This window comes from Lacrimispora algidixylanolytica (assembly GCF_003609635.1).
Taxonomy (GTDB): Bacteria; Bacillota; Clostridia; order Lachnospirales; family Lachnospiraceae; genus Lacrimispora; species Lacrimispora algidixylanolytica.
Genome location: NZ_MCIA01000031.1, coordinates 1 through 57,671 on the forward strand (window position 1 = coordinate 1; position 57,671 = coordinate 57,671).

At 41.3% G+C, this 57,671-nt stretch carries 55 protein-coding genes and 1 pseudogene (1 of these 56 running past the window's edge); 15 read left to right on the forward strand and 41 right to left on the reverse strand.

What is annotated here, in order from left to right; translation table 11 throughout:
- Positions 1–121: 121 nt before the first annotated feature.
- A pseudogene (locus BET01_RS22565) lies at positions 122–349 on the forward strand (SdpI family protein); the annotation flags it as partial.
- A 33-nt stretch (positions 350–382) separates the two neighbouring features.
- Here BET01_RS22565 and BET01_RS15095 read toward each other — a convergent pair.
- The 5 genes from BET01_RS15095 to BET01_RS15115 form a co-directional block, all read right to left on the reverse strand.
- Positions 383–715, reverse strand: coding sequence for a hypothetical protein (locus tag BET01_RS15095; protein WP_120197645.1), 333 nt, complete (start codon positions 713–715; stop codon positions 383–385).
- A gap of 449 nt (positions 716–1,164) precedes the next feature.
- Entirely contained in the window at positions 1,165–1,731 is a 567-nt protein-coding gene (locus tag BET01_RS15100; protein WP_120197646.1) for a flavin reductase family protein, read from the reverse strand.
- Positions 1,732–1,743: 12 nt separating this feature from the next.
- Positions 1,744–2,172, reverse strand: a complete 429-nt coding sequence (locus BET01_RS15105) for a MarR family winged helix-turn-helix transcriptional regulator (protein ID WP_147422822.1) — start codon at positions 2,170–2,172, stop codon at positions 1,744–1,746.
- Between the two features lie 135 nt (positions 2,173–2,307).
- A complete protein-coding gene (locus BET01_RS15110; protein ID WP_120197648.1) occupies positions 2,308–4,731 on the reverse strand; it encodes a flavocytochrome c in 2,424 nt (807 codons plus the stop codon).
- A gap of 13 nt (positions 4,732–4,744) precedes the next feature.
- Entirely contained in the window at positions 4,745–5,344 is a 600-nt protein-coding gene (locus tag BET01_RS15115; RefSeq protein WP_120197649.1) for an NADPH-dependent FMN reductase, read from the reverse strand.
- A 174-nt stretch (positions 5,345–5,518) separates the two neighbouring features.
- On the opposite strand from BET01_RS15115, the gene BET01_RS15120 reads away from it, so the two are divergent.
- The 4 genes from BET01_RS15120 (at position 5,519) to BET01_RS15135 (ending at position 10,396) form a co-directional block, all read left to right on the forward strand.
- On the forward strand, positions 5,519–6,457 hold the full coding sequence (locus BET01_RS15120) for a LysR family transcriptional regulator (RefSeq protein ID WP_120197650.1): 939 nt from the start codon (positions 5,519–5,521) through the stop codon (positions 6,455–6,457).
- 1 nt (position 6,458) lies between these two features.
- The gene (locus BET01_RS15125; RefSeq protein ID WP_120197651.1) at positions 6,459–7,397 is read left to right on the forward strand and encodes an FAD:protein FMN transferase; all 939 of its coding nucleotides are present in this window, start codon (positions 6,459–6,461) and stop codon (positions 7,395–7,397) included.
- A gap of 138 nt (positions 7,398–7,535) precedes the next feature.
- Positions 7,536–10,055, forward strand: a complete 2,520-nt coding sequence (locus BET01_RS15130) for a glycosyltransferase family 2 protein (protein WP_120197652.1) — start codon at positions 7,536–7,538, stop codon at positions 10,053–10,055.
- A gap of 35 nt (positions 10,056–10,090) precedes the next feature.
- Complete coding sequence (locus tag BET01_RS15135; RefSeq protein WP_120197653.1) at positions 10,091–10,396, forward strand: hypothetical protein; 306 nt, start codon at positions 10,091–10,093, stop codon at positions 10,394–10,396.
- Between the two features lie 77 nt (positions 10,397–10,473).
- Here BET01_RS15135 and BET01_RS15140 read toward each other — a convergent pair whose 3' ends face one another.
- The 4 genes from BET01_RS15140 to BET01_RS15155 form a co-directional block, all read right to left on the reverse strand.
- Positions 10,474–11,694 (reverse strand): FAD-dependent oxidoreductase, encoded by a 1,221-nt coding sequence (locus tag BET01_RS15140; RefSeq protein WP_120197654.1) that lies wholly within the window; start codon positions 11,692–11,694, stop codon positions 10,474–10,476.
- Between the two features lie 81 nt (positions 11,695–11,775).
- Positions 11,776–12,324: a YeeE/YedE thiosulfate transporter family protein gene (locus tag BET01_RS15145; protein ID WP_207667634.1), complete on the reverse strand. Its 549-nt coding sequence runs from the start codon at positions 12,322–12,324 to the stop codon at positions 11,776–11,778.
- A gap of 29 nt (positions 12,325–12,353) precedes the next feature.
- Positions 12,354–12,581 (reverse strand): sulfurtransferase TusA family protein, encoded by a 228-nt coding sequence (locus BET01_RS15150; protein ID WP_120197655.1) that lies wholly within the window; start codon positions 12,579–12,581, stop codon positions 12,354–12,356.
- Positions 12,582–12,606: 25 nt separating this feature from the next.
- Entirely contained in the window at positions 12,607–13,299 is a 693-nt protein-coding gene (locus tag BET01_RS15155; protein ID WP_120197656.1) for a YeeE/YedE thiosulfate transporter family protein, read from the reverse strand.
- A gap of 242 nt (positions 13,300–13,541) precedes the next feature.
- Between BET01_RS15155 and BET01_RS15160 the strand changes: the two genes are divergently transcribed.
- Positions 13,542–14,441, forward strand: coding sequence for a LysR family transcriptional regulator (locus BET01_RS15160; protein WP_120197657.1), 900 nt, complete (start codon positions 13,542–13,544; stop codon positions 14,439–14,441).
- Here BET01_RS15160 and BET01_RS15165 read toward each other — a convergent pair.
- Together BET01_RS15165 and BET01_RS15175 are read right to left on the reverse strand one after the other, a co-directional pair.
- Positions 14,431–14,652 (reverse strand): sulfurtransferase TusA family protein, encoded by a 222-nt coding sequence (locus BET01_RS15165; protein WP_120197658.1) that lies wholly within the window; start codon positions 14,650–14,652, stop codon positions 14,431–14,433. The genes BET01_RS15160 and BET01_RS15165 overlap by 11 nt on opposite strands.
- A gap of 344 nt (positions 14,653–14,996) precedes the next feature.
- Entirely contained in the window at positions 14,997–15,563 is a 567-nt protein-coding gene (locus BET01_RS15175) for a flavodoxin family protein (RefSeq protein ID WP_120197660.1), read from the reverse strand.
- 122 nt (positions 15,564–15,685) lie between these two features.
- Here BET01_RS15175 and BET01_RS15180 point away from each other — a divergent pair, with 122 nt between their 5' ends.
- Positions 15,686–16,018, forward strand: a complete 333-nt coding sequence (locus BET01_RS15180) for a winged helix-turn-helix transcriptional regulator (RefSeq protein WP_120197661.1) — start codon at positions 15,686–15,688, stop codon at positions 16,016–16,018.
- A 145-nt stretch (positions 16,019–16,163) separates the two neighbouring features.
- On the opposite strand, the gene BET01_RS15185 is transcribed toward BET01_RS15180, so the two are convergent.
- The 3 genes from BET01_RS15185 to BET01_RS15195 all read right to left on the reverse strand — a co-directional run bounded on the left by BET01_RS15185 (position 16,164) and on the right by BET01_RS15195 (position 18,803).
- Positions 16,164–17,258, reverse strand: a complete 1,095-nt coding sequence (locus BET01_RS15185; RefSeq protein ID WP_207667635.1) for a Gfo/Idh/MocA family protein — start codon at positions 17,256–17,258, stop codon at positions 16,164–16,166.
- 125 nt (positions 17,259–17,383) lie between these two features.
- Positions 17,384–17,977, reverse strand: coding sequence for a P-loop NTPase family protein (locus BET01_RS15190; RefSeq protein ID WP_120197662.1), 594 nt, complete (start codon positions 17,975–17,977; stop codon positions 17,384–17,386).
- Positions 17,978–17,990: 13 nt separating this feature from the next.
- The gene (locus BET01_RS15195) at positions 17,991–18,803 is read right to left on the reverse strand and encodes an AraC family transcriptional regulator (RefSeq protein WP_120197663.1); all 813 of its coding nucleotides are present in this window, start codon (positions 18,801–18,803) and stop codon (positions 17,991–17,993) included.
- 305 nt (positions 18,804–19,108) lie between these two features.
- Here BET01_RS15195 and BET01_RS15200 point away from each other — a divergent pair, with 305 nt between their 5' ends.
- The 5 genes from BET01_RS15200 (at position 19,109) to BET01_RS15220 (ending at position 26,030) form a co-directional block, all read left to right on the forward strand.
- On the forward strand, positions 19,109–21,073 hold the full coding sequence (locus BET01_RS15200) for an alpha-glucuronidase (RefSeq protein WP_120197664.1): 1,965 nt from the start codon (positions 19,109–19,111) through the stop codon (positions 21,071–21,073).
- A 50-nt stretch (positions 21,074–21,123) separates the two neighbouring features.
- A complete protein-coding gene (locus BET01_RS15205) occupies positions 21,124–22,479 on the forward strand; it encodes an ABC transporter substrate-binding protein (RefSeq protein ID WP_120197665.1) in 1,356 nt (451 codons plus the stop codon).
- 133 nt (positions 22,480–22,612) lie between these two features.
- Positions 22,613–23,434, forward strand: a complete 822-nt coding sequence (locus BET01_RS15210) for a carbohydrate ABC transporter permease (protein WP_334295071.1) — start codon at positions 22,613–22,615, stop codon at positions 23,432–23,434.
- Position 23,435: 1 nt separating this feature from the next.
- Positions 23,436–24,320, forward strand: coding sequence for a carbohydrate ABC transporter permease (locus BET01_RS15215; RefSeq protein ID WP_120197667.1), 885 nt, complete (start codon positions 23,436–23,438; stop codon positions 24,318–24,320).
- A gap of 135 nt (positions 24,321–24,455) precedes the next feature.
- Complete coding sequence (locus BET01_RS15220; protein ID WP_120197668.1) at positions 24,456–26,030, forward strand: DUF5605 domain-containing protein; 1,575 nt, start codon at positions 24,456–24,458, stop codon at positions 26,028–26,030.
- 269 nt (positions 26,031–26,299) lie between these two features.
- Here BET01_RS15220 and BET01_RS15225 read toward each other — a convergent pair whose 3' ends face one another.
- Together BET01_RS15225 and BET01_RS15230 are read right to left on the reverse strand one after the other, a co-directional pair.
- On the reverse strand, positions 26,300–27,820 hold the full coding sequence (locus BET01_RS15225) for a S8 family peptidase (protein ID WP_120197669.1): 1,521 nt from the start codon (positions 27,818–27,820) through the stop codon (positions 26,300–26,302).
- A gap of 399 nt (positions 27,821–28,219) precedes the next feature.
- A complete protein-coding gene (locus tag BET01_RS15230) occupies positions 28,220–28,573 on the reverse strand; it encodes a winged helix-turn-helix transcriptional regulator (protein WP_120197670.1) in 354 nt (117 codons plus the stop codon).
- Positions 28,574–28,691: 118 nt separating this feature from the next.
- Here BET01_RS15230 and BET01_RS15235 point away from each other — a divergent pair, with 118 nt between their 5' ends.
- Both BET01_RS15235 and BET01_RS15240 read left to right on the forward strand, forming a co-directional pair.
- A complete protein-coding gene (locus BET01_RS15235) occupies positions 28,692–29,693 on the forward strand; it encodes an NADH:flavin oxidoreductase (RefSeq protein WP_120197671.1) in 1,002 nt (333 codons plus the stop codon).
- A gap of 162 nt (positions 29,694–29,855) precedes the next feature.
- Entirely contained in the window at positions 29,856–30,779 is a 924-nt protein-coding gene (locus BET01_RS15240; protein ID WP_120197672.1) for a hypothetical protein, read from the forward strand.
- A 73-nt stretch (positions 30,780–30,852) separates the two neighbouring features.
- Here BET01_RS15240 and BET01_RS15245 read toward each other — a convergent pair whose 3' ends face one another.
- The 19 genes from BET01_RS15245 to BET01_RS15335 form a co-directional block, all read right to left on the reverse strand.
- The gene (locus BET01_RS15245; protein WP_243117242.1) at positions 30,853–31,680 is read right to left on the reverse strand and encodes an alpha/beta hydrolase; all 828 of its coding nucleotides are present in this window, start codon (positions 31,678–31,680) and stop codon (positions 30,853–30,855) included.
- Positions 31,681–31,861: 181 nt separating this feature from the next.
- On the reverse strand, positions 31,862–33,265 hold the full coding sequence (locus BET01_RS15250) for an FAD-binding oxidoreductase (RefSeq protein ID WP_120197673.1): 1,404 nt from the start codon (positions 33,263–33,265) through the stop codon (positions 31,862–31,864).
- Positions 33,266–33,267: 2 nt separating this feature from the next.
- The gene (locus BET01_RS15255; RefSeq protein ID WP_120197674.1) at positions 33,268–34,461 is read right to left on the reverse strand and encodes an electron transfer flavoprotein subunit alpha; all 1,194 of its coding nucleotides are present in this window, start codon (positions 34,459–34,461) and stop codon (positions 33,268–33,270) included.
- 11 nt (positions 34,462–34,472) lie between these two features.
- The gene (locus BET01_RS15260; protein ID WP_120197675.1) at positions 34,473–35,261 is read right to left on the reverse strand and encodes an electron transfer flavoprotein subunit beta/FixA family protein; all 789 of its coding nucleotides are present in this window, start codon (positions 35,259–35,261) and stop codon (positions 34,473–34,475) included.
- Between the two features lie 16 nt (positions 35,262–35,277).
- Positions 35,278–36,819 carry an L-lactate permease gene (locus BET01_RS15265; RefSeq protein ID WP_120197676.1) on the reverse strand — a complete coding sequence of 514 codons (1,542 nt, stop codon included), beginning with the start codon at positions 36,817–36,819 and terminating at the stop codon, positions 35,278–35,280.
- Positions 36,820–36,853: 34 nt separating this feature from the next.
- Positions 36,854–37,837, reverse strand: coding sequence for an electron transfer flavoprotein subunit alpha/FixB family protein (locus BET01_RS15270; RefSeq protein ID WP_120197677.1), 984 nt, complete (start codon positions 37,835–37,837; stop codon positions 36,854–36,856).
- Between the two features lie 12 nt (positions 37,838–37,849).
- Complete coding sequence (locus BET01_RS15275; RefSeq protein ID WP_120197678.1) at positions 37,850–38,626, reverse strand: electron transfer flavoprotein subunit beta/FixA family protein; 777 nt, start codon at positions 38,624–38,626, stop codon at positions 37,850–37,852.
- Positions 38,627–38,644: 18 nt separating this feature from the next.
- Positions 38,645–39,781 carry an acyl-CoA dehydrogenase family protein gene (locus BET01_RS15280; RefSeq protein ID WP_120197679.1) on the reverse strand — a complete coding sequence of 379 codons (1,137 nt, stop codon included), beginning with the start codon at positions 39,779–39,781 and terminating at the stop codon, positions 38,645–38,647.
- A gap of 27 nt (positions 39,782–39,808) precedes the next feature.
- Positions 39,809–41,236: an FAD-binding oxidoreductase gene (locus BET01_RS15285; protein ID WP_120197680.1), complete on the reverse strand. Its 1,428-nt coding sequence runs from the start codon at positions 41,234–41,236 to the stop codon at positions 39,809–39,811.
- Between the two features lie 24 nt (positions 41,237–41,260).
- On the reverse strand, positions 41,261–42,556 hold the full coding sequence (gene larA, locus BET01_RS15290) for a nickel-dependent lactate racemase (protein ID WP_120197681.1): 1,296 nt from the start codon (positions 42,554–42,556) through the stop codon (positions 41,261–41,263).
- A 23-nt stretch (positions 42,557–42,579) separates the two neighbouring features.
- The gene (locus tag BET01_RS15295; RefSeq protein WP_120197682.1) at positions 42,580–43,419 is read right to left on the reverse strand and encodes a 3-hydroxyacyl-CoA dehydrogenase NAD-binding domain-containing protein; all 840 of its coding nucleotides are present in this window, start codon (positions 43,417–43,419) and stop codon (positions 42,580–42,582) included.
- A gap of 47 nt (positions 43,420–43,466) precedes the next feature.
- Positions 43,467–44,243 (reverse strand): enoyl-CoA hydratase-related protein, encoded by a 777-nt coding sequence (locus BET01_RS15300; protein ID WP_120197683.1) that lies wholly within the window; start codon positions 44,241–44,243, stop codon positions 43,467–43,469.
- A 37-nt stretch (positions 44,244–44,280) separates the two neighbouring features.
- Entirely contained in the window at positions 44,281–45,462 is a 1,182-nt protein-coding gene (locus BET01_RS15305) for an acetyl-CoA C-acetyltransferase (protein ID WP_120197684.1), read from the reverse strand.
- Positions 45,463–45,526: 64 nt separating this feature from the next.
- A complete protein-coding gene (locus BET01_RS15310) occupies positions 45,527–46,936 on the reverse strand; it encodes an AMP-binding protein (RefSeq protein WP_120197685.1) in 1,410 nt (469 codons plus the stop codon).
- 1 nt (position 46,937) lies between these two features.
- The gene (locus BET01_RS15315; protein ID WP_120197686.1) at positions 46,938–48,137 is read right to left on the reverse strand and encodes an acyl-CoA reductase; all 1,200 of its coding nucleotides are present in this window, start codon (positions 48,135–48,137) and stop codon (positions 46,938–46,940) included.
- Positions 48,127–49,203, reverse strand: coding sequence for a LuxE/PaaK family acyltransferase (locus tag BET01_RS15320; RefSeq protein WP_330513002.1), 1,077 nt, complete (start codon positions 49,201–49,203; stop codon positions 48,127–48,129). The genes BET01_RS15315 and BET01_RS15320 overlap by 11 nt, the downstream gene beginning before the upstream one ends.
- Positions 49,204–49,222: 19 nt before the next feature.
- The gene (locus BET01_RS15325; protein ID WP_120197687.1) at positions 49,223–49,459 is read right to left on the reverse strand and encodes an acyl carrier protein; all 237 of its coding nucleotides are present in this window, start codon (positions 49,457–49,459) and stop codon (positions 49,223–49,225) included.
- Between the two features lie 6 nt (positions 49,460–49,465).
- The gene (locus tag BET01_RS15330) at positions 49,466–50,191 is read right to left on the reverse strand and encodes a MaoC/PaaZ C-terminal domain-containing protein (protein ID WP_120197688.1); all 726 of its coding nucleotides are present in this window, start codon (positions 50,189–50,191) and stop codon (positions 49,466–49,468) included.
- A gap of 22 nt (positions 50,192–50,213) precedes the next feature.
- Positions 50,214–51,152, reverse strand: coding sequence for a LysR family transcriptional regulator (locus BET01_RS15335; protein ID WP_147422823.1), 939 nt, complete (start codon positions 51,150–51,152; stop codon positions 50,214–50,216).
- A gap of 42 nt (positions 51,153–51,194) precedes the next feature.
- Between BET01_RS15335 and BET01_RS15340 the strand changes: the two genes are divergently transcribed.
- Positions 51,195–51,482, forward strand: a complete 288-nt coding sequence (locus BET01_RS15340) for a NifU family protein (protein ID WP_120197690.1) — start codon at positions 51,195–51,197, stop codon at positions 51,480–51,482.
- Positions 51,483–51,551: 69 nt separating this feature from the next.
- Here BET01_RS15340 and BET01_RS15345 read toward each other — a convergent pair whose 3' ends face one another.
- The 6 genes from BET01_RS15345 to BET01_RS15370 all read right to left on the reverse strand — a co-directional run.
- On the reverse strand, positions 51,552–51,875 hold the full coding sequence (locus BET01_RS15345; RefSeq protein ID WP_243117243.1) for a hypothetical protein: 324 nt from the start codon (positions 51,873–51,875) through the stop codon (positions 51,552–51,554).
- Between the two features lie 21 nt (positions 51,876–51,896).
- Positions 51,897–53,210, reverse strand: a complete 1,314-nt coding sequence (locus BET01_RS15350; RefSeq protein WP_120197691.1) for an acetyl-CoA hydrolase/transferase family protein — start codon at positions 53,208–53,210, stop codon at positions 51,897–51,899.
- Positions 53,211–53,214: 4 nt separating this feature from the next.
- Positions 53,215–54,531, reverse strand: coding sequence for an acetyl-CoA hydrolase/transferase family protein (locus BET01_RS15355; protein WP_120197692.1), 1,317 nt, complete (start codon positions 54,529–54,531; stop codon positions 53,215–53,217).
- Between the two features lie 53 nt (positions 54,532–54,584).
- Positions 54,585–56,033, reverse strand: coding sequence for a 4-hydroxyphenylacetate 3-hydroxylase family protein (locus tag BET01_RS15360; RefSeq protein ID WP_120197693.1), 1,449 nt, complete (start codon positions 56,031–56,033; stop codon positions 54,585–54,587).
- A gap of 68 nt (positions 56,034–56,101) precedes the next feature.
- The gene (locus BET01_RS15365; protein WP_120197694.1) at positions 56,102–57,217 is read right to left on the reverse strand and encodes a 4-hydroxybutyrate dehydrogenase; all 1,116 of its coding nucleotides are present in this window, start codon (positions 57,215–57,217) and stop codon (positions 56,102–56,104) included.
- Positions 57,218–57,229: 12 nt separating this feature from the next.
- Positions 57,230–57,671 carry the 3' portion of an aldehyde dehydrogenase family protein gene (locus BET01_RS15370; RefSeq protein WP_120197695.1) on the reverse strand. It continues 917 nt past the right edge of the window, so 442 of the gene's 1,359 nt are visible here — the last part of the coding sequence; the start codon falls outside the window, past its right edge; its stop codon occupies positions 57,230–57,232.

Genomic DNA, 57,671 nt, shown 5'->3' on the forward strand with positions numbered 1-57,671 from the left:
GAATCTGGATGTGAAATAGATTTGATTGATCCTTTTCTGATTGATGGTGTATATTTCAAAACTAAGTTAATTAATGAGCTAGAAAGACAAGCTTCTTTATTACCTATAAAATGGTTGGTTTGGGATTCGCACAAAATGGACATTGGCTAATGAAGAGGTATGGCATAAAACTCACCGTTTTGGGGGCTGGCTTTTAATCATTAGCAGTATTATTTTAATTATAGTGATTTTATTTTTAAAAGGGTTCAACTGTATCTATGTTGTTACTATTGGAGAACTTCTTTCAATTCTCATCATAGTCTTTTATTCTTATATAATATTCAATAAAGTAGGTGGAAGAATTGAGTAAATGTATCTATTGTAATAAACAAATAAAACATCCTTATTCAATCACTGCGGGTAAAGACAAAGAATTGGTAGATTGCTGCAGTAACGAATGCGTTAATAGAACGCAAACTTCTTTTCGATTCCTTGACCGATCTAGACCATTTTTTATGGTTGGTAATATTATTTCGTTCATTTTAATTTTAGTATCTGCTGTATTTTTAACTATTTCTAAATTGTGGATTGGAAGCATACTTCTGGGTACCGGCTTCGCATTATTAGGTTTAACTGTTTTAATAATGCCTCTAGCCACCCCACAAACATTTTTAGCGTTTGGCATAAAAAAAACTTTAATAATAACTCGATTAATCGGTTTATGTATCATTATCATTAGCCCTTTCCTTGTACTTTTTTTAATATTATGAATATAGGGCTCATGTACGGCTCTGAGAGAGATTAGGAGGGAAGTTCCCTGGACTAAAAACAAAGCCTTATGATTATTTAAATATCTTCTGGCAGAGATTACAAAACATCTGGTAAAAAATACAATAGTTTCCTCAAACGATACACATACGGAACAGTAATGGTGGATCTGGAAAGTCATCGAAGTATTGATATTGTTAATTCCAAAGAAACAAAGTTTCGTTCCTGTATATATAATGTTTTGCATCAAATTCGGTCTTTTGCTTCATTTTTTAATTAATATTTGAAATAAAAGTTCTATATTGAATGTTGGGGTGTGCTTAAAAAGCACACTTCCAACATTCTTTTTGGGCTCTTTGTAAATATTTGGCTTGTGATTCGAACCCATCACCTCTTGAATGCCATTCAAACTGATTTCTACTTTTTCTTAATACTCAGTCCATCCCGAAAAGCATTTCCTGCCTTATCTCCAATTTTATGGTAATTCTTACTCATCCAATCAAACACAAGCGGACTAAATTTATCCAGACTGACAGCACCTTTCTCATCCAATATTCTCTCATCAACACTGATGTTCACGATTTCAGCAATCATGCGCCATTCTTTTTCATCATAACTTTTCACTTTACACTCTAACGCAAATGGAAGTTCCTCAATCAGTGGTGCATTGACAAAATCCGCCTTAATAGCATGAAATCCAGCTCTTGCAAATTTATCTGGAACCTTATGTGCGGTTTCAATTCCAACATAATCACATGATTCAACAAAAGATGCATCTGCCATGCTTACGGTGAATTCACCATGCAGCATGATATTCTTTAACGTCTTTCGTTCTGAACTAATGCAGATTGTAATTTCCTTTTCATTACTAATACCGCCCCATACAGAATTCATGGCATCCGGAATTCCATTTTCGTCATACGCTGCAATAATAAAAACCGGTTGTGGTACCACATAAGATTTTGGTCCAATATTTTTTCTCATAATTTTTTCTCCTTACTTATCATTCATAGCTTTTCTAAATGCATGATCATATAGTTCCATAATACAAAGAAGTTCTTCCTGATGGCTCTCAGATAATCGTGCCATTGCAGTATCTTCAGCATCCTGCACATGCTTAATCATTGGCTCAGCATATTCTTTTCCTTTTTCAGTAAATAGAATTTTCTTTGATTTGCTATTGCCAAGTATTTCTTCTAATCGAAGATATCCCTGCTCTGCTAGCTTCTTAACTACATTATTTACTGTCTGTTTCGGCAGCATTGTTCTTTCACAAATAATTTTCTGTGTACATACCTCATATTGACTAATAAAATTCAAAACAAACAATGTCGTATAGGAAATCCCTACAGACCTGGCATAGGAATCATAGATCATTTCTAAGCCTTGCCGCATACTGCAAAAACGCTTTGCTTTTTCATTCATCCGGTTTATCACATCGCCTCTCTTGGTCCCATTATGGGACCATTGTACCAAATAGTTCTATCTATGTCAAGAAAAATACCCTTGCCGTAACCGGCAAGGGTATTTTTACTCTACTCTCAAAGGAGTATCCTATCACTATTTCATTTCATCGACTGCAGTCTTACCAGCAATTCGTCCGAAGGTAAATATATCAGTTAATGCATTACCACCAAGACGGTTACCTGCATGGATACCTCCAGCAACTTCTCCAGCAGCATAAAGATTTTTAATTGGCTGGCCGTTTTCGTCTAATACGTGGGTTTTCGTATCAATCTTAAGTCCACCCATGGTATGGTGAACGGCTGGCTTTCTAGGGGTGGCATAAAATGGAGCTTTTACCACTTTTAAGCTAAATGTATCCTTATGGAACTCAGGATCAAATCCCGCATCTACATAGGAATTATATTTATCAATGGTATCTCTAAGGATCTCAGGCTCCATACCTACTTTTACTGCCAGTTCTTCTATGGTATCAGCTCTAAACAGAGTACCAGCTTCTACCTGACGGTCTAACTTTTCCTGACTTGTATTCGCTGCTGTTTCCTTTATCTCATCATCAGCGATCAGGTAGAACAAACCACCCTGATCAATCGCAGCTTTTGTTAAGACATCACGTCCAGAAAATTCATTGATAAATCGTTTGCCTTCTTTGTTGACAATCACGAAGTTTTCAGGTGGTACCTGGACTCCACTGAATAGTTCGCCTGTTTCAGGATCGGATACAGGCATCATCTGGGTAAATCCCATTCCAGTCAGCGCAGCTCCTACCGTTTTACCAAGCACGATCCCATCACCCGTCATCGCGTAGGAATTGGTCGTTCTTATATTATCATCAATTTCACTCCAGTAGGTATTATATTCCTTTAGCATCTTGGTATTGGCACCAAAACCACCACTTGCAAGTACAACTGCTTTTGCGTGGACGGTAATCTTCTGGCCATTGACACCGGTCGCTATCACTCCTTTTATTTCACCGTTCTCTATAATAAATTCCTTTACAGGGCTGTCAGTAATAATCTTTCCTGAGTGCTCCTCTACATAGTTCTTAAGAGAAACGATAAATGCAGTACCATAGCTTTTCACAGGCTTATGGCCACGACGCCAAAGTGCACCAACAGGAGCAAATACGACGTTCTTATCATACTCAACACCGATCTCCTCCAGCCAATTTACGCTCTCTAAGGCTCTGTCAGTCAGGATTTTAACCAGGTCGTACTGTCCGTAAATGGAGTTGCCATTTAAGTCAGTTCGTTTTCCACCAAAATATGTCTGCATTCTGTGAAGAAGTGGAGAGTCAAATAGATGACCTTTTTGTGTGCCAAACTTTTCCTGGTACGCAGCAAATTCTTTTTTAAGCGCACGGAAATCCTCTAAATATTCGGAATGGATCAAGCTCTCATCTGTATTTACAAGTCCCTCTATGGTATGTCTTTCTCCAGGATTTTCATTAAACTTGCTCTGCCACTCTGGATCTGCTGCATTGATAGGACCACCGGAACGAATGGTATTTCCACCCACTGCTGGATATTTTTCAAGAACAATTGCACTGGAACCATTTTGTAACGCGGTAGCAGCCGCACTAAGTCCAGCACCACCTCCACCAACAACTACTACATCGCAAGTATATTCTTCGTCTTCTCTGTTTCGGCTGCTAGCAGGTTTTGGACGTCTCTTTAAGATATCAGGATTAACTCCAGCAAGCTTCACTGCCTTCGCTACACCATCGATAACACCATTGCTGGTCTCAGATGCCCCAGAAAGCGCATCCACATTTAGAGTTTGTCCTTCCAGGATTTTATCTGGTATTCTTACAAAAACAACATCAGCGATTCCTTCTGTCTCACCTTTGGTATCTATATCAATACTTTCGATTCGTTTTTCACTAAAGGATACTTTCATTGGAAGATTTCCGCTGTGACCGATTGCATTAACTTCGTATTCACCGGGGGTAAAGCTAAACTCCTCTTCCTCATTAAGCTGATTTGCAACATTAGCAAAACGCATAAAGCGTAGGAAGCAGATCTCTAAGAAATCTATGGTTCCTTCACTGTTAAGGTTGCCAGCGTCGTCAAATGCTTTGCTTGCATTTCCAAGTAAAAACTCATATCCTGGCATTACATTGGCATCCACACCTGGTGCATCCAGGATTTGACGAAGATGAAGCTGTGCACGCGAAGAACCCTGACTACCAAGAGAAGCACCAACAATCATAACTGGCTTGCCAGCAAGTGGATGAAGATCAAAGCTTAACCATTCAATCAAGCTTTTAAGACCAGATGGGATGGAATGATTATATTCAGGAGTAGCCATAATAACACCATCACATGCGGTAATCTTATCATTGAACATCTGTAATACTTCACCGTAGGACTGATTATCTGATTGATTAAACATAGGAACATCTGTAATTTCAAGTAATTCTATATCTACCTTAGACTCAAAGTGTTTTTTCATAAACTGAAGGAGTTTACGATTATAAGATTTTTTTGCATTGGTTCCAACAATTGCTATAAATTTCATTTTAATAATCCTCCTACTCTTGCCAAGTGTATTTTTTCTCTTTTTTATTCAAAGCTTTTTGTTCCAGAAGTTTGGATGTGATATCTGTAAACAAAACAAACTCTCTGAAAATTTCATCAAGCTCTGAGAGCTTATCCATATAAATGAGATTACCTGCAAGATCAAATGCACTCTGTGATTTTCCTAAAAGGAACTCACTGCTTGGCATGATTCTGGCTGCAAGCTCAGGGGAATCAAGAATCTGTCTAAGATGTGCCTGTGCTCTGGAAGAACCAAGCGTACCATGAGATGCCCCTACAATTAAAACAGGCTTGTCTGTTAGTGCCTGACTCGTGTAACTAATCCATTCAAGAGCACTCTTTAAAACTGCTGGGATCGCATGATCATACTCTGGGGTTGCTATGATCACTCCATCGGCGTCACTTATTTTATCCGATAATTCTGCTACCTTTTCAGGTATATCAGAATCCTCAGGTTCCATAAAAGCAGGTAAATCCTTAATTTCATATACTTCAATTTCTGCCTCATTAGAAAAATGCTTTTGCATGAATTGAAGCAGCGTGCGATTGGTTGACACATCTGAATTAGTGCCTACGATTGCTAAATATTTCATAGTAATCCCCTTCCTGTACATTAAGCTTTCACAGTAACAATCATGTGTTTGATATTATTTTAACATATTGCATGAATATAATCTAATAGTAATTTATTGAAGTTTGATAACAAATTTGTTATAATCAAAAAAAACCTTATAAAAAGTTAATTTTATCTCAAAGGAAGGAATGAAATGTCAAAAATCGGCTCTCAAGATATCCTATATTATATTGATGCGATTCTAAAATACAGCAATTATGGCAAAGCTGCTAAATCACTTTATATTTCTCAACCCTATTTGACTCAGGTTATTAAAAGGGTGGAAAGCCAGTTAAACTGTGAACTGATAACCCGTAACAAACTGCCATATCGATTAACCGAGCAAGGAAAAATATATTATCAGTATTTGACTTCATTAGAAAATAACTATGCAAAGCTTCTTAGGGAGATATCAGATGTATCTGACATCGATAAAACGGTCATAAAGATAGGGGTGCTGCCCAGCCTTGGCACCTACCTTTTACCTCTCTTTTTACCCGATTTTCTGGGTATGAATCCAAACTGCAGAATTGAACTCACCGAGGTTTTACCGGAAAAAAGTGAGCGACTCACGCAAAACAACGAATTGGATTTTTGGATTGGACAAAACTCAAGAAATATTTCACCAAACTTAAACTCAGTTAACTGGGGCAGACACAGATACCGAGCTGTGATACCGCGTTGCTGTGATCTATATCAGAAGGATGTAGCCATAATTCCAGAAGGTTCCATCGACATAAGTAAAATCTTATGTCAAAGGCTGGTACTGACTTCCAAAGGTTCTGCTATCAGAAAACAGATCGATCAACTATTAAACGTTTATAAGGTGGAACCTATAATTATAATGGAAAGCACGGAAATAAATACGATACTGAAACTTGCTACAGGTAATTTGGGACTGACCATTATACCTGAAAGCGTCTATGTAAAAGAATGCCCTTCTGACTACAATATATACCCAATTCCCATCGATGAGCTGAGCTTAGATTATTTTATCGCATATCACAATGAAAGAACTTTAACCAGTATGGATAATGACTTAATCAATGCCTTTCTAACACATGGACAAAACCAATTTGATATAGGAGACTGAAATGGATGAGTACACTAAGATTATATATCTTATGGGAACAAAAATCTCTCTATATATAAAGGGAGAAGGTGCCAAAGAGCTGGCAAAAAGAGCTGAGGATATGCTCATTCATTACAATGAAGTCTTTAGTGCCAATAGTGACAGCTCACAGCTTGCCTTATTAAAAAAAGCGGCTGCATTCACCCCACAAAAGGTGGACGAGGAGTTGTATGAGCTGATAAAAACAGGAAAAAAGCATAGTCTATGCGAAAATTCATATTTAAATATAGCAATCGGCCCATTAATAAAGTTATGGAGAATCGGCTTTACCGAGGCACATGTACCAGATCGTGAAGCCATAGAGAACGTGCTGGAACTTTTAAAGCCTGAAAACATTCAACTAGATGACAAAAAAAAGACCATCTATTTCTTAAAAGAAGGCATGGAGATTGACCTTGGAGCCATAGCGAAGGGTTATTTCGCTGATAAAGTCATGGAGTTATTTAAGGAAAATGGAGCCGTCTCAGCTATGGTAGATATGGGAGGCAATGTTCTTGTATCTGGAGAATCCCCATCTGATGGTGGTGACTGGAAAGTCGGAATACAAAATCCGTTTCTTCCACGAGGAAATGCGGCAGCACTTGTGAAAATAAGGGACCAATCCGTTGTAACATCAGGAATCTATGAAAGAGTACTTGAAAAGGAAGGCAATAAATACCATCATATATTTAACAGCAACACAGGTTATCCAATGGAAAGTAACATCGCTTCTTTAACGATAATTGCTAACACCTCCTTAGACTGTGATATCTATACGACTAAATTGTTTGGGTTCGATGCTGTCTCAATTATCCAAAGAGTGAACAACATTAAGGATATGGGTGCAGTGGTCATGACGATGGATGGTAGGCTCGCCTGTACAAATAATTTGATAGGAAACATAGAGCCATTAACCATGTGATATCCCCCACTTCATTTCCTTTGCATTACTTGGTAATTTTGTTATAATATAACATATTAGCGAAATGAATCTGCCAGGAGCGATGGTAAGACAACAATCCACGAAATCGCTACCAATTTCAAGAACAGAAGGATCTGAATGAAGAAAGAAGAAAGAAATCGTAACATCATATTTTTTATTACTATCATATTAATGACAATTTATCTTGGCTGGCGCCTCCTCTTTACCCTGCCCTTTGAAGAAGGAGCGCTTAATGTCATATTTGGAGCTTTGCTTCTACTGGCTGAGATCATGACCGTATTTACTACCTTTGAACTTTTCTTTCAGAAGATGAGGATGGACCACTATCGGCTGGAATGCCCCGATATTCCCGATGATTGCTATCCCGATGTGGATGTTTTCATTGCTACTCACAATGAGTCGGTGGATCTTCTTTATAAAACGGTAAATGCATGTACGTTTATGAGCTACCCAGATAAAAGCAAGGTACATATCTATCTTTGTGATGACGGAAACCGGAAAGAAATCAAAAAGCTTGCCGATGACTTTCAAATCGGATATCTTGGATTTTCCGGTAATAAGCATGCTAAGTCCGGAAACTATAACTATGCGTTAGAACATACTTCTTCCCCACTGGTTGCCACCTTTGATGCGGATATGATTCCCCAGCATACCTTTCTTTTAAAAACGATTCCCTATTTCTTTCTCAAAGACTTTACAAAGGAAAATGGGGCATGGAGACCGCGCAGAGTAGAGGACAAAGATTACCGTTTAAAACTCGGTCTGATCCAGACACCCCAAAGCTTTTATAATCCTGACTTATTTCAGTTTAATCTGTATGCAGAGGGTAACATTCCAAACGAGCAGGATTTCTTCTCCAAAGAGATTAATACCATGAGAAACTCCTCCAATGCCATTGCCTATACCGGCAGCAATACCGTGATTTTACGTAAGGCCATGGAAGAGATCGGCGGCTTTCCAGTACAAACCATTACTGAGGATTTCGAGACCAGCATAAGGCTTCAAAAGTCCGGCTACATTACCTATGCCACCGATGAAATACAGGCAGCCGGGCTTACCACCACTACCATAAAGAGTATGCTAATGCAGAGAATCCGCTGGGCGAGAGGCATTATACAGAGCCTACAAAACACCCATGCCATCTTTACTCCAAAGCTTCCTCTTTTATCAAAAATCACTTACTTAAACAGTTATCTCTATTGGTGGTCCTTTTTTAACCGGCTGGTATTTATTCTCTCTCCCATCCTGTTTGCATTGTTTGATTTTCAGATCGTGAATACTGGCTTTGTAGAGATTATAATCTTTTGGCTTCCAGCGTACTTTTTTTACAGCATTTCCATGCGGTATTTATCAAGTAATATCAGAAACCAGAGATGGAGTCAGATCATTGACACCATATTTATGCCTTATCTGATTGTACCTGTAGTTCTCGAATCCCTCCACATACGTCAGAAAAAGTTCAAAGTAACCAATAAGAAGAAGGAAACGGATTACAAAGGTCTTCATTTTTCCCTCTTTGTTATTCCTCATGTAGTGCTTCTCCTCCTTTCCGCTGCTGCCATGGTGCGATTTTTAAACGGTAAATACGGATGGGCACTGTTTTACAGCAGTATTATCATTTTCTGGATCATCCACAACATGGTGTCACTGTTATATGCCATGTTCTTTATGTTAGGACGGCCTGCTTACCGCAGCAACGAACGAATCCGGGCAAATGAACAGATTAATGTTCAGTACCATAAGACAAGTCACGAAGCCAGGACCGTAGATGTATCGGAAAATGGAGTTGCTTTTAAGGCCAAGACTCCCATGTATCTTCCGGAAGATGAGACCATCAAGCTTGTGATTTCAACACCGCTTTACAATGCATGTCTTATTGGAAAAATTGCTTATGTAAAGGAACACAGGGACGGTTGGCAGTATTCTGCTACTGTCACGCCAGTAGATGAAGCCAATAAGCGCCAGTATATGCAAATTATTTATGACAGGTCGCACACACTTCCCATTCAGATGGATATGTGGATCACCGCCTACGATGACATACTAAGAAACATTCAAAAAAGAATCTCACAGCCCTTCTATGACAGAAGAAAGCAACCTCGAATCATGCTTGATAAGCTGGTGGTTTTTTCTGATGGATCCAGTTGCCGTCTATTAAGCTTTAATTACCTTTATTTCTCTGCGGTTGACTTTCAAACTGAGAAAAGTATGGAAGAGACCTATACGTTTACTACTCCAGCAGGCACTTCCCTCTTGCTGAAACGAACGGGGAAATACATAAATAATTCCGAAGAAGAACTTTTAGAAGTGGTGAATATAAAAGACCTGGTAACAGGGGCACTCATTGATAAGATTTTGGCAGAGATTACAGACGGAAAGAAATATGGATTGATTCCTCATGAACTTCCTCCCGTTCAGACTCCTACTTCGGATATAGCTTTTTATGGAGGGGATGCTACCTTAGGTCAGGTAGATGAAATAGATGAGATTATTAACCGACTCCAGGGGGAGCAGGTTATATACGAGCTTACGGATAATGATACGGATGAAATTGACGAGTTGGTTCGACGGATTCAAGGAGACTTAATTGCTTTTGATCCAGAATTACTAATTGAGCTGAGCAAGTATGCTGTTTAGTTCGGTTGTGATGATATAAATTAGGGGGGAATGTTATGAATAAAAAAGATGGATTGAAACTGCCTCAGATTCCAATTACCGCACCATTTCTTTTAGAAGCGTTTATATTTCAATGCTTTCGTTTTGCAGAATGGAGAAATGATGTAAGCCTAGACATACAATTTAGGATTCTTTGTGGTTCTTTGGCTATTGCTTTCATGTTTCTTTACTATTATATTACCCTTTTTATAGGGGTTCTAAAATCTGGTGACAAGAATGATAAAATCAAGCAACTTCTATATATCAGTCTTTTTGCTGTTTTAGGATTAGGAACTTTTCTAATTAATTATTTTATTGCTTAAATGGGAAATGGCATATTGAGGTCCGCCCAGAAACTGACTTGTGTCTTTCTTAAGTCAGTTTTGGGGCGGACCTTGTTTTATCTACAAATGCGATTAATCTCAACAGGCGTAATTTCACCTTCTAATTTTTCCTGAATTTGATTATCCTTAATCCAAAGGGCACAAGGCCCTTCGTCAACACCAAGCCTTTTTGCAATACCATCTGATTTATAAATATCAATACAAGATACCCGGACTTCACTGTGGCTTTGCTCAAAGTCTTTAAACAATGGCAGAAGCTCTCTGGAATATGTATCAACTCCGTTATAAATATAAACCAAAGACGGGTTCCCTTCATTCATGACCTGCTTCTTGAAAACTTCAGATTCAGAAAGATACCTCTCTGCTCCATAACCTGCAACAGCCCCATCTCCCACTGCGGTTGCAACCTGCTTTAAGAATTTATCCCTCACATCTCCTATGGCATAGACTCCTGGTAGGTTGGTTTCCATCCGTTCATTGGTGATTAAATATCCACCTCGGTTCATAGTAAGAACTCCCTGAAATAATTCCGTGTTTGGCAGATATCCGATGAATAGAAAGCAACTGTCTACCTGCACCGGAAGGGCTTCCCCTGTCTTTACATTCTTTAATATCACGGTATTCAGCCTTTCGTCTCCTTCAAAGCTATCTACAACAGTATTCCATAGAAACTCCATCTTGGGATTTGAAAGGGCCTGAGCCTTTGCAATCTCATTGCAATCCATTTTACCATTGTCATGCATGACTGAGACAATCACTTTATCTGCAAACTTGGTTAAAAACATTCCTTCTTCAATGGCTGCATCCCCACTGCCAATTACCATCACTGTTTTACCGGAGTTAGCGGCTGCGTCACAGGTTGCACAAAAGGAGATTCCCTTATCATAGAGATAACGCTCCTCGTTTCTTGCACCTGTAAGACGAGGTTTTCCACCACTTCCGATGATGACAGCCTTTGCCTCATAAACATTCCGGAAGGTTTCCACCTTTTTGATATCACCTTCTAAGGATACCGCCTTTACATCCGTTAATTTAAAATCCACACCAAACTTTTTTGCCTGCTTATGAAACAAATCCATAAGACCAAGTCCAGTGGCTCCATCAGGGAAACCTGGATAATTTTCAATTTCATTGGTGTATGTGGCAAGACCGCCCACCAGAGTTTTTTCTATAATCAAAGTTTTTAGCTTTGCTCTCCCACAGTAGATGCCGGCAGTCAAGCTGGCTGCTCCGCCTCCTATGATGACAACATCATATTGCTCTGTCTTCTTTTCCATTGTAATCTTTCCTTTCAAAATCACTCTGTTTTGCCCGTATATACATAAATTTTGGAGCAATCAAAACGATTGCTCCAGTCTTTACATAAAGTATTTTGCAAGCAGTTTACTTCCAATAAACGCACCCACCAAAAGAAAGGCTCCAAACACCCAACCAGATAAGGAAAAAGAAGCAATTGCCGTAAATAAGGCTCCAATGTTACAGCCATTTGCAAGTCTAGCGCCGTATCCCATGAAAAGACCACCTAGAATCGCTGCTACTACCTGCCGCAAGGTCTTAATCTTTTTAATCTTAAACTGAGAGGCAAATAACGTGGCAGCCAAAGCTCCTATAATGATTCCAAGATTTCTGATGGAACCTCCATCAACAAGAAAGCTGGTATATAACTCCTTTTGCATTTTCTCGGGCGCATAGTAGGCCCAGCCGCTGGCATCACCTCCAAGGGCATTGTAGATCCAGGTTCCCCAGACTGCAAAGGTACTAGTTACTCCCCAGCCTTTTTCAAATACGTTGAAATGAGCGATCTGGAACACTGCAAGTAAAACAGCTCCTGTCACATAGGTCAAAGGTTCCTTTAGCAGTTTCTTGTAAATCGGATGGTCGCCCAGTTTAATAAAGAACTCTTTCAAATTGATTCACCTACTTTCACAGCAGTCATTTACTTTGTTTTCTCAATAATGATTTCCCATTCTCCGTCATCCACTTCTTCGATTTCAACATTGTGTCCCTGCTTTCTCGCCCATTCTGGCACGTTCTTCATGGCACAGCTATGATCAATAGAAACCACAAGCACATCTCCTACGGACAGTTCGCCTATTTTTTTCTCTGTTTTCATTAAGGGAACTGGACAAGCCTCTCCCAAACAATCTAATGTAAATTCAGCCATTTTTTAATCTCCTTTTCCTTTTCAATTATTCCATGGTACCCATCTTCTTTTCCTGCCATTTCGCAGCCGCTATGTAAAGCAGAACAATAATGATTCCCTGTACCAGGATTGCTCCGAACCAGCCAAACACATCGGGCAAATATATTTTGGGCGCATTCTCATTGAATTTTCCCCAAAAGCCCATATCATGAGCGCCCCAGGCAGAACCTGCTATGAAAAATACCAGTACTAACATCTGCATGAGAAACCCTTCTCCTACACGCATCAGCGTTCCCGATGCACAGCCGCCTGCAATTACCATACCAATTCCAAACAATACTGCCCCCAATGCTAGTGGCAATCCGATTGGAGATACACCTGCCATATTTAGATTGGTTTCTGCTTCTTTTAATACACTGGCATACTTGATTGCCCAAAATCCCACACTTGATAATGCAACCGCCACAAGAACTGCCCTCGTTACGGATGTGCTTCCAGTAATGCACGGGTCACGGAATGCTGCTGTAAAACAAAATCTGGATCTTTGCAAGATATAACCAAACGCAATTCCAAATCCCCAATAAACCGGAAGCTGATTGTTCCCCCGCCCCAAGTAAAATCCAAAAGCAATGATGAGTGCGGTAAGCAAAATGGCATATGGAATCTGGCTCTTCTTTGGCTTTCTTTGCTTACGTGCTCTTTGGGTACCTGATGAGGTACCTATGTTGGTCTCTGACACTTAAATCCTCCCCTCTGCTATGGCCTAGTTTGATAATAATATAACAATCTACGTTTCTGATTATAACACATTCGTCATTTTTCAGTTAATCAACATTTTTATGGGGTATAAGATATCCTTATACCCCATAAAGTGGATAATACTGGTCACTGGTTCTTATTTTTGATATAATCATATCAATATTTTTTCGGGAACTGTACCTACATGGATTGTGTTAGATCTTTATTAGAAAGGCGGTTAAAATGAATATTCAGAATCTAAAGATGTTTCTAAAGATCGTGGAATCAGGCAGTATCTCAAAGGCCGCGGAACAAATGAATATCAGCCAGTCTGCACTAAGTCAACAGCTTAGGGTCATGGAGCAGGAAATCGGCTCCCTTCTTTTTGAGCGTAATTATAGTGGTGTGATCCCCACTCAAGCTGGCTCCATTGTATATCAGCGGGCCATTGAGATGGTAACAGCCTACGACAGAATGTTCCTTGATATTGCCAATGCTCAAAACCAGAATAAAATTATACATATCATTGCAAATCCCTGTGTCTATTCCTACGCCCTTCCCTGCACCATGTTTCATGTAAAGAACAGCTATCCTCAATACACGCTTCAGATGGAGGTTATGTCCAGCAGCCAGATTGAGGAAAAAATTGCAAAGGGTTATGCGGATATGGGGATTATCATTGGGAAACCAAAGAATAAAAGCCTTTCATTCAAAAAGGTGTTTTCCGACCGTTTTTTCCTGGTCGCTGGGGAGAAGATGGAGATTCCAGAATCCCTATCCTGTGAGGATCTTTACCGTTATCCTCTTCTTATGCTTGTAAAGACTCAAAAGACCAGACAGCTCATCGATAAGGTGCTGAGCCAAAATGGAATCCAGATCAACCGGCTCCACATTCCTTATACCCTAGAATCCACCGAATCCATAAAGCTGTCTGCTATCAATGGATTCGGTCTGGCATTTCTTCCTTATATGGCAATGAAAAAGGAGCTTTACCATAAGCAGCTTAGGATCATTGACTGCCCATGCCTGGAATTTGAAAACGGGTATTATTCCATTCGTCATAGCAGTCAAGTCCCGATTCGAAGCGAATCATCAAAGCTAATCAATTATATGGAACGAGTATTAAAAGAGACTATTTGCTAGCCGTAACGGTAATTTCCCATACACCATTCATCACTTCATCCGAACAATATTTTAGATGGTTGGCTTTGCAAAAAGACTCCAGGTTCTTTATGGTACAGCTATGGTCTGTAATCAGCAAGTAATCTTCTCCGCTTTGTATGGACTTCATAACAGATTTCAGTTTCATGACAGGAACCGGGCATATTTCACCAAGGCAATCTATTTTTTTCATGAAACGACCTCCTTTTGATTTTTATAGATTAAACCAATCAATATCTTGCCCCCAGAAGTTCTGCTTTGGCTAATGCATCCGTTTTTAAGATATCACCTTTTGCATTTACATTTGGAACTGTAAGGATCTCAACATCATTCACCTTCAGGTAATGCATGAGGCTGTTATAGGTATGTATGATCCCGTCAAATACGTCTGAGTCCCCGGCGCACGGCAACCCCCTATTTTCTTTTTTGCAACCTCAAATTTTGTTACTTTATGACCGTTTTCATAATTTACTATTCCTTTCGTCAGAACTATTTTATGGGGCTAACGTTAGCTGCTCAAATATCTGAATCCATCTATTAACTCACAGGGTTATTTACATTAATTGATTTGCCCAGCTCATATGCTTTTGTAAGCATTTCATGACCCTTAATATCGCCTAGCTGCATCACACCACCCGCAAGTACGTCTCCTAAACTTGACCAGTGGATATGATTTAGAAGATTGTGATAATAGTTAAGAATTTCATCAAAATCATGGTCCGCTGCTGCCATCAGCAGGATACTTTCTTTACGAATGTTATCGTAATTCGGATCACATTCTTCGATTGCATACAGACGGTCAAAGGCAGTTTTTAGCTGTCCGCTCCAGCTCCAATAATACAAAGGAGAAGCCAGCACAACGATATCAGCCTCCTTATATACTGGATATATTTCTTCCATATCATCCTTTTGGACACATGGTATAGCAGGATTTTTTCCGCCTCTAAAACAACCTTTACAGCCATGGATATTCATATGATCCAAAAAGAACGTGGTCACCGTGTTTCCTGATTCTCTTGCCCCTTTGACAAATTCTTCTACCAATAAAGACGTATTTCCATTTTTTCGGGGACTTCCGTTTAATACCACAATTTTACCGCCCATATCATATCTCCTTTTTTTACAAAATTGACTTAAGTTATCATATATATTATAATTTAACCAAGTATGTGTATTAGGTCAAGTACGCACATTCATGTAGTATACTAACCTTAAGGAGAGTGAAAATGGATCTTAAAAGTATATCAAGCTCTGATCTTGAAAATAGTGGATTTATGTACACCTTGTCCCTCATTAATGGAAAATACAAGATGGTGATTTTATATTGCCTCATGGAATTTGATATTGTACGATTTAATCAGATGAAAAAGTATATTAACTCAATTTCTTACAAGACACTGAGTTTAACTTTAAAAGAAATGGAAGCCGACGGTCTGGTTCACCGTGAAGAGTACCCCCAGATACCACCCAAGGTGGAATATAGTTTGACTGAGCGAGGAAGATCTCTCATTTCCATACTTGATGCTATGTGTACATGGGGGGAGGAAAACAAAGACTAAGCTGCTGGATCTCAGACTGATTATGCAAAAATCCACACTATCTTTTTCACTATGTCGCCTGATGAAGAAGATAATGTGGTTTGAAAACTTCCTTCCATCCAGTTTAGTATATCAATGTAGTGCACTGCGTGGTTTAATGTAGGCGCTACCTCTCTGCCTCTTTTATGGTGATCGCCTGATTTTCTGCCCTAACGCACAGCTCAGCCGCTTTTAGCGCATGCTCCTGAGTCATGGCATATTCCGTCCGGTTGATGCAGTCCAAGATCAACTGCCCAAAGAAGGGATATCCCACCTTTCCCGTGACTTCAAAATGCTGCTCTCCTTCATCATTGATAAGGAACACGTGGTTTGAACTGCCGTCTCCTGTTCCGACATTAACGTATTTACGAAGCTCGATATAGCCCTTAGTACCAAGAATAAAGGTTCTTCCGTCCCCCCAGGTAGAAAGCCCTTTGGGAGTCAGCCAATCTACCCGGAAATGCTGAGTCGCTCCATTATCCCCCAAGAGCACGGCATCACCAAAATCCTCCAATTCCGGGTAATCTGGGTGACTAAAGTTTCCCACTTGGGAGTACTGGACTTTTGCATCTTTTACGCCGCAGTAATATAGGAACTGTTCGATCTGGTGGCTTCCGATGTCACAAAGGATTCCGCCGTATGTTTCCTTTTGATAAAACCAATCCGGCCTGCTTTTTGGATCTCCTACCCTGTGAGGACCAAATCCATCTATATGAATGGGGGTTCCAATGGCTCCCTGGTCTATGAGTTGACCAGCAAAAACGGCTGCCTCCACATGAATCCTCTCACTGTAATAGACCATGTATTTCCTTCCCGTCTGCTTAATTACCTCTTTTACCGAGGCAAGCTGTTCTAGGGAAGTAAGAGGGGCTTTATCTGTAAAATAATCCTTTCCAGCCTTCATGACCCGAATTCCCAGCGCAGAGCGCAAGCTGGTCTTGGCAGCCGAGCATACCAGCATAACTTCAGGATCAAGAAGCACCTCTTCTTCACTTTCTGCCACCTGGACCTGGGGAAATGCTTTTATGAAATCAGCTATCTTTTTAGGATCCGGGTCGTAAACCCACTTAAGTTTTGCCCCTGCTTCTGTTAAACCATTACACATACCATAAATATGACCGTGATCCAGTGCCACAGCCGCAATGCAAAAGACACCTTTTTCAACCACTGGCTGTGGTTTCCCCTTTGGTGCATAATTCATGCCATCTTTCCCCATTTCCATCCCTTTATCTCCTTTCATCTGTACCCCGCTTTTGGGTCTATCTTATTTCCCGGCAAACGCTTTGTCGTAATACTCCGTCCGCTCTGTGATAATCTGGTCGTAACCCGCCTTTTTCAATTGGTAACTTATTTTGCAAAGTACTCTTCCCTGATGACACTGTTCTCTGTATTTTTATCCGTTGAGGTGGGCGCTCTAATGGCTTTCATAATTTCCTCCATCGGCTTCCCCCCATCCACTTCAATCTGCCTGCACATTAATCGCTTCTGCCATTCATCATGGTTTGCCTTACTGCGCATGGAAACATCACCGGTATCATACTTAGCCGCCCAGTTCATAAACTCCACATGTTGTTCAAACATGTCGCCCCCTGTTTCAATTCTGGGCCCAAATCGCTCCTTTTCCCGCATATGAATCCGTTCTAGACGAACGCTTTGATCTGTCACCACTCGGATTGCTAAATCAAAATATGGAATAAGCTCATCACCCCAATCAACCAACGAGCCTGTTATGACCACTGCGTCATGAGCTTTGATATCCCGTTTCATCAAGAAAAGTCTCTCCTCAATACTTCGTTTCTTACTGAATCTGGGGTCTGTTGGCAACCAGTAATAATCATCCGTATCCATATGAAAATAATCGTATCTCTTTGAGATCTCTTCGCCTAAAGTTGATGTACCTGATCCGGAAGCCCCGTAGATATGAATCACCTTATACCTCATTTTTTTCTTCCCCCTAATCTATTTCTAATCCTTTCCCCTTTTCCGGAAATAACTCCGAAGGAGGAATTCCTTTCTTTTTCTTAAATAGTCTGCTGAAATAAAAAATATCAGAAAATCCACATTGCAATGCAACCTCACTGACCCCGTATTCTCCGCTTTTCAACATGCTTTCCGCATAATTTAGGCGAAGAGAGGTTAAATACTGTTTAAAGGTCATACCAGTGGTCTGCTGAAACAAACTGCCATAATAAACAGGATGGAGATCAAACTGTTTTGCCAGCTTATCTATGGTCAAGGCTGGCTCTGAATAATGGCTGCTCATAAATTGAATGCTGTTTTTAATGCGTGGATCATCTTGACTGATTCGCTTTTCATTTAAAAGAAGATTGGAAGCCTGATAAAGTATGAGGCACATATTAGCCCTCACCTTTAGCATGTATCCAAAATCACGCTGCATCCATTCCCCATGAATATCATGAAACAGCGTAATGAGTCTAGGGATAATTCCAATGTGGCTAATAATGGGAAAAGGCAGAGATACATCCTGTCCCTTTAAATCGCTGAGGAAAAAATTGACCACGTAACACTCCATTAAGTCTTCTGGAATATTGGTCGCCGCACGGTAAGTTTTCTTGGGGATACAAAGTAAATCTCCCTTTTTAACGGTGTATTCCTTATCGCCTATCATATACTTCGCCCTGCCTTTAATGACATAGGTGATATCAATAAATGGGGTAATACCCGCTTCTATTTTCCAATTGACCGTACACTTTCTGTGTATGTAATAATGAAGTTCTGGAATCATATTATTAAAATCCAAATCCATAATAAGCACTCCTTATCGACAAAAACCGCGTAAACTCGTTTGTTTTGGGTTAATACTATTATAAATTAAGACCCAAATTTTAGCAACTGAGTTATGCGAATCGAAAATAATCTTTAAAAAGTACAAATTACCTTTGATAAATTCATTCAATTCCCTGGTTTGCGTTGATATAATGTACATAGTTTCACTCTTCATTCGACAATATTTTATGCAATTTGAATATTGGAAGACAAACGAAAAGACATTTCCGGGATGTCTGTAGCTTTATAAGAAAATAGTACCAATCATTAGGAGGATTTCACAACATGTTTGAGACAAGAGATTTGTGCTGGCTTACGAAAGAAGTGCAAAGCCCCGGGATATCGACCTGGTATATTGATCACTCAAAAGATTCGCCTTTCCTTACCACCATGGAGCGTGAGATGCCACTGCTGTTTGAAGGAATCTCATATTCTAACAAACCAGAAGCTTCTATCGTTTTTTCTATCATTGAGGAAACAGCTCTTAATCAGGATGGCTATCGAATTGAACAAGCAACACAGGGCTATGAGGTAGTAAGTAACTCTCATGAGGGACTCCTCTTTGGAATGTTTGGCTTGTACCGTTTGCTGCTGACTGGAGATGATGTTACATTTCCTTACCAGTCTGTGCCAGATCAAAATATCCGTATGGTGAATCACTGGGATAATTTTGACGGTTCCATTGAACGAGGGTACGCTGGAAGCTCTATCTTTTATGATCAGAATACCTTTCGTGGAGACATGGAACTCATCGGGCAGTATGCCAGACTTTTGGCCTCTGTTGGATTAAATGCCATATCCATTAACAACGTCAATGTACATAAACTAGAAAGCTTCTTTATTAAAGAAGAATCCTTAAAAGAAATCAAAAAAATCGTAGAGATATTTTCTTCCTACGGAATAAAGACCTTTCTCTCCATTAATTTTGCAGCTCCTATGATCGTAGGAAACTTAACCACCGCCGATCCTCTTTCTCTTGAAGTAGAGACCTGGTGGAAGGAAGTAATTGGAGAGATATACCGCATCATTCCTAACTTTGGAGGCTTTTTAGTAAAAGCCGATTCGGAAGGCGAACCAGGACCATTTACTTACGGCAGGAATCACGACGAAGGGGCAAACATGCTGGCAAAAGCAATCAAACCCTTTGGTGGACTTGTTATCTGGCGCTGCTTTGTTTATGACTGCACCCAGGACTGGCGAGATAGAAATCTTGACAGGGCCAGGGCGGCTTATGACATATTCAAAGATTTAGACGGGCGCTTTGAAGATAATGCAATTCTGCAAATCAAAAATGGACCTATTGATTTTCAAATCAGAGAGCCAGTCTCTCCTTTGTTTGGATCAATGAAAAAAACCAATCACATCCTGGAATTTCAGATTACCCAGGAATATACCGGCCATCAAAAGGATGTCTGCTATCTCATTCCCATGTGGAAAGAGGTGCTGGACTTTGATACCAAATACGATGGCAAAAGCCTTGTGAAATCAGCGGTTCGGAAAAACTCACCAAATCAGAGCAATTCCGGCATTGCCGCAGTGGTAAACGTAGGAATGGACCGCAACTGGACAGGCAACAAATTGGCCCAGGCTAATCTCTACGGTTATGGCAGGCTCATCTGGAACAATGAATTATCCTCTCAGGAAATTGCAGAGGAATGGACAAAACTAACCTTTGACTTAGAAAAACCACACCTTGATAAGATTTGCTCCATTCTTACTACTTCCAGAGATACCTATGAAGATTACACCTGCCCACTTTCGGTGGGATTTATGTGCAGGCCCTCCCTCCATTATGGACCAGATGTGGATGGGTATGAGTATGACAAGTGGGGTACGTACCATTATGCCGATAGAGACGGCGTGGGACGAGACAGGACCATTGCCACAGGAACTGGCTATACCAAACAGTATTCCAAGGAACGCTGTGAGGAATACGATTGTATTTCAACCTGTCCCGATGAGCTTTTGCTCTTCTTTCACCATGTGCTCTACACCCATGTACTGCATTCTGGAAAGACAGTGATTCAGCACATCTATGATACCCATTTCCAAGGGGTTGAAAGGGTCCTGGAATATCAGGTTATCTGGGATGGCCTCAAAGAGTTTATAGAGGAAGAGGCCTATGAAAATGTTAAAGAACGTCTCATACAGCAGGAGAAACATGCAGTGAACTGGCGAGATCAGGTAAATACTTATTTTTATCGCAAATCCGGAATACCGGATGAAAAAGGCAGAAGGATATTTGATTAACATTGTTAATTGGATATAGCAATGAAAGAATAGTAAAGAGAGGTATCGTAATGAGGAAGTGGAAAAAAACAAGTTTTATGTGTGCAGCTGCATTGGCTGCAAGTCTTACGCTGGCAGGCTGCGGGGGTGGCTCAAGCAACACATCAGCCAGTGGTGATTCCAAGGCAAAAGGCAGTGACGAACCAGTAGAATTAAGCTTTTCCTGGTGGGGCAATGATGACCGTCATCAGGCAACACAAAAGGCAATTGATGCATTTAATGCAGCTCATGAAGGAAAGATCAAGGTAACAGGCGAGCCATCAGGATTTGGCAACCTGGAAGAGACCTTTGCTACCCGTTATGCTGGTGGTACTGCAGCAGATGTCATGACAGTCAACTATCCTTGGATCTTACAGTACAGCCCAAAAGGCGACGGTTTTTATGATCTGGACCAGATAAAAGATACCTTTGATTTTACCCAATATGACACTGGATTTTTAGAGTTTGGTAAAAGCAATGGTAAGATGCAGGCCATTCCTTACGGACAGAATACATTGGGCGTATATTTAAATAAATCTGCCTTTGACCGTGCTGGAATTAAAGAGATCCCAAAAACCTTTGAGGAATACAAAGCTGCTGCAAAAATCATTACAGAGAAAGACCCAAATACATATTTAATCGTAAGCCCTACGTTCCGCTTTGCTGCAACGTATTACTTACAGCAGAAAACAGGAAAAGGCGAGTTTGCAGATGATTTAAGCATGAACTACACCTTAGATGATTATAAAGAAGCGCTGGCATGGTATAAGGATTTATCCGATGCTCATGTATTCTGTTCTAGAAAAGATTATATTGAGAATGTAGGCAACGATCCTGTTTCCATTGCTCAGAATCCTAAGTTCATTAGCGGTGGTTATCTTGGCGTACTGGAGTGGACCGGTGGAATTGCTTCCAATGCTAAAACCCTTGCAGATAAAGGTGACGAGCTGATCGTGGCTCCACTTCCAGTTATTGAAGGAGCAAAGTTTGAAGGTACCATGGCAAAACCATCTTTGACTCTTGCAATCTCAAAGGATTCCAAACATCCAAAGGAAGCAGCTGAATTCTTACAGTATATCTTAAATGACAAAGAAGGCACAAAGCTCATGGGTTCCACCCGTGGTATGGTAGCTTCAAAGGCAGCAAAAGCATCTTTAGAAGAAGATAAACAGATCGAGGGCGCTGTAAAACAGGCTTACGATTTTACAAAAGATGCAAAAGTTATCAACAACTCTCCTATTTTTGAAAATTCTATTTTCACCAATGCCTATGATACAAATTACGAGAAATTTGAATTTGGTCAGAGTACCTTAGATGAAACAGCAAAAGCAATCTTTGATGCCACAACTGAACAGGTAGCAAAGTTAAAACAGCAGTACGGAAAATAATTCATAATTAAAATCCATTTGAATGTATTGCAGGTGAGGACCTATCTTCTCCTGCAATACATGGGTAAAAGGGGGAAGCTTCTTGAGACACAGTAAAATAGGACTTGTATATATTCTTCCATGGTTAATTGGAATGGTTTTTCTTACTCTGTATCCATTTATCAATGCACTTGTTATCAGTTTTTCCGATTACAATTTAGTAAGAGAACCAAACTTTATCGGTTTGACGAACTACACGAATCTTTTCAAAGATAAGGATTTCATAAGCACACTGGTTGCCACCTTAAAATACACGGTGTTCACGGTGCCTTTGCAGCTTACATTCGCTTTATTTATTGCGTATATTTTAAACTTTAAACTGAAATTGATTAATTTTTATCGCACTGCTTATTATATTCCTTCCTTGCTTGGCGGCAACGTTGCCGTAGCTGTCTTATGGCGGTTTTTATTTCAGCAGGATGGCTTTGTAAACCGTTTTATCGGTATGTTCGGCGGTCAGCCAGTGCCTTGGCTTTCATCTCCTACGGGTGCCATGAGCATAATCGTTATTCTAAAAGTATGGCAGTTTGGTTCTGCCATGTTGATTTTCCTTGCAGCGTTAAAGGATGTTCCTTCTGACCTTTACGAGGCCGCCAGTGTAGATGGCGCAACAAAATTTCACTCTTTCTTTAAAATTACCATTCCACTTATAACACCTACCATCTTTTTCAACCTGGTTATGCAGCTAGTCAATGCATTCCAGGAGTTTAACGGTCCATATCTGGTAACAGGCAGGGGCCCCCTAAATTCAACGTATCTTACCTCCATGTTCATTTATGACAATGCCTTTAAGTTTTTTAATATGGGATATGCAAGTGCGGCCAGCTGGATCCTGTTTCTCATCATTGTATCTGTGACGCTGGTTCTTTTCGCCACACAGAATAAATGGGTATTTTATTCTGACGGAGGTAACTAAAATGGAAAAAACATATAAATTCAGCAAAATAGAACGCCGCAGACAGCAACAGCAGATGGCAGGCTCCATTGTCCGTTACATCGTTTTGACCCTTGTGGCGATTGTCATGATTTATCCCATTCTATGGCTGGTGGGCGCAACGTTTAAGACAAACAATGAGATTTTTACCTCTGTAAACTTCATACCAAAGCGAATAGATTTTACACCTTATATTGAAGGCTGGAAAACAAGAACGAAGTATACGTTTACAACATTTTTTATGAATACCTTTATGTTTGTAATACCTAAGATCCTCTTCTGTCTCTTATCCAGCACTTTGGTGGCCTATGGCTTTGCGAGATTCCAGTTTCCATTTAAAAAGATCTTTTTCTCTATTTTAATGGCAACCATGTTTCTTCCTGCAGTGGTAACTAGAATTCCTCTTTATCTTTTGTGGAAACAATTAGGACTGTTGGATACTTATGTACCACTTGTAGCACCGACTATCTTTGCCAACGAACCTTTTTTCGTTTTCATGTTGATTCAGTTTTTACGCTCCATTCCAATGTATTTGGATGAAGCCGCAACCATTGATGGGTGCAATTCCTTCCAGGTTCTTATCATGATTTTATTGCCTGCCTTGAAACCAGCACTTATAAGCTGTATTATCTTTCAGTTTGTATGGAGTTTCAATGACTTCTTAGGGCCACTGATCTACGTGACCAGTCTGGCGAAGTACCCCGTCGCCCTGGCCTTAAAAATGTCCATTGACCAAAGCAGCGGAATCGTGGAGTGGAATCAGATCCTCGCCATGTCTTTCTTAGCTCTTGTGCCAGCATTGGTTCTCTTCTTCTCCGCACAGAAGTATTTTGTGGAAGGCGTAACCTCTTCAGGAGTTAAAGGATAATATAAGGTACATTAAGGAATAAAATACTTGGCTCTCGCTTTCTTACAGCGTAGAGCCATTTTTTCAATTCACTAAGTAGTCATTATTTCACTGATAGAAAGATACCATTTATTACCATGATAGAATAGGAGAAAAATGTTGGACGTTATTTATAAACGACAGGTTGCAAAATGGGATGTATTTGAAGTGGAACTCAAGGGAAAAACAGAGGGAAATCCTTTTACTGATTACAATATAAAAGGTTGTTTTAAGGGGGAACATGAACACATTTATGCTGACGGATTTTATGATGGAGATGGTGTATACAAAGTACGCTTTATGCCTTCTTATGAAGGGGAGTATACGTTTTTAATCTCAGAAAGCTTTTTGAAGGATGGCACAGACGATATTAAGGGTGAATTTGTGGTATCGGAGGCCAGAAAATCAAATCATGGTCCGGTTCGCGTGGTAAATAAATATCATTTTTCTTATGAGGATGGAACCAAATATTATTCCATTGGGACTACATGTTATGTATGGGAGCTGCAGTCAGATGAGCTGATTGCGCAGACCCTGGAGAGCCTTTCCGTGGCTGGATTTAATAAAATTCGTTTTTGTGTGTTTCCAAAACATTATGATTATAATCTGGGTGAACCAAGGTCTTACCCCTATGAGGGAACTCCCATTGACAGCAGTGTGTTGACCAGTGATAATTTCAATGATTACACTGCTTCCCTTGGAAATCTTAAAAAGGGGAATGATTGGGACTTTACAAGATTTAATCCGCAACATTTTACCCATATAGAAACATGTATTTATGAACTGGGCAAGCGAGGAATAGAGGCCGATCTTATTGTCATGCACCCTTATGACCGATGGGGATTTTCCCAGATGACAAAGGAACAGGATGATCTTTATTGGAATTATGTGATTGCACGCTTTGCCGCCTTCCATAACGTATGGTGGTCCTTAGCAAATGAATATGATTTACTTCCAGAAAAGTCTATTGATGACTGGGAGCGTTACGCATCCATTATTTGCGAGAAGGATCCCTATCATCATTTACGTTCCATTCATAATTGCTTTGCCTTCTACGATCATACTCGTTCCTGGATCACCCACTGCAGCATCCAAAGACAAGAGCTCTATAAAACATCGGAGCTGGTCAATGAGTGGAGAACACAGTTTGGGAAACCAGTGGTTTTAGATGAAATCGCTTATGAAGGAAATATCCAGCATGGCTGGGGAAATATAAGCGGGGAAGAAATGTTAAGGCGATTCTGGGAAGCAGCCTTGCGAGGTGGGTATCCCGGACATAGTGAGTGCTTTATGAGTGATGATAATATTCTGTGGTGGTCTCACGGTGGGAAACTGAAAGGAGAAAGCTGGAAGCGGTTTCAATTCCTTCATGATATCATGCTGGAAACTCCGGGCTATGGTTTGATGCCTTATGAGAAATGCGGCTGGGATGAGATTTGCGGAGTTCCAGAGGAACAAAAAGATGAGCCAATAAAGGATTATTATTTATTCTATTACAGCTTTATGCGTCCTTCCTTCCGGACTCTTTATTTTGATGATAAGAACGAATATGAGGTAGAGGTCATTGATTCCTGGAATATGACCATAGAACCCCGAGGGCCCTTTAAAGGAAAATTTAATATCACACTCCCAGGCAGAGCTTTTATGGCAATTAGAGTAAAGAGGGCGGGACTATCCCAAAATAGCCGCTGACTGAAAATTTCCGTCATTCCAAATTTTATAACCTTTTATCAAAATAGGATAATCGCCTATCCCACTGCAATCAGTAGATAGACGATTATCCAGATTGTCCATAACTTACAAAAGGTTGTTGATTAGAAAATCCTTTTTCTGCATACAATCCATTCCCAGTGTGACGACCTCATCTCGTATTTGGTCAAACTTTAGGCTCTGATGTCCCCCTCTGTTATAAGGTTGTAGAAATATGATTTTTTTAATACCTTTTTGCAATATTATATAAACTATTTATCTGCATTTACAATTTCAAGTGCTTTTGAAACAGCTTTAAATGCATTAATTCTCCCATAACCGGTATAATTATCAAAACCTTTAGGAGTAATATCATCTGCAGAATTTTTGATTATTTCTTCCACTTCACTAGCTTTTAGTCCTGGAGCAACTGAAAGCACAAGTGCAGCAACTCCTGCAACATGTGGGGTTGCAGCAGATGTACCGTTAAATCCATCTTCATAATTACCAGTGCTATAGCCTGCCTTGTTCATAATATCAGTTGTGTAAATATGAACACCTGGGGCTGCAACATCAACTTGAGGACCATAATTACTGCCCCACCAATATTCGCCATCTTTACTTGTCTTACTTTTTCTTTGGCCATACTCATTACATGCTGCAACAGTTAACACACTACCTAGATTACCGGGGTAAGAGACTTTACCATTATCATTACCAGCGGCAAAACAAACAACGCATCCTTTTCCATTTCGACCTTTTTGTTTCGCATAATTGATTGCATTTGTAATTGTTTGGCTATCACCGCCGCCTCCCCAGCTGTTACTAAGGACATCAGCTCCTCGGTCTACAGATTTAACAATTCCATCTGCAATTTTGGCATCATCAGTAACCCATACTATTTCGCCTCCACTCTCAACTCCATATGCGATTCTTATTCCCATTATTTTACAATCTGGAGCCACACCGGCTATTCCTTTGTTGTTATTACTTTTTGCGGCTGCTATCCCTGCACAAGCGGTTCCATGCGCATCAGTAGTTTCTGGATTTGGATTATCACGCTTAAAACAAGCATCATACCCGGTTACCAGTTTATCTGCTACATTCAAGTCTTCATGGGTGTAATCAACACCTTCATCTACGATAGCAATAATAATATCTTTACTTCCCTTTGTTATATCCCATGCTTCTAAAACATTGATGTCTTCTCCTACAATTCCGCCAGTTTGTCCAGTATTGTTAATGGCCCACTGCTTATTTACATTCGTATCATTAGGTAATGATGACATAGGTTTTAGCAACCGAACAAAATTTGGCTGTGCATATATTACCTTATCATCTTTTTGATAGGTATTTGCCAATTCCAATGCACTTTCTGCGTTGCCTTCTGTGGTCTCCACCAGGAACGTATTATCTTCTCCATTAATATTTTCAATCACTTTAACATTATTAAAGTCATTCAATTCATTAATTTCTTCTGCTGTTACATCAGATTTGAATTGGATAATAAACTGATTTGTAAGAATCATTGGCGTTTTATCTTCTGTCTCAACTACCATAAAATCATCATTTTCACGTTGATTTTTGCTTGAAAATGATTTACTTTCATTCACTTGATTCTCGCTTATTGTTTCTAAAATGATACCATTTTTTAAATCAGTCAGATTTGAATTTAGGTTAGAAGTAAAAGATTTGTTTTTACTTTCCTTATTGCTATTATCTTTAAATGCTCTATATAAATCAGATATTTTTAAGGATATTTTTTTTTCATTACTCCAATAAAATAATTCCATGATAATTCTCCTTTTATTTTTGTTATTAATATATTAAAAACAGACCAAGTTGGTGCATGCTATGGATTTTCAATTGTCTTATCACATAGCAGTTTGAGGTCTATCTTTATTCTAATCCCTCCTTTTAATAAACATAGTATGATATTTAAAAAGAGGATGTGCTGACTGATTGGAATGATTTCTTGGTGCTTCTGGAGTCATGAAACCTTCAAAATGCGAATAGAACTTTTTTGTGTAATTCACATATTTTATGAGGTCATAATTTTTTAACTTCATAAATAAAACAGGGTCTTCTATGATTCATTATTTCATCATAGAAGACCCTGTTTTGCAGCGAAACTTTTACATGTTATACTTATGTTTCTATCGGTTATACTTTCCTAACTACAAAAGGTAGAATTAATATTTATCATTTATATGCTTCCCACCCCATGCACATAATTCATGAAGTGTAGGCATTAATGATTTCCCACGTTCGGAAAGATAATATTCAACCTTTGGTGGAACCTGTGGATATTCGTGGCGGATGATGAGAGCGTCTGCTTCTAATTCTTTTAACTGATTACTTAGCATTTTATGGGTAATTCCAGGAAGTGCTTTTTTAAGCTCACTGTATCGCATGATGCCTTTTCTCAAAAGACAGAACAGGATATGGAGTTTCCATTTGCCACCTATGAGGGATAAGGTATATTCAAAAGGTTTTGAATCAATATCTGCCTCATGCTTGCATTCATGATTTTGGGGATCATTCATTTATTTACGCTCTCCTTTTGGATAGTATCTCACTTAAAAGTGCATACTGTTTTAATTGTCGCATCTAAGTTATTATAAAGGATAGATAGAAAATAAACAATAAAAGAAAGGGGTAATTATGAATTTATTGAACGAATCAATCACCATAAAATCGGTTACAATTCCAAATCGAATTGTGATGCCTCCAATGGCAACATCAAAAGCAACAAACGGCGAGGTAACAAAACAACTGATCGATTACTATGATGAAAAGTCAAAGGGCGGTTATATCGGTTTAATTATTACAGAGCATCATTATGTAAGCAAAGATGGTATGGCCAGTGAAGGTCAAGTATCCATAGCAAGAGATGAAGATGTAGCGGGACTAAAAAAAATAGCAGATGTGATTCATAAGAATGGCAGTAAGGTCATAGTTCAGATCAGTCATGCTGGAAGTTCCGCATCTCAAGAAATAACTGGATGTGAACCAATCAGTGCAAGTGCAATCGTCAATGGAAGTATGACAGCTAAAACACAGCTCATTCCTCATGAAATGGACCACAGCGATATTCTTAGGGTTGTAAAATCTTTTGCCGATGCAGCAAAAAGAGTAAAAGAGGCTGGCTATGATGGTGTTGAGATACATTCTGCTCATGGTTACTTGCTGAATCAATTTTATTCCCCTCTTGGCAATAAACGTTTGGATGAATATGGTGGAACAATCGATGGAAGAATTAAAATTCATTTGGAAATCATTGGTGCAATCAGAAAGGTTGTAGGGGATGATTTCCTGTTAGCGCTTCGCCTCGGTGCTTGTGACTACATGGAAGGTGGCAATACCATTGAAGATGGAATATATGCATCTAAGAAATTTCAGGAAGCAGGGGTTGACCTGTTGGATATTTCAGGTGGTTATAATGGCATTGTACGTAAAGATACAAATGAACCAGGGTGGTTTGCTGATGCAACATTAGCAATAAAAAAAGAAGTATCTATCCCTTTGATTTTAACTGGTGGTGTGACGGATGTAAAAGATGCGGAACATTTACTAAAAGAGGGAAAGGCAGATTTCATTGGAATAGGAAGGGCTATTCTTAAGGATTCCAAATGGGCAGAAAAAGCAATGGGAATAAATAATTAACTTCCAAATCGGATTCTAAGCGGACTTTTTATTAAAAATACACTATGAAAGCATTTATGGAGTAAACCAACTTTTTACTTCTTGTTAATTTCATGAATTTATGATAGTTTAGTAGGATAAATAGCTTCAACATTATACTCTAAATGAAGGTGAGAATAAATAATGAAATTAAAACAAAAATCAGTTATAATACTTCCCATACTTATTCTATGTTTGATTGCAGTCTACTATATTACTTCTGCGCGATATAAAACCACAGAAAATCCATTGGAAACAAAGGTGGAAGAGTCAAGCACAGCTCCCACTACAACGAACGAGACCGAGGTTGTGACCAGCTCAAAATCCCCAGAACCCAATACAACAGCTCCTTCTGAGACAGCAACTTTATCTACAGAAGATATCTCAATCATTGAAGGGATCATTAATAACCAGAATACCAGTGTATTCAAAGGAAATGAAGGCAAGCAAAGCATATACATGGCCATATTTAGGAATGAAAATGAATTATCAGCCTCCTATGTAACCTCTTATGATGATGATACAGAGACCCATTTAACAGGATCCATTGATGTTAATCGTGCATCGTTTGCTTTATCCAATGAAGACGGCAGTATTACGTTTCAAGGATTAATAAAACCAGGAACACAAAAAGGGGATTTATTAGTAGTAGATTATAAAAATAAGAAGGACAACATAGAAGAAAACTTTGACCTATCACTCTCCCATTCCTTCGCTAGCTCCCCACAAGAACGATACCTTTTTGCAGAAGCATCTACAGAAGATGTTGAAACTTTTGCAAAGAATATCAAATTATATATTACAAGTGATAAGAAAAAAGAATTAGCAGAAATGATCCAGTATCCAATCAATGTTACCATCCGCGATGCGAAAAAAACAATAAATTCTTCTGATGAATTTATACAATCTTATGATGATATCATAACTGCGGAATTTAAAGATAAAATAAGCAAGAGCTATACCAGATACCTATTTAGCAATGATAAGGGCATCATGATGGGAAATGGTGAGATATGGATACATTCATTGAATGACAAAGGATTGAAGATTTTTGCAATTAACAATTAATTGCATTGACTAAAGACCGGACTGCCTGTAATGGCTTAGTCCGGTCTTTCTCATTTATTATGGTTGATTTATCTTATCTGTTATGTTTCCCTAACCACAAAAGAATATCAGCAATGATTTCGTTCCTGCTTGGTTCATTTAAAATCTCGTGGTAAAGATTAGCATAAACCCTAAGGCTCTTATCCTTCGAACTGATTTCCTCAAAGAACTCCAGGGAATCCTTAGCCGAAACAAGTCCATCATCTGCTCCATGAAGTATGAGCACTGGGTCTGAGAAGTTTCCAATCTGTTCTTTTAACCATTGTACACCTGCATAAATCTGGTTGATAAGACCAGTACTGATCTGTTTTTCAACCAGCGGGTCACTCGCATAGGCTTCTATGACATTAGAATCGCTGCAAACTCCGTCCCCAAGTTGGTTTGGTAAATAAGTATCTTCCGGAGCTACAATCGGAAAGGTATCTCCCATAATAGGATTGTTATAATGTGTCAGGGCACCAGAGGTAATGATTCCGTCCACGATCCCTGGATGCTTGGTACCATAGAGGGTTACGGTCTCTCCTCCCATACTGTGGCCGAATAAGAATACCTTTTTTCCTCCACTCTCTTTTTGGGCAATCGCAACGATTGTGGACAGATCATCTGGCATCTCGTTGAAATCACTGAAGTAAACCTTCTTGCCTTCGGATTTCCCATGTCCTCTCTGGTCATATCGGTAAACGCTGTATCCATTCTCATTGAGTTTTTCCGTAAAATAGTCATAACGGTTTAAATGCTCACACAGACCATGGGCTATGACAACCAATGCCCTGGGTTCTTCCACAATATCCGCTCGAAACCTCAATCTCGTTCCATCGACAGAGGAAACCATTTCCTCTCTCATAATACTTTCTCTCTTCATTGTTTTCCCCTTTCATACATGCTTCATTATCAGGTCAACTGGTCTGATTTATTGAAAAAAGGACAATTATCAGTTAGTATCATCATACTACAAGAATTGTTCTGAGACAAGCGTCTAAACCACTACACCAGAAACGAGTATATCCGACTGTCAAGTAAGTCGAATATACTCGTTTTTAAGGTTACATTTGGGCAATCTTATGAGGATTTAAAATATTATTAGGATCATATACCTTTTTAATGCCGTTCATCAAATTCAGATTCACCTCAGGAAGGGATCCTCTTAGATAAGGCTTCTTTGCAAATCCGATGCCATGTTCCCCAGACACCTGACCTCCCAGGTTTCTGGCTTTTGCGTACACCTTTTCCATGGCTTTGTTCATCCGTTTTTCCCATTCCTCATCGTTTAAATCATCTTTTAGCATATAGGCATGGAGATTTCCGTCTCCAGCATGACCAAAACTTTTAATCCTTAGATCACACTCCTCTTGGAGGCTATGAAGATAAGTTACCATTTCATTGACGGAACTCCTTGGAACTACCATATCTACCTCATCCATGTAAGTGGTAGAGCCTTTGATTGCTTCTAAGAACGCCCCTCTTGCCTTCCAGATAGAATCCTCCCGCTCTTCGGTATCGGATATCAAGACATCTAAGGCACCTTGCTCCAGACAGAGTTTCGCAACACTGTCATACGCCTTCTCAATTTCTTCTAATGAATTTCCATCGAATTTCAAGAGGAGATACGCATCTGACTGTTTATCTGGAAACGTTTTTCCTAAATACTGTTCGGCATCAATGATAACTTCTCTCTGCATGAATTCAATGGCTGTGGGAATGGTCTTTGATTTAACAATGAGTGGCACGGTATTGATGGCATGATCCAGGGTAGGAAAGGGAATCAGCAGACTGATTACAAACTTTGGACGGGGGATCAGCTTTAAGATTGCTTTTGTGATAAAGCCTAAGGTTCCCTCGGCTCCAATCATCAAATCCTTTAGGGCATAACCGGAACTGTTCTTTACGACCTTACCGCCAAACTCCGTGATCTCTCCACTTGGGAGAACCACCTCTAGGCCTCTTACATAATCCCTTGTCACTCCATATTTTACAGCTCGCATTCCACCTGCATTGGTGCTGATATTTCCTCCAATGGTGGCAGATTTCTCGCCTGGATCTGGGGGGTAGAATAAGTCATGATCTTCCACGTATGCTGAAAGTTCCATGAGCAATACACCTGGTTCTACGGTGATAGTTAGATTATCCTCATCTAATTCAAGCACCTGATTCATTAATGTGGTATCAATCATAATTCCGTGTTCGATTGCAACAGAGGAACCCACAAGACCAGTACCAGCCCCTCTTGGAGTTACGGGTATCACATGTTTGAACGCATATTTCATGACTTCAGAGATCTCTTTTGCTGATTTTGCCTTCACTACAATATCAGGATAACTGCTGGTACCACTTAACTCATCGTGACTATACTCTTCGTTGATAAAATCTCCGATTAGGATACGTTCGTCATCCCCAATGATACCTTTTATGTACGCAATATCATCTTTATCTATTTTTTTATATCCCATGATTAAACTCCCTCCTTCTCTTTTATTTTTGCAATCAGCTTCGGGAGAATATCATAGAAATCGCCAACTAAACAGTAATGGGCTGATTTAAATATGGGTGCCTTTGGATCGTTATTGATTGCAAAAATGGTATCGGAATGATTCATGCCAGCCACAAACTGAATGGCACCGGAGACTCCACAGGTGATAATCAACTTCGGTCTAACCGTTCGACCACTTAAGCCAATCTGGTATTTTGCGTCCATCCAACCGGATTCAGCCATTGGTCTGGTACATGCCACCTGACCTCCTAAGAGATCCGCAAGTTCCCGAAGCATGTTGATATCCTCTTCTTTTTTTACACCTCTTCCAGCTACCACTAAAACATCAGAGTTTTCAATAAAGGTCTCTTTTGCTTTTGGTAAAATATCAATGACATCCACATGGGAGGAAAGCATTTCCTGATCCATATCACAGTCTACGATTACTCCTGACTTTGATTCCGCGCGAGCAGGGGCATTCATGATTTTATAACGCACCGTAGCAATCTGGGGACGGTGGTTTGGGGTCTTGATATGAGCCATGATATTGCCGCCAAAGGCGGGACGGATCTGGGATAAGTCTGAATTTTCATTCATCTCCAGTATGGTGCAGTCAGCAGTAAGCCCGGTTTTCATTCTAGCTGCTACTCTTGGTGCAAGCTGACGGCCTACGGTGGTTGCTCCTACTAAGATGGAGGATGGCTTTACTTTCTTGATGAAATCTTCAAAGACTGCAGTATAGGGTTCTATCTTAAAGCGTGCCAACTCTTCTTTATCATATACAAAGACCTTGTCAGCTCCGTAATGAAGAATTTCCTCGCTCTTGTCTCGGATCTCATTTCCCATAAAAAGGACGTAAACCTCCTGCCCGGTAACGGCTGCCATCTCCTTTGCTTTTCCAATTAGCTCAAAGGTAACGGGATGAATGGTTCCATCTACATGGTCTGCGTAAACAGCAACGCCCTTCCATTCGTCTTTGTTGATTTCCGGCTTTTTCACATCTTCTACATATTCCATTGCGCCCTCAGGACCCTTTTTAATGCAAAGGCGGCACATCTTACAGGCGGCATTTACAACAACCTTTCCATCCTGTTCTTCCAGTGCCCCAAAGGGACAGATATTGATCAGTTCCTGATGATCAGGAATTCTCTCCTGATGTACGATTAATCTTGCCATAACTTCACCTCCTAAACAAATTTCAGTTCTTCAACCTTATCAAACAGTTTTTTTGCAAGCATATCTCCAGAACCATTCCAAATTTCCTTTTTATCATTTGTCTCAGGAGGGAATATCTTCTGCACCTGGGTAGGTGATCCATTGAGACCATAATTCAGTTCGTCCTGATCCGTCATATCATCCAGTGTAAGGATCTGAATCTTTCTATCTTTTGTCTCCGTCTTTTTCACGTATGACGGAAGCCTTGGCTGAAAAATATCTTTATCCACTGCAAGTAAGCATGGGAATTTCACCTTTGCAACCTCTACTTCATCAGGAAGATCCATGTCAACCGTAATTCCATCTTCTTCAAACATGCGGATACTCACCACATTGGAAACACTAGGAAGGTTAAGCCACTCTGCGATTTCCGGACCTACCTGAGCGGTATCTCCATCTGTGGTCTGCTTACCACAAAGAATTAAATCATACTCTCCCATTGACTTAATTCCCTGAGCCAGGGTATAGCTGGTTGCAAGAACATCGGCTCCGCCAAAACGTCTGTCTGACAAAAGCGTCCCATGGTCTGCTCCCATGGAAAATGCCTCCTTGATCACCTGCATGGCCTGAGGAGGTCCCATGGATATGACATCAACCATACCTCCTGTTTTCTCTTTGATCCGAAGAGCCGTTTCAATGGCATACAAATCATAGGGATTCATCTTTGATGCCGCTCCGTCTCTTTTTAATACTCCTGTTACAGGATCCACTTCAACTTTATTGCTGTCAGGTACCTGCTTGATACAAACAAGAATTTTCATGTTTTTTCTTCCTTTCTTAGTAAAACCAGCTTCCAAAATATGCAATGCAGCCGGCGATTATTATGAAAACAGCACTGTATTTTACTGTTTTATTTAAAACCTTGCTTTCACTGCCCAGTAAACCTGCTGCCGCTGCTCCAATGGCAATGCTCTGAGGAGATATGATCTTACCGATGGTGGCACCTACCGTGCTTGAGGATACTAACCAAACGGGATTTATGCCTAGATTAACGGCTGTCTGAGCCTGCAAACTTCCAAACAGGACGCTAGAAGAGGTGCCGCTGCCAGTTACAAATGCCCCCAGTGCCCCTACAAGAGGAGCGGTAAGAGGATAGAAACTTCCTGTCAGTGACAGCATGGTTCCGGCAATGGCGGCTATCATTCCACTGTAGCCCATGATTTTGGACATAGTCATAATTGTAACAATGGTCAAAATTGTTTTCCACATCTGCTTTAAGGTACTTACAAACACCTTCCCCATAAGCTTAGCATCTGCGCCCTGTATCTTACCTCCTATGACTGCTGCTGCCCCAATCAAGAAACCAGGGGTAGCCAGCCAGACAAAGGTATATGGCTTAGCTCCTTCTCCTGTATAAATGTTCACTGACGTTTTAACGGCAGATAACAGATGATTGATCGAAGGAACCATCTTAGAGGTAAGGAGTAGGAATATAAAGATCAAGATGAAAGGCATCCAGGCCTTTGTTGCTTCCTTTGCCGTTATTTTATGTTCCCTCTCTGGGCCATTACTTTCAATCCTATACTTCGGATCCGTATCTTTAAACCATTTCTTTGATACCCCTATGGTGATGATCAAAGAACAGATGGAACCAATGATAACTGGTAGCTCTGCTCCAAGAAAAGCTGCCGCAATCAGCTCTGGCGCCGCAAATGAAACACCTGCAACCAAGGCCAGGGGCCAGACCCCCTTAAGAGCCTTTACAGAAGATCCGATGATGCAAACCATTACAAAAGGTGCAATCAAGATAAAGGGTGTCAACTGAAGGGCTGTTGCAAAAGCTACTTCCCCACTCTTTAGCCCTGCAATCTGGGCAACGGTAACCGTGGGAATTCCTACAGAGCCAAAGGCAGTAGGCGATGCATTTGCCACCAGACATGCTACGGTTACTGCAACCGGCGGAAACCCCATACCGCATAACATGCTGGCTGGAATTGCAATGGCAGTACCAAAGCCTGCCATACCTTCCATAAAACCTCCGAAACACCAACCAATGATCAGAAGCAAAATTCGCTTATCCCTGGATACCCCAGCCAGGATTTCTTTGATGCAGTCCATGCTTCCGGTGGCGATGCAAAGGTTATAGGTAAAGATAGCTGCAATAATTACAATACTAATTGGCCACAGTGCAAGTGCGACCCCCTCTAACCCCCCGGTTATGCACTCCAACAACGGCATTTTCCAGTAAGACATGGCTAATACAATTGCTATCACCAGTGCAATGGGACAGGCTTTTAATGCGGGAAGCTTTAAGAGGCTCAAGGCTACCATGAGCCATAAAATAGGTGATAATGCCATAAGAAAGATAATAATATTCATAACCGACCCCTCCATACATCTTTCACGGTTCTTCTTATAATGACTGAATTTTCTTAATTTCCTCTATTAAAAGAGGAACCACTTTAACAACATCACCTACAATCCCTACGTCCGCAATATCAAAGATAGGAGCGTCTTCATCCTTATTGACTGCTACGATGTATCCGGAACCAATCATTCCTGACACATGCTGGGTTGCCCCTGAGATTCCACAGGCAATATATAGCTTTGGAGCCACTATTTTTCCTGACTGCCCTACTTGATGGGAACGAGGCACCCATTCCGCCTCGATTGCCGGCCTTGTTGCCCCCACAACACCATGACAGGCCAAAGCAAGTTCTTCCACAAGCCTAAAGTTCTCTTTATTTCCCATTCCTCGTCCGCCGGAAACGATGACTTGCGCTTCCTCCAGATTAACCGTTTCTGCCATTTCATTAACTACTTCAACAATTTTTGCTCGGACAGTATTTTCTACACCCACCTGCTCTTTAATGATTTCGCCAGTTCTTTCCACCACTAGTTCCTTTTCAAACGCACCGGACCGGACGGCCGCAACGGCAGGTGTCCCCTTTATCACAAGATCATTTAAAACCGTTCCTCCATAAACCGGGCAGGTGAAGACAAAGTTCCCATCTTTGTCTGTGATTTCCATGACATCCACTGCACAACCTGTGGTTAGGTTCCCTGCGACCAGGGGAAGAATATCTTTTCCCACAAGGGTTCCTGCAGAAAGGATTAGGGAGGGCTTATATTTCTCCGCCAGCCTCGTGAGAATGGCCTCATAGACCTCCATCTCATAATTGTCCTTTGTTACAAGGATAACTTTGTCTGCTCCTGCCATGATGGCGGTATTGGCTGCATGTTCCAGATTACTGCCAATTAAGACGGCAATTACCTCTTCGCCCCTGGCTGCCGCCAGTTTATGGGCCTTTGTCAGTATCTCCAGTCCACCGTTTAAAGGAGTATCAGAAACGGTCTCAACATAAACCATAATATTTTTTGCATCTGAATGACTCATCTTCTCTTCCTCCTAAAAAACCTTGGCTGCCGTCATAACAGACATTGCCTGTGCAACTACTTCCTGTTCGTTATCCGCTTTCAGCTTAATACCTGCTACCCGCTTTGCCGGCTCAAATACCCGGATCACCTCCAGCATACTGCTTACTTCCTCGGAAGGTGACAACTCCTTTATCTCCTTTTTCCTGGCAGCCATCTTACTTTTGATGGTGGGATATCTGGGATCGTAATCAGGTTTTTGAACGGTGACAACACAGGGAGTTTTTGCTTCTATGCTGCGATAGCCTTCCTCTGTTTCCTGTTTTATCCTCATGATGCCATCCATTGGCTCCACTTTAATGATATTGGTTGCCACTGGAAGACGAAGCTTACTTGCCAAAAGGAGGCCCACCTGGCTGGAAGCATAATCCGTAGATTCCTTTCCGCAGAGAATCAGATCAAATTTGGTTTCTAACTCCCCTTCTATGTCATGAACCGCCTTTTTTAAGATATTTGCGATTCCACATGGGTCCAAGGACTCAGACTTTTCATGTTTCACCAGATAAGCGTGATCTGCGCCTACTGCCAGACAGTTTTTGAGGGAATTCTTCACCTCATCATTCCCCACGGAAACCACTGTAATCTCACCGCCAAACGTTTCTTTTAACCTGGCTGCCATCTCAAGGGCATAGGTATCGAACGCATTCACCACTGGTGTTACACCTATAAGAGCTGGTTCTTTTGTGCCTAGATCCAAGGAAATCTCCACGGAATCATCAGGCACCTGCTTGATACAAACTAACATTTCCATGCTTTGCACGCTCCTTCTTTATCTTCCAATGACGTTGTTCGCAACAACCATTCTCTGGATTTCGTTGGTTCCCTCAAAGATTTGGAATATCTTTGCATCTCGTAACAGCTTTTCAACGGGATATTCCCGGCTGTATCCGTATCCACCAAACACCTGAATGGCCTCGGAGGCCACTTCCATGGCAATGTCTGAGGCATAGCACTTTGCAACGGCAGATTCCGTGGTATAGGAAAGTCCCATATCCATACGGGTCAATGCATGAGCTACCATCTGACGGGCGGTCTCAGTCTTAATATGCATATCAGCAACCTTAAACTGCAACGCCTGATTCTTAATGACAGGCTTACCAAACTGGATTCTCTCTTTCCCGTATGTAACTGCCTCATCAATGCCTCTCTGGGCAATGCCTGCTGCAATACAGCCCATCCAGGTTCTTGCCTGATCCAAGGTTTTCATGGCAATGGAAAATCCTTTTCCTTCTTCCCCAATTAAGTTGGAAGCTGGTATTCTTAAGTCCTCCATCACTACATCACAGGTGTTGGAGGTTCTGATTCCCATTTTGTCTTCTTCTTTTCCGGTACTAAGCCCTGGAGTACCAGCTTCTACAAGAAACATAGACATTCCTTTTACCCCAATGGTCTTATCTGTCATTGCTGTGACACAGTAAAAGGAGGCCACCTCTCCATTAGTGATGAAGCATTTTCTTCCATTTAATATGTACTCATCTCCATCTTTGACTGCTGTTGTCTTACCTGCACCAGCATCGGAGCCTGCTCCTGGTTCGGTGAGACAAAAGGCACCAAGGCCTCCCTCTAAAACCAACTCACACACCCGTTCCTTCTGCTCCTTACTTCCAGCAATCAATACTGGCTTTAAGGCAAGACCACTGGCGGAAATCGTGGTAGCAAACCCGGCATCTGCAATTGCCATCTGCTCAATCAGAGCTGCCACATCCACACGATTTAATCCTGGTCCTCCGTATTCCTCTGGAACCTCAAGTGCCTGATATCCCTGCTCAAACGCCTTTTCGTAAATATTCTTTGGCCAGTCCCCAGAAGCGTCGTATTCCTTACATTGTTCCTTTACTTCTTTCTCGCAAAAGGTCTTAACATCCTGCAATAAGTCCTGTGCTTCCTCTGATATCAAATATGCCATTTTCTTCGCCTCCTGATGATTTTCTATTTAAAGCTTGTAGCAGATTTTACCTGGGTTGAGTATCATCTTTGGATCAAATACTTCTTTAATCCCCTTCATCAAACGCATACTTGTTTCCCCTGCAAAAGCGGCAAGATATTCCATTTTACCGGAACCAATGCCATGCTCTCCTGATATCAGGCCACCGCATTCGGCTGCTTTTTTATAGATAATATCCATAAATTCAGCTACCTGCCGTTTGAATTCCTCTTCTTCCATCTCATTGGCACAGGCATAGATGTGGAGATTGCCATCTCCTGCGTGACCAAAGCTTTTGATGGCAAAATCGTACTGGTCTTCCAATGATTTTACAAAAGATAGATAGGTTGGAATCTGATTAACCGGAACCACCACGTCACACTCATCCAAAAGCTTTGTTTCTGCCTCAATGGCTTCTAAGAAGGTGCTTCTTGCCTCCCAGGCATCCTTTTTTTTCACAGGCGTATCTGCCACCAGTACGTCTACAGCACCTTCCTCCAATACCACCTCTGCCGCCTGCTCAGATAGTTCTTCTAAAAGATCCATTCGATCACCGTCAAAGGTAATGAGTAAGTAAGCGCCAATATTCACGCCCTCCACTTCTTTTGGAAAGACATTTTTCCCAAGGTACCGCTCAGAAGAAAGGACAATTTCCTTTTCCATGAATTCCAGTGCCTGAGGCTTTAGTCCTGCCATAAATATTTTAGGTACGGCTCCGATGCAGTCTTTGAGATTTTCAAAGGGAACGATAAGGCTTATGGTCTCTTTTGGGGCTGGAATCACTTTAAGGGTTAGTTCGGTTATAATTCCCAAAGTCCCCTCTGAACCAATCATAAGATGAATCAGACTGTAACCCGTAGAGGTCTTTGATACCGATGCACCAAGATGAATAATTTCTCCGGTAGGAAGCACTACGGTCATGGCCCTAACATAGTCTCTGGTGCAGCCATATTTGACCGCCCGCATACCGCCCGCATTGGTTGAGACATTTCCTCCCAAGGTTGCAAACTTCTCTCCTGGATCTGGTGGATATAAAAGTCCCTGATTCTTGGCATCCTCTGCAAGCGTATTTAACAGTACGCCTGGCTCCACCCTGACAACAAAGTTCTCCATGTCATAATCAAGAATCTTGTTCATCTTGCTCATGTCAATTAGTACCCCACCGTGAAGGGCCACAGCTGCCCCTGTAAGTCCGGTTCCTGCCCCTCTTGGAATCACTGGTATGTTGTTTTCAAAACACAGTTTTACAATGGCAGCAATGTCCTCTGTGTTGGTTGCTTCAATCACGACTTCCGGAATTCCTTTTCCATATATGGGCATCTCATCATGAAAATAATCCTCGTTGATCTCTTCTTTTTCATGGACTTTCCCAGGTATGATTTTTTTGAACTCCTGTATCAATTGTGGAGTGACTTTGTTGTAAATCACTTCTTCCATCTTTATTTCCTCCTTTACTGAAATCTACGATTGCCTGTTGTTTCTGACGATGACGGAGACTCCATCTGGAATTACAGTTATCTTTCCGTCAGTTTTATTTAGATAATCATCTGCCATGGAAATTGCCTCCTCCACGGTATCTGCATAATCCATCTGCATATCACAAACCATTTCCTTCGGTGCTTTTGTCACCATAATGACCTTATGCTTTAATAGGATTCGACACAAAATCTGTGACTCCCACTGATCCGGTACGGTTTTATCCCTAGGGGTATCAAGGAAACGCCTCATAATTGCATTCTTATCTTCTCCCCCTGCAAATGTATCATATAGAGATTCTCCTCCATGGCCGTCCATACAGCTTGATACCATGATGATGACACCTCCGGGATTGCAGGTTGCCTCCGCAGCCGTCATGCCTTTTACCGATTGATATATATTTTGATCCAAGGGATAACCGCCGTTTGTAGAGATGACGATATCGGAAGGAATGGCATCCACGCCAGAAAGTGTGTCCACAAATCTACAGCCTTCCTTATGTGCCTCATCAAAATGACCTGCATACGCCTTTATGACCTTCTTATTTTCATCCAGCACCACATTAACGATAAACGCCAGTTTTGCCTTCTTTGCGGCATAAATCATATCTCTATGTATGGGATTGCCCTCCAAAATACCGGTTCTGGCATACTCACTGTCAATAAACTCAGAACAATGGTTTGCCATGACCGTCTCACCACTTGAGACTCCTGGAAGCACGCTTTTTCTTCCCCCGGAAAAACCTGCGAAGAAATGGGGCTCAATAAACCCTTCCGAAATAAGAAGGTCTGCCTCTGCTGCAATCCGATGAATCAAGAACTTTCCACCAGAAGGGAGGGTGTCTAGAAAGACCATATCCTCATCCTTTTGACTTTCATGTATCACAAAGTGGATATCTGTCCTGTCAACGATTTCCTGCCCGAACTTATCAATTAACTCACCCCTTGTGGTTGGTCTGTGAAATCCGGTGGCAATGAGAATCGTAAGCTGTGCTTCTGGATTGCCCTCCTTGATTTCCTCTATCATAGCAGGTGCTATGACCTTACTTGGAACCGGGCGGGTATGGTCACTTGCAATTAAGACTATGTTTTTCTTTCCCTTCACTAATTCCTTAAGCCTTTTAGAATGAATGGGCTGTTCCATGGCTCTGCGGACAATAGCTTCTTCCTCCCCGTCTGCCTTATAACTGTGAGCACCTGACAATAAAATTCCATTTAATCTGTTATCAGGAATGGACTCGCTGATGTTTCCCCTTCCAAAGGGTAGCTTAATAACCGCCATTCGTTTTACCTCCTTTTACGTTCTTAACCTTTGTATTGATAAAAGCCACTTCCTGTTTTTTGTCCCAGCTTTCCGCCTCTTACCATCTTTTTTAAGAGGGGATGCGGACGATATTTGGGGTCTCCTGTTTCGGAGTAAAGAACTTCCATAATCGCCATTACCACATCAAGTCCAATTAAGTCCCCCAATTCCAATGGGCCCATGGGATGGTTGGCTCCAAGCTTCATTGCACTGTCAATTCCCTCTGGGTCTGCAACGCCCTCTGCAAAGATACCAATGCCTTCATTGATCATGGGTATGAGTATTCTGTTTACAACAAAACCAGCGGCTTCTTCTACCTGCACTGGAACCTTTCCGATATCAGTTGCGATTCTTTTTATCTCCTTCACCATATCAGAAGGGGTATTAAGCCCTGCAATTACTTCCACCAATTTCATGACTGGTGCTGGATTAAAAAAGTGCATTCCTGCTACTGGACGATCAAGACCGGCTCCAAGTTGTGTAATGGAAAGAGAAGAAGTGTTGCTTACAAACATGCAATCTTCTCTGCAAATCCCCTGAAGTTTTTGAAAGGTATGCTTTTTTATTTCCATATTTTCTATGGCTGCTTCAATCACCAGATCGCAGTCGAGACAGATGTCAATGACTCCTGTTTTGATTTTGGTCAAAAGCTCATCTGCTTCTTCCTTTGTTACCTTTCCTTTTAAGATCCTGCGTTCCAACCCTATTTCAATCTTTTTCTTTCCATTGGCGGCAAATTCCTCATTAATATCACACAGACAGACTTCATATCCCTTTGACTGGGCAAATGCCTGGGCGATTCCTGATCCCATAGTTCCTGCACCGATAATGCCTACTTTCATCTCATATACCTCCTTTTACCCCTACCTATTAGGGCAATGCCCTTAGCTTACTTCATGATAAAGTTCCGTTCCTTTCTCTTTTCAAGAAATGCGCCCATTCCTTCCTTTTGATCCTGTGTTTCAAAACAATCTCCAAATAGCTTTTCTTCTATCATAACCGCTTGATCCATATCTACCTGAAGACCGTCGTTAATGGCTTTTTTACAATTTCTTACTGCAATGGGAGCATTGTCAGCAATTCCTTTTGCCATCTTTTTGGCCTCTAAGAGCAGCTCCTTTTGAGGGTAGATGGCATTGACCAGACCAATGCGATAAGCTTCCTCTGCTTTGATATTCCTAGCTGTATAGATCATCTGTTTTGCCATTCCAGGTCCGATGATTCTTGCCAGTCTCTGGGTTCCTCCAAAGCCGGGAGTGATTCCAAGTCCTGCTTCTGGCTGACCAAATACGGCATTCTCAGAACAGATTCGTATGTCGCAGCTCAAACAAAGCTCACAACCTCCGCCAAGAGCAAATCCATTGACTGCTGCTATGATGGGTAGGGGAAACGTTTCCAGGCGATGGAAGAGATCGTTTCCTTTTTTACCAAAGGTCTCTCCTTCCTTTTTTGTGAAGGTTTTCATTTCCCCAATATCTGCACCTGCTACAAAGGACTTTTCTCCATCTCCCGTAAGGATAAGCGCTCTCACCAGACTGGTATCAATGTGAGTAAGAATTTCATCAAGTTCTTCTAAGACCTGGCTGTTTAAGGCATTCAATGCGTTTGGACGGTTAATGGTAATGATACCTGTCAGTCCCTCAACTTCGTATGTAACAAATTCCATATCCCTGCACCTCCATCTTTTTATGGTGTCAACTGCTTCAATCTCTTTTCACAATTGTGGCACAGCCCATTCCGCCTCCTATGCAAAGAGTGGCAAGCCCCTTCTTTGCATCCCGTTTCTCCATCTCATGAAGAAGGGTTACTAGAATGCGACAGCCAGAGGCTCCAACAGGATGCCCTAAGGCAATGGCTCCACCGTTTACATTTACTTTTGTCATATCAAAATTCAAATCCCTTGCGACGGCTAAAGACTGAGCTGCAAATGCTTCATTGGCTTCAATCAGATCAAATTCATCCACGGTCATTTTCGTTTTTTCCAGCAGTTTTTTCGTTGCAGCTACTGGCCCTACTCCCATAATTTCTGGGGCTACACCTGCGAGGGTTCCTGCTTCCCAGTATGCCATAGGGGTAACGCCCAGTTCCTTTGCTTTTTCCTCACTCATGACCACAATGGCTGCTGCACCATCGTTAATGCTGGAGGAATTGGCGGCAGTTACCACTCCATCTTTTTTAAAGGCGGGGCGCAGCTTTGATATTCCCATTGGGGTGGTACCGGGCCTTGGGCCTTCATCCTGATCAAAGACAATGGTTTCTTTTCTTTTTTTTATTTCAACGGGTACGATTTCATTTTGAAATCGACCTGATTCTATAGCGGCACATGCTTTTTGCTGACTAGAGGCTGCGAATTCATCTAGCTCCTCTCTTGTAAGTTCCCATTGTTGTGCTACATTTTCTGCAGTTACGCCCATGTGGTAATCATTGGAAGCATCCCATAAAGCGTCATTTACCATCGAATCGGTGATCTGTCCGTGATTCATCCGGTATCCGTAACGGGCATCTTTTAAAAGATAGGGCGCCATAGACATATTTTCCGTCCCTCCAGCTACCACAATATCGGCTTCCTTACACTGAATCATCTGGGCTGCCAGATTGACACAGTTTAGGCCAGAACCACATACCACATTAACGGTAACGGCTGGCGCCTCTACAGGAATTCCAGCCTTTAAGGAAGCCTGACGGGCAACGTTTTGACCCAGGCCAGCCTGAATGACACAGCCCATATAGACAAAATCAACTTGTTCTGGCATAACACCTGCCCTCTTTAGGGCTTCTTTGATTACCACTGCCCCCATATCCTGTGGTGATACTGTGCTCAGAGATCCTCCCATAGTTCCAATTGCAGTACGGCACGCACCAGCTAAAACAACTCTTCCCCCCATAATAAACCTCCTATTATTTCATAAATTAATAGTATCAGTTACATATCTCCCCACAGCTTGCTTTTTAATCTATCTCGCTATAAAGAGTTTTTCCTGCTTCATTTTTAGGGATTTTATCCAGATGCTGAATCTGTACCGCCCTGGAGTTTATCCCCGTCATCTCATAGAAATAATCTAAAATTTTCAAAAGACCTTCTTGCCGCATATCGGTATAAATCTTTAGGCTGTCATCCCTGCCGGCGCAGGCAAAATCCACCCCTTCAAACTGATCTTTTAATAACCGCTCTACCTCATCAAGATTAACCCGATTGCCAAACAGCTTGATGAAACGTTTCTTTCTTCCAGTGATGTAGTAATATCCATCCGAATCACGTTTTGCCATGTCACCTGTATGTAAAACGCCCTTCCACTCATCTTCTTTTATTAAATCATCGAGGCAACAGGCGTATCCCAATGCTACATTTTCTCCTTGATACACCAGTTCTCCCTGGATCTCAGGTTCTGTAATTTCTTCATTCTTATCATCCTCAAGCCAAAACCGGCCTCCTGGTATAGCAATTCCCATGCTTCCGCACCGTTCTATGGCTTTGGAAGCCGGGAGATATCCCATCCTTGCAGTGGCTTCGGTCTGCCCATACATGACAACAAACTGTTTTCCCCTGTCTTTTGCATAGGAAGCAAATTCCTTGTGAAGGTTTAAGGAAAGCTTTCCCCCCGCTTGTGTCATGATTTTTAAATCTGGAAGGTTCATCTCTAAAAATCCAATGCGCTTTAAAACCTGGTATGTATATGGAACACCACCAAAGGAGGTAGCTCTTTTTTCTCTCACAAAATCCCAAAACGGCTGTTCCACCATACTTTTTGTGGTAAGAAGCAAGGCCGCTCCTTTTTTCACATGGCTGTTAATAATGGATAAGCCATAGGTATAATTCATGGGCAACGTGGTGACAGGCCGTTCCTTCTCATGGATATTTAGATAGTTGCATATGGACTCTGCATTGGCTTCCATATTTCCTTTGCTCTGCCTCACAAGCTTGGGACTTCCTGTGCTTCCTGATGTGGTTAGAAGAAGGGCGAGTTCTCCATAAAGGGAAGTAGACTGCTTCTCTCTTCTTTGACACAGATAATATCCCTTTGTCTCCCATACAATTTCACATTCCTTTGCCTTTAAAAGACTGTCCCTGGGAACATATAAAAAAGTGGGATGATATTCGTTAATCAGTCGATCCAGAAGTTCCTGATTGATTTGTTTTTCCAACATCAGTGGAACCACTCCTGTTTTTAAACAGCCAAGATATCCCATCAAAGATCCAATGGTATTCTCGCATAATATGAAAATCAGGGTTTTCCCTCTGGTATGACCATATAACTCCTCTGCAAAGGAATCCAGATCCTCATAAGATACCTTATTTCCACAATCATCTTCTGCCAGCAACCGGTCCCCGTATGATTTTTCATTCTGAAACAGATACATGTTATTCCTCCCAGCTAATCTCCCTGGACAGCATCCCAATCATATCCTGCCCATCCCATATCAGGTCCATGTTCATGGCATCTCCTACGGGTACCACCCTGTGTACTCCATATAGGTGATGATTCATCACGTAATCAATGATTTCCTTTTTTTGAATTCCATAATGCGTCACCGTCTGGAGCTGTCTAACTGCCAATTTCTTTAAAGCACTCCCATAATAACCCTGATATTCAAAAAACAATCCCCAACTACCGCGGTACTGTTCCGGATTAGATGGAATGTCAGAAAGCAGAACCGTATAAACCAGGTTTTTATATGATTCTATCTCTACAATTTCCTCCATTGTCATGGCGTATCTGCATAAGGCTTCGTACTTCTTCGTGGCTTTATGGGAAGTCAGATTATAGGAGGCGGCTTCCTTTTCTACGGCTCTCCACCATTTTTTACGGATTGCTTCTGCCTTTTTCAATGTCTCTTTTTGATTCCAGATTAAATATCTGGGACTGGAACAGGCATTCTGATCCATGGCATAGGTGTCTTTGACAAAGGAATATGCAAGCTTATTAAGTTCTTCCTCCTGCATCTTACCTACGCTTTCTAAGTCCAGAATACAGATGGAATAGCGATCTGGAAACATGACCTGAACTCCACCAGGCCTTAGATCCAATCTCCGAACTGATTGTATGGCCTCATCTCCCCCCCATATTATTAGGCCATCGCATTCTTTTACCCAGTCTTTCACGACCTCATTCTCTCTGTCGCAAGAAAATATGGAAATGCGCTTTTTTACAAATGTAAATTCCTGTCGCACTAGAAGAATTTCTATTATTTCACATAGTTTCCTATCTTGTTCCTGGCTCCTGGAGGAGATTCGTACTGCACAACTGTTACCAGCCAATAAGCCAATGACCATACTGTAGGCAAACAATAAAGGAACATTGGAAGCCGCCATATGAAAGGTTACTCCTCTGCCTAGGCGAATTCTTCCATCCGCATAACGCGACTTAAGTTCATCCATATGCGTTCTTCTTATCCAGAATCCAAAGGCCTTGATTTCCGGATACGGGATCAATTCCTCTCTCCTGTTATGTAACTCATGGGAAAGTGCCTCTAGAAAATCCAAAACTGGTGCTGCAAATGGAATCATTGGCTCAGCGCTGGGCGTCTTTACACCTGCTAGATATGTAACATCAACCATCATAGGTGTCGCTGCACCCCCTTATTTCTGCCTGTTGGATTCTCCCAAGCACTCTAAAGTATTTCCCCTTACGACCACAGGGACAATCATCTTCTCCAAGAATTACCCCCTCATCTTCGGTAAGTATGGAATGGCCGGGATAAGAGAAGGCCAGAGGAGAAAACACCTGAATGATTCCTTTTTCTCCATAAGAGCAAACCTTAAAATCCTTTGCCCGTCTGGTTATAATATCCGAATAAATACTTGCATGAAGATGACCAAAGGGACATTCCATATAGATACTTCCCGTCTGTTCTGCCATGCCATAGTAATTATGGATGCGGTTTATTCCAGTCACCTCTGTGATTCTTTCTTTAAATTCCTCAGAAGAGACCGATTGGTCCGTCAGCTTCTTAAATCCTCCCCCATGGACTAATATTCCTTTGGGGAGATGGAAGCTTTGCCCCAAACGTTTCAGAGCCTGATAAAAATAGTTCCAAATGATATAGGTAAACCCAAATATCAAAATCGTTTCTCCCTGATAGCGATTTAAAAATAGCTCAATCCCTTCCAGATCAAGGTTCATATCTTTATCTAACCCGTAACAAATCCTGGAGGAAAAGATGGAAAACCCAAGAATCCCGGCCCCCCTGGCAGAAAACAAGTTTCTGTCCTTTAATACTCTGGGACTGTCTATCACCAGAAGCGGTAACCTGGCATCCCCCCAGAAATCACCTCCAATTGCGACAAGTGCTCTCTGTTGGTAGTCTGCCGTTTCTGTGTCCAGATAGATTCTTGAAACCTTTTGCCCGCTGGTTCCAGACGAGGTCATGGTCTTAAACACCGTTTGTTCTGGGATGCTCACCAAATCAAAATCCTTAAAAAGTCCTATAGGAAGCATGGGGATTTCTTCCTCCCTCATATGCTGATATTGAGGAACTTTCAGGTTTTTAAGCAATTTTCCATAAGGAGTACATCTTTCTCTGTGATACTCCGTAAGCTCTGTCAACCATTCTCCATAAAGCGTTTCTTTCTCCGCCTTTTCTGTAAAATATGGCTTCCTTTTAAAAATATCTTTATAATCCATCATAGAGGGCTTCCCCTTCCTTTTAGATTATGACTCCGTATTTTGCCAACACTTCCATTCCCTTTTCGTAGGAGGAGAAATTCATTACATCTGATGTGCTGATATGGATATCGTATTTCTCCTCAAGGTCCGCAATCAGATCCATATGTCCCAGTGAATCCCAGGTGCGAATTCCTCTGTATTTAAGACCGGGAAGGTCTTCTTCCTTCACTCTTAAATCCCGGATAAACATCCGGTTGTAAATCTCCAGATTTGTCATACTGCCTCACTCCTTTTCTCTTGCCATGGAAAATAGCGTTTTCATCATCATCTGTTTGCTCGTAACGGACAAAACTCTCTCTCCATACTGATTTCTACAAGTTCCGCTAAAGATTCCAATGTAACTCTCTTCCAATTCTTCGAAAGAAACAAACTGTACGGTAATTTCCAGAGTGTCCTCCCAATAGACCGGGCGTATGAACCTGGTATTATGCTCCATAAATATCGTTCCGCTACCAGGAAGGTTTGTTCCCATCAAAGCAGAAACCAGTGAATCTATTAACATTCCATGAACCAGTGGTCTGTGAAAACCAGCTTTTACAGCAATACTTAAATCCCAGTGAAGCCTGCTTTCATCTCCGGTCAAGCTGGCAAATACTTCAGCAGCCTCTTTTGTTATGGTTTTTTTCACTGTTATTGTTTCATGAAGAGATAACCTTCTCTTTTCCTGAACACCAGAAAGTACTTCCTTGTTTTGTTTTTTTAGTTCTTCCTCTAACAACTTAAAACTATCTTCATCCCATACCACAACGACCTTAACCCGTGCTTTTAAATTACTGATGTCTGCACATCTTCTACTGCAACCGCATACCACCACCCAATAGTCACAAATCATATCTCCTGACGAGGTTACGTATTCATGCTCCGGGTTTGCTTCTTTTAATGTAAGAATCCGTTTTGTCCTGTTATACAAAGGATTACAGCCCCCGCAGTACTTAATCCCAATCACCATGTTAGAGCCTCCAAAATCCAGATTACTTCTGACACTCAAGCATGCTCTGCAGCTCTTTTGCTGCTGAACTTAAGGGCCTGTTATCATCACTAACGATGCAGATTTTCCGTTCTGGAATCTGTTCATGAAGCTTTATTTCCATGATTTCCTTTCTCTCCAGGAATGGGATTGCAAATTCCTCCGGTACAAAACCGATGCCAAGGTTCTTTCTGATCACCGGTATAATTAAATCCATGGTTGCAACCTCAATGGCAGGCTGCATGGTAAGGCCGCAGGAGCGGTAAAATTCCTGAAGGAAGCCAAAGGTGGTAGAGGTACTGCACATGGTGATAAGAGGCAGTTTCACCACTTCTGAGAGAAACAGTTTCCTCTCTCCATATTCCTCATACCTGTTTCCCCCCACTAAAATGCTCTTAAAGGGCTTCACATCAACTACCCTTAACCGCTGTTCATTGTCAATTGGAGTGGTGATTATGGCCAGATCTATCTTTCCAGCTTTTAACTCGCTTAAGGTCTGCTCTGTATTGTAATTAAAAATATTGAGCTTTACCTGGGGATACTGCTCCTGGAATATCTTAAGCTTTTCCACCAAATAGGAACGCATTGACATTTGGGTAGCCCCAATATTAATATGATCGTGCTGTTCCCCCATTAATTCTCGCAGCTTTTCTTCTCCCTGCATTAATTGCTTACAGGCAGGAGCCACAAAACTATAAAGCAGTTCTCCCTCTGCAGTAAGAGTTACGCCTTTTCTGGACCGGATAAACAGCTTACAACCCAGCATGCTTTCGAGATTTTGCATGCAATATGTAACCGATGGCTGGCTCGTAACCAAAGCGTTGGCCGCCCTTGTAAAATTCTTGTATTTTGCTACATAGTAAAAAACTTTATAGTGCTCAAAATTAGCAGTCATACCATCCCCTCTTTCATAAGATATTGATATCGTAATCTCAATTGACAAACCGTCTCTCCATTGATAGACTACTATGCAAAGGAGGTTATTATGGATATTACACTGAATCAAATCGAATCTGTTCTTGATGCAAAGGTAAGGCCCTCTCTAGCAGCCCACGGAGGCGATGTAATTGTTCAAGGCCTAGAAGATGACGTTTTAAAGGTCAGATTAACAGGCAAATGTTCCGGTTGCCCCGCTGCTCACAGTACAAATGAGGAATTGATTTCCCTTGAGATTTGCCAGGCATTTCCCACCATACGAGATATCATTCTAGTGGAAGAAACTAATCCCGAACTAATCAACATGGCACATAAGATACTGAACCATCAGCTTTAATACATAGAATGCGAAAACAGCCATGTTACCTGGCCCGGAATCTTCTTCCGGGCCTTAACATGGTATCTTTTACTTCCCTAGTTCACGTTCTTTATCTAATTTTACGTTTCTGTTATAAAGCCACATATCATAAGTAATTTCAATAAAGTTCAAGAAGTAAAAGAACCAGGATAGGAAAAACAGCCAGTCGTTGCCGGACGGAGAATTACTATACAGCAAAAATTTTCTTACAATTCCAAAAATGTATCCAATCCAGATAAACATTTCAAAAGAAAGACTTTTTCCTTTTGCAGTTCTAGATACATATGACTTATGTATGGAAAACGGCCATGACAACCCGAAGCACACGATCATTAGCGTTTCCAATAAGTTAGAAATCATGATTATATTCATATATCCCCTCCCAAGTCTCCATTAGACTAAAAGTACTTCCCCAAAGCGCTTTTCAAATTCTCTCGATAACTCCTCACGGAATGCAGGCGCAGCAATTTTTATTAATTCTCTGGCCCGTTCCCTTAGGCATTTTCCCTTTAAGCGCGCAATTCCATATTCTGTTACAATATAATCCACATCATTTCTGCTGGTTGTAACCGCCGCCCCCTCTGTCAAAAATGGAACGATCTTTGAGATAGCACCACCCTTTGTGGTTGAGCCAAAGGCGATGATTGATCGACCCCCTTTTGAGGCAGATGCCCCTCTGACAAAGTCCATCTGACCGCCTACAGCAGAATACTGTTTTAGTCCGATGGCTTCCGCGCAAACCTGCCCCATAAGATCAATTTGCAAAGCGGAATTAATGGACACCACATTATCATTCTGGCTTATGACGAAAGGATCATTTACATAGCTTACCGGCATCATGCAGATGGCAGGATTGTCATGTACAAAATCATACAGTCTTCTGGTTCCCATCATAAAGGTAATGATCATCTTTTCCCGGTCAATGTTTTTCTTTTTCCCAGTTATGGCTCCTTTTTCATAAAGGTCAATGAGACCGTCGGATATCATCTCCGAATGAATGCCAAGGTCCTTTTTATCCCCCAGGAATTTTAATACCGCATCTGGGATTGCTCCAATTCCCAATTGAAGACAATCTCCATCCTTTACAAGAGTCGCAATATTAGCTCCTATCTTTTCTTCTACTTCTCCGATGACGGGACGACCATGCTCATGTATTGGCTCACTGCTCTCTACGATGGCTTCCAGATTACTTACATGGATAAAATTATCTCCCATGACCCTTGGCATATTAGGATTAACGCTTGCGATTACTTTTGTGCGTCTCTGTTCTCCCACTTCCTTTGCAAAATCACAGGATAACCCGTAACTGCAGTATCCATGCTCATCTGGCAAGGACAAGGTTGCTAAAAATACATCTGCAGAATCGGTCTGTGTTACGTAATTTGGAATCCGGTTGAAAAAGCAAGGGGTAAAATCACCCTTTCCTTCCGCAATAAAGCTCCGGCTGCGGGCCCCTACAAACAGGGATGTATACCTAAAATGTTTTTCCATACCAGGCTCAAAAAACTTACATGAGCCCATGTCGTGCTGCTGAACAATATGTATCTCTCTTAAATCCTGCTCAACCACATGATCAACCATAGCACTTACAAGTGAATCCGGTTCTGCAGCTGCATGAGCAATTAACACCGTATCCCCTGTTTTTATGATTTTTACTGCTTCCTGAGGGGATTTTAACTTTGATGCATAGATTTTTCTCCAATCCACGAAGTTACACCTCCTGATATTTTTCGGCAAAACGTTTTTCAAATTCCTCGGACAATTCATCCTTAAACTGAGGGGCTGCAATATGGATTAACTGACGAGCTCTTTCTCTTAATGTGTTTCCCTTCATCTTCGCAATCCCATGTTCGGTTACAATATAATCCACGTCATTTCTCGACGTTGTAACTGTAGCTCCTTGGCTCAGGTAAGGCACAATCTTTGAGATGGTTCCCTTTTTTGCAGTGGAAGGAAATGCCAATATGGATCTTCCTCCTCTGGAAAAGGATGCGCCTCGGATGAAATCCACCTGCCCGCCGATTCCGGAAAACTGTTTTAAGCCCATTGCTTCGGAACACGCCTCTCCCATCAGGTTTACTTCTATGGAAGAATTAATGGAAACCAGATTGTCATTTCTTCCTATAATAGCGGGATGATTGACATAGTCTACAGGTGCCATGAAAAGTCCGGGATTATCGTCTGCAAAGTCATAGAGTTTTTTTGTTCCCATAAGAAAGGATACGACCATTTTGTCTCTATTGTAATTCTTTGCGCTGCAATTGATGATTCCTTGTTCGTACAGTTCAACCACTCCATCGGATATCATTTCCGAATGAATGCCCAGGTCTTTTTTATTTCCAAGGAATTTTAAGACCGCATCCGGAATGGCTCCGATTCCAAGCTGCAGACAATCCCCATCATTGACTAAAGATGCAATGTGCTCTCCGATTGCCATTTCAACATCTCCGAGGTGAGGAAGACCTAGCTCCGGAATTGGAGTATCGTCTTCTACAATCACATCAATGTCACTTACATGGATAAAGCTGTCTCCCAGGGTTCTTGGCATATTGGGATTTACTACGGCAATTACCTTTGCTCCCTCTGCCTCTGCTGCTGGTTTTGTATAATCACAAGACACTCCAAAGCTACAATAGCCATGTTCATCCGGCAGGGATAAGGTAACTAAAACCACATTTGGCTGATTTACATTTTTAAAGAAATAAGGGGTCTGGTAAAAATAACATGGGGTAAAGTCCCCCCGACCACTATTTACGCACTCTCTTGTTCTTGCTCCCAGAAACAAGCTGTTTTCCCTGAAATGTTTTTCCATTCCAGGCTGAGCATAAAGAGAATGCCCCATATCTACCTGCTGAAAGATTTCAATGTTTTTTAGATCAGCCTTTACTGCGTACTCCACCATGGTATCGACCAACCTCATGGGTTCTCCCACTGCGTGCCCAATTACCACACGATCACCGGATTTAACCAGCTGCACGGCCTCTTCCATGGTTTTAAGCTTTGATAAATATATCTCTTTCCAATTCATACTTATATAACCTCCCAGGCATATTAATTTGATAAAGGAATATTGAAGTTTTTTTAATCCTTTATTTTAGCTATGGCTTTAGCAAGCTCTTTCTTTCTGCCTATATTGCCCTGGCGGGAGATCATGATTCTCTGTGCTTGAGGAGAACCAGCACCATGGAGAGATTCGGTTCTGTATCCAACTGCCGCAGTACCAAGTGTGAGATTTTCAATCAAACGTAAAATCCTTAAGCGATTTTCCGTAGAAACTCCTTCCACTCCTTTTAAGTACTTATCCACATACCCTCCGATTACCGGATCTTTTAGATCTTTTTCAGAAGGTGCAGTAACCATAAGGCCTCCTGCAATGTCCTCTGCCAGTCTGGCAATCTCATAAGGGAATCTGGTGACGTTCTGCTTACATACATTGGCAAGCAATAGGTCAATGATGTAATTGCCGGATTCTGTAGGCGTACCTTCTGCAGAGCAAGCAATGCCGCAGCAATACAACGTCTCATTTAAGTGAGTCATCTCAATTAGCTTATCCTTAATATGAGATACTTTAGGAACACCATTGTAATCTGCAGCAAGGGCCGTTGCACCGATTAAAACATCTCCAACACCAACCTTGCAGCCGCCGTAGGACTGTCTGTGATATCCTGCAAAGCGTTCTACTAACACACCAGCATATTCATATTCTCCGTCCATAAAGATACGGTCATTGGGCACAAATACGTCATCAAATACAACTAAGGCTTCCACTCCACCAAACTCACTGTTACCAACATCAATCTGGCTTCCTTCCGTCTTTCTGGTATCACAGGACTGTCTGCCAATGATCATTACGATTCCATCGGCATCGGTTGGAAGTGCAAAAGAAACGGCATAATCCTTATCATCAGGTCCCATAGCAACCGTAGGCATTACGATCACTTCCTGGGAATTGATAATACCCGTTTGATGCGCTTTCGCTCCTCTTACTACAATTCCATCTTCTCTTCGTTCCACTACTCTTAAATACATATCCAGATCCGGCTGCTCATGAGGAGCAAGGCTTCTGTCACCTTTTGGGTCTGTCATGGCACCGTCTACGGTTAGATCTTTATCCTGCACCATTTTCAGATACTTTTTAAAGTTCTCATGGTACTTGGTTTTGTACTTTTTATCGATCTCATAGGTCGTGGACCATTCCGCATTAAATGCATCCATACCGACACAACGCTGAAAGCAGGAAGCTGTCTTCTGACCGCATAATCTCTGCATTTTAACCTTTTTTATAAGATCGTCCGTACTTCTGTGAATATTGGCAAACCGGTTGATCTTACGCCCGTCTTCTAAGGTAACGGTCATTAAATCCTCATACTCTGGGAGCTGAGCCAGATCATAAGTAACCTTTACGGAATTAAGGGACGGTCTTAAAATAGGGTCATCTACGGGATTTTCTATCTTCTCCCCAAACATATAAACATTAAGTTTTAAACTACGTATGCTTTCTACATACTCTTCCCCTGTCATCAAAGCCATAACTATCTTCTCCTTTTTCGCTTTTCAGACTCTTTTTTCGTCTTCCAAGCGCTGCTTTATCATCAAGATCAAAATAGCTCCTTATAAATCTTTAAAACCCTTGGTTCATCTAATGGCACGAAATTGTTAGCCATAAGCCTTCCCTGGCGCTCCATCACGCTTTTTGTAAAAACCTCAAGATCTTCTGGTTTTACACCGTATTCATGAAGAGGTTTTTTCGGAAGTATGGTTCCTAACAAATCGTCTAGCTTGTCATAAACCACTTCCGGACCGCATCCAAGAAGTTTCGCTAAAAATTGGTTCATCACAGCAATTTCTCCATCCTTGCGGATCTCCATGTAGTTTTTCAAGACACCGGTAAACATGGCGTAATTGCTTTCTCCATGAGCCACATGGTACGTTCCTCCAAGAGGATAGCTGGTGGCATGAACCGCTGCACATCCTGCCGTTCCAAAAGCAATTCCCGCATAATTGCTTGCAATGAGGAAATCCTTCATAATCGGCAGCCTTGCATTTTTCCCTTCTGCCTCGATTTTTTGATATCCCCGGATAATCATCTCAATGGCCTTGTAGCCAAATAATTTAGTATAAGGGGTTGCTTTGGGAGAAAGACTTGACTCCACTGCATGCACCAGTGCATCAATGGAGCTGGTAGCAAAGACTCCAAAGGGAAGCCCCTTAAGAAGCTCAGGTAACAAAACCGCATCATCTGCATACATATGAGGAGAAACAAGTCCAACCTTTGTGCCAAGCCTGGTCCGGTTTACGATGGAGATGTTGGTAACCTCGCTTCCGGTTCCACAAGTTGTGGGAACGATTACCAGACCGCGTTTCTTTTCAATCTTATCTGGGAAGTCGTAGAGAGAATCCAGGGACTCACCTGCTGACACAGCCATAATCTTTGCTATGTCAATTACGGTTCCGCCTCCTATGGCAATGATTCTTTTGCAGTTGGTTTTAGCAGCTGCGTCTAAAATCGCGTCCACCATAACATCCGTTGGCTCACCAGTGCCGTAATCTTCCTGAAATATAATGTTTGCATCAATACCTAAAGCTCCAAAATATGGGTTATATATGTATTCATTAGTCAATACCAGATCATCGCTTCCCAAATTAAAATCCTTGGCAAATTCAGCGCAGGTATCGTAAGATGAAATCTGTGACTTCAAAATAACTTCTTTCATAAACGCACTCTCCTATGCAAAGATATCTTCATCAGACGGCTGTTCCCAATGTTTCTTTACAAATGCAATACGGCTCTTATTCATTAGATGGGTGAAGAACAAGTTCTCACTGATGGCATTGTTTCCCCAACTACCGCATCCAAGTGTGGTGGTGGGATTAAGAGAGTTTGCAAAAGCTCCTCCTGCCATGCTAGAACAGGTCTGATTGACTACAACTCGGCTTACGGGAAGTTTGATTCCTGCTGATTCAATGTGGGCTTTATCATCAGACTGGATATCTGCGGAATGGCCTTCGCCTTCTACTAATAGGTTATCGTAAGCGATCTGTACCGCCTCATCCCATGTCTTATAGCTGTATGCCGCCATCATAGGACACATCTTTTCCTTGCTCCATACCACACCTGCGCCATGTTTTTCCGGTTTTACAACAATGACCTTTGTTCCTTCTGGAACA

What these genes read in the sequence shown, in the direction of transcription:
- BET01_RS15140 (WP_120197654.1), bottom strand. Translation starts at nt 11,694, where the DNA reads ATGGAAAAGAAGACAGAGCAATATGATGTTGTCATCATAGGAGGCGGA.
- BET01_RS15275 (WP_120197678.1), bottom strand. Translation starts at nt 38,626, where the DNA reads ATGGAAATGTTAGTTTGTATCAAGCAGGTGCCTGATGATTCCGTGGAG.
- BET01_RS15150 (WP_120197655.1), bottom strand. Translation starts at nt 12,581, where the DNA reads ATGGCTGAATTTACATTAGATTGTTTGGGAGAGGCTTGTCCAGTTCCC.
- BET01_RS15300 (WP_120197683.1), bottom strand. Translation starts at nt 44,243, where the DNA reads ATGGAATTTGTTACATACGAAGTTGAGGGACTGACAGGTATCATTACC.
- BET01_RS15310 (WP_120197685.1), bottom strand. Translation starts at nt 46,936, where the DNA reads ATGTATCTGTTTCAGAATGAAAAATCATACGGGGACCGGTTGCTGGCA.
- BET01_RS15125 (WP_120197651.1), top strand. Translation starts at nt 6,459, where the DNA reads ATGGATGAGTACACTAAGATTATATATCTTATGGGAACAAAAATCTCT.
- BET01_RS15260 (WP_120197675.1), bottom strand. Translation starts at nt 35,261, where the DNA reads ATGAAAATTCTTGTTTGTATCAAGCAGGTACCTGACAGCAATAAAGTT.
- BET01_RS15115 (WP_120197649.1), bottom strand. Translation starts at nt 5,344, where the DNA reads ATGAAATATTTAGCAATCGTAGGCACTAATTCAGATGTGTCAACCAAT.
- BET01_RS15355 (WP_120197692.1), bottom strand. Translation starts at nt 54,531, where the DNA reads ATGAATTGGAAAGAGATATATTTATCAAAGCTTAAAACCATGGAAGAG.
- BET01_RS15220 (WP_120197668.1), top strand. Translation starts at nt 24,456, where the DNA reads ATGTTGGACGTTATTTATAAACGACAGGTTGCAAAATGGGATGTATTT.
- BET01_RS15295 (WP_120197682.1), bottom strand. Translation starts at nt 43,419, where the DNA reads ATGAAAGTAGGCATTATCGGTGCAGGAACTATGGGATCAGGAATCGCC.
- BET01_RS15120 (WP_120197650.1), top strand. Translation starts at nt 5,519, where the DNA reads ATGTCAAAAATCGGCTCTCAAGATATCCTATATTATATTGATGCGATT.
- BET01_RS15095 (WP_120197645.1), bottom strand. Translation starts at nt 715, where the DNA reads ATGATAATGATACATAAACCGATTAATCGAGTTATTATTAAAGTTTTT.
- BET01_RS15200 (WP_120197664.1), top strand. Translation starts at nt 19,109, where the DNA reads ATGTTTGAGACAAGAGATTTGTGCTGGCTTACGAAAGAAGTGCAAAGC.
- BET01_RS15185 (WP_207667635.1), bottom strand. Translation starts at nt 17,258, where the DNA reads ATGGAAATGGGGAAAGATGGCATGAATTATGCACCAAAGGGGAAACCA.
- BET01_RS15110 (WP_120197648.1), bottom strand. Translation starts at nt 4,731, where the DNA reads ATGAAATTTATAGCAATTGTTGGAACCAATGCAAAAAAATCTTATAAT.
- BET01_RS15320 (WP_330513002.1), bottom strand. Translation starts at nt 49,203, where the DNA reads ATGATGGATTATAAAGATATTTTTAAAAGGAAGCCATATTTTACAGAA.
- BET01_RS15190 (WP_120197662.1), bottom strand. Translation starts at nt 17,977, where the DNA reads ATGAGGTATAAGGTGATTCATATCTACGGGGCTTCCGGATCAGGTACA.
- BET01_RS15270 (WP_120197677.1), bottom strand. Translation starts at nt 37,837, where the DNA reads ATGAGTCATTCAGATGCAAAAAATATTATGGTTTATGTTGAGACCGTT.
- BET01_RS15225 (WP_120197669.1), bottom strand. Translation starts at nt 27,820, where the DNA reads ATGGAATTATTTTATTGGAGTAATGAAAAAAAAATATCCTTAAAAATA.
- BET01_RS15255 (WP_120197674.1), bottom strand. Translation starts at nt 34,461, where the DNA reads ATGGCAAGATTAATCGTACATCAGGAGAGAATTCCTGATCATCAGGAA.
- BET01_RS15175 (WP_120197660.1), bottom strand. Translation starts at nt 15,563, where the DNA reads ATGGGCGGTAAAATTGTGGTATTAAACGGAAGTCCCCGAAAAAATGGA.
- BET01_RS15280 (WP_120197679.1), bottom strand. Translation starts at nt 39,781, where the DNA reads ATGGCATATTTGATATCAGAGGAAGCACAGGACTTATTGCAGGATGTT.
- BET01_RS15345 (WP_243117243.1), bottom strand. Translation starts at nt 51,875, where the DNA reads ATGAATATAATCATGATTTCTAACTTATTGGAAACGCTAATGATCGTG.
- BET01_RS15105 (WP_147422822.1), bottom strand. Translation starts at nt 2,172, where the DNA reads ATGAATGAAAAAGCAAAGCGTTTTTGCAGTATGCGGCAAGGCTTAGAA.
- BET01_RS15160 (WP_120197657.1), top strand. Translation starts at nt 13,542, where the DNA reads ATGAATATTCAGAATCTAAAGATGTTTCTAAAGATCGTGGAATCAGGC.
- BET01_RS15235 (WP_120197671.1), top strand. Translation starts at nt 28,692, where the DNA reads ATGAATTTATTGAACGAATCAATCACCATAAAATCGGTTACAATTCCA.
- BET01_RS15360 (WP_120197693.1), bottom strand. Translation starts at nt 56,033, where the DNA reads ATGGCTTTGATGACAGGGGAAGAGTATGTAGAAAGCATACGTAGTTTA.
- BET01_RS15180 (WP_120197661.1), top strand. Translation starts at nt 15,686, where the DNA reads ATGGATCTTAAAAGTATATCAAGCTCTGATCTTGAAAATAGTGGATTT.
- BET01_RS15100 (WP_120197646.1), bottom strand. Translation starts at nt 1,731, where the DNA reads ATGAGAAAAAATATTGGACCAAAATCTTATGTGGTACCACAACCGGTT.
- BET01_RS15245 (WP_243117242.1), bottom strand. Translation starts at nt 31,680, where the DNA reads ATGAAGAGAGAAAGTATTATGAGAGAGGAAATGGTTTCCTCTGTCGAT.
- BET01_RS15330 (WP_120197688.1), bottom strand. Translation starts at nt 50,191, where the DNA reads ATGGTGATTGGGATTAAGTACTGCGGGGGCTGTAATCCTTTGTATAAC.
- BET01_RS15365 (WP_120197694.1), bottom strand. Translation starts at nt 57,217, where the DNA reads ATGAAAGAAGTTATTTTGAAGTCACAGATTTCATCTTACGATACCTGC.
- BET01_RS15240 (WP_120197672.1), top strand. Translation starts at nt 29,856, where the DNA reads ATGAAATTAAAACAAAAATCAGTTATAATACTTCCCATACTTATTCTA.
- BET01_RS15205 (WP_120197665.1), top strand. Translation starts at nt 21,124, where the DNA reads ATGAGGAAGTGGAAAAAAACAAGTTTTATGTGTGCAGCTGCATTGGCT.
- BET01_RS15195 (WP_120197663.1), bottom strand. Translation starts at nt 18,803, where the DNA reads ATGGATTTGGATTTTAATAATATGATTCCAGAACTTCATTATTACATA.
- BET01_RS15165 (WP_120197658.1), bottom strand. Translation starts at nt 14,652, where the DNA reads ATGAAAAAAATAGATTGCCTTGGTGAAATATGCCCGGTTCCTGTCATG.
- BET01_RS15340 (WP_120197690.1), top strand. Translation starts at nt 51,195, where the DNA reads ATGGATATTACACTGAATCAAATCGAATCTGTTCTTGATGCAAAGGTA.
- BET01_RS15230 (WP_120197670.1), bottom strand. Translation starts at nt 28,573, where the DNA reads ATGAATGATCCCCAAAATCATGAATGCAAGCATGAGGCAGATATTGAT.
- BET01_RS15210 (WP_334295071.1), top strand. Translation starts at nt 22,613, where the DNA reads ATGGTTTTTCTTACTCTGTATCCATTTATCAATGCACTTGTTATCAGT.
- BET01_RS15285 (WP_120197680.1), bottom strand. Translation starts at nt 41,236, where the DNA reads ATGGAAGAAGTGATTTACAACAAAGTCACTCCACAATTGATACAGGAG.
- BET01_RS15250 (WP_120197673.1), bottom strand. Translation starts at nt 33,265, where the DNA reads ATGGGATATAAAAAAATAGATAAAGATGATATTGCGTACATAAAAGGT.
- BET01_RS15130 (WP_120197652.1), top strand. Translation starts at nt 7,536, where the DNA reads ATGAAGAAAGAAGAAAGAAATCGTAACATCATATTTTTTATTACTATC.
- BET01_RS15315 (WP_120197686.1), bottom strand. Translation starts at nt 48,137, where the DNA reads ATGATGGTTGATGTTACATATCTAGCAGGTGTAAAGACGCCCAGCGCT.
- larA (WP_120197681.1), bottom strand. Translation starts at nt 42,556, where the DNA reads ATGGCGGTTATTAAGCTACCCTTTGGAAGGGGAAACATCAGCGAGTCC.
- BET01_RS15265 (WP_120197676.1), bottom strand. Translation starts at nt 36,819, where the DNA reads ATGAATATTATTATCTTTCTTATGGCATTATCACCTATTTTATGGCTC.
- BET01_RS15325 (WP_120197687.1), bottom strand. Translation starts at nt 49,459, where the DNA reads ATGACAAATCTGGAGATTTACAACCGGATGTTTATCCGGGATTTAAGA.
- BET01_RS15135 (WP_120197653.1), top strand. Translation starts at nt 10,091, where the DNA reads ATGAATAAAAAAGATGGATTGAAACTGCCTCAGATTCCAATTACCGCA.
- BET01_RS15215 (WP_120197667.1), top strand. Translation starts at nt 23,436, where the DNA reads ATGGAAAAAACATATAAATTCAGCAAAATAGAACGCCGCAGACAGCAA.
- BET01_RS15305 (WP_120197684.1), bottom strand. Translation starts at nt 45,462, where the DNA reads ATGGGGGGAAGAGTTGTTTTAGCTGGTGCGTGCCGTACTGCAATTGGA.